The organism is Actinomadura meyerae, from assembly GCF_900188445.1.
Classification (GTDB): Bacteria; Actinomycetota; Actinomycetes; order Streptosporangiales; family Streptosporangiaceae; genus Spirillospora; species Spirillospora meyerae.
Map to the genome: position 1 here is coordinate 56,633 of NZ_FZOR01000002.1, position 56,143 is coordinate 112,775.

Below are 56,143 nucleotides of genomic sequence, written 5' to 3' on the forward strand. Positions count from 1 at the left end.
TCGCCGCGAAGTCGCTGGTCGGCGAGTCGGTGCAGAAGCCCGGCCTGTACTGGGACAAGAACCTCGGCGAGTCGCTGGCGCTGCTGGACGCGATGCGCGTCGCGGGCGTGCCCCGGATCGTGTTCTCCTCCACGGCGGCGACCTACGGGGAGCCGGAGTCGACGCCGATCCTGGAGACCGACCCGACCCGCCCGACGAACCCCTACGGCGCGTCCAAGCTGGCGATCGACACGACGCTCACCGAGTACGCGCGGCTGCACGGCATCGGCGCGGTGTCGCTGCGGTACTTCAACGTGGCGGGCGCCTACGGGCGGCACGGCGAGCGGCACACCGTCGAGACCCACCTGATCCCCAACGTGCTGAAGATCGCGCAGGGCGACGGGGACGCCGTGAAGATCTTCGGCGACGACTACCCGACGGCGGACGGCACCTGCGTCCGCGACTACATCCACGTGATCGACCTCGGCCGCGCGCACCTGCTGGCGCTGGACGCCTGCGAGCCCGGTGCCCACCAGATCTTCAACCTGGGCAGCGGCACCGGCAACTCCGTCCGGGAGGTCCTGGACGTGTGCCGGGAGGTCACCGGCCGCGAGATCCCGGCCGAGACGGCGCCGCGCCGCCCCGGCGACCCGGCGGTGCTGATCGCGTCGTCCGACAAGATCCAGGCCCAGCTCGGCTGGAAGCCCGAGCGGGACCTGCGGACGATGGTCGACGACGCGTGGACCTTCCTGCGGTCCCGATGACCGGAGGCTCGGCCGAGGCGTTCGGCGCGGAGGTCGGCGCGGAGATGGGCACGGAGATGGGCGCGGAGATCGGCGAGGCGTTCGGCGCGGCGTTCGGCCGGGCGCCGGACGGCGTGTGGCACGCCCCCGGCAGGGTCAACCTCATCGGCGAGCACACCGACTACAACGACGGCCTCGTGCTGCCGTTCGCGCTGTCGCGCGGCGTGACGGTGGCGGCGGCGCGGCGCGACGACGGCGTGATCGACGTCCGGTCGCGGCAGGCGCCCACCGCCGTGACCGCCCCCGTGGACGGCCCGCCGGTCGTCTCCGAGGGCTGGCCCGCCGACCGCGCCTGGGCCGCGTACCCGGTCGGCGTGGCGCGGGTGCTGCGCGAGCACGGGACGGGCGGCGCGTCCCTGCTGATCGACTCCGACCTCCCGCAGGGCGCCGGGCTGTCGTCGTCGGCGGCGCTGGAGTGCGCGACGGCGCTCGCGCTGTGCGACCTGCACGGCGTCGAGATCGACCGCCCCGCGCTGGCGCGGCTCGCGCAGCGCGCCGAGAACGAGCAGGCCGGCATCCCGTGCGGGCTGATGGACCAGTCGGCGTCGCTGCTCTGCACGGCCGGGCACGCGCTGATGCTCGACTGCCGCAGCGGGCTGTCGTCGCAGGTCCCATTCGACCCGGCGGCCGCCGGGCTGACGCTCCTGGTGGTCGACACGCGGGCCTCCCACGCCCTGGGCGGCGGCGAGTACGGCCGCCGCCGCGCCGAATGCGAGGAGGCCGCGTCGCTGCTCGGCGTGGACGCGCTCCGCGACGTCAAGGACCTGGCCGCCGCGCTGGGGTCGCTGAAGGACCCGGTGCTGCGGCGCCGCGTCCAGCACGTCGTCACCGAGAACCACCGCGTGGAGGCCACCGTCGGCCTGCTGCGGGCCGGGGCCCTCCCCGAGTTCGGCGCGATGCTGAACGCCTCCCACCTGTCGCTGCGCGATCAGTTCGAGGTGTCGTGGCCGGAGGCCGACGCCACCGTGGACGCCGCGCTGCGGGCGGGCGCCCGCGGCGGGCGGATGATCGGCGGCGGCTTCGGCGGCTCCGTCATCGTGCTGGCGCCCGCCGCCCGCGCGGAGCGGGTCGGCGAGGCCGTCACGGCGGCCTACGAGAAGCGCGGCTGGACGCCGCCGCGCTTCCTGGAGGCCGTTCCCTCCGACGGGGCGCGCCGGCTCGGCTGAGCCGGCCGCCGAAGGTCCGGGCCGCGCGCGTCAGCCGCGCGCGGCCTTGATGTCCTCCAGCAGGCGGACGGCGTCCCGGGCGGCGTCGTGCTGGTCGACGGCGGTGAAGCCGTCCGCGGCGGCGGACGCGTGCCCGGCCGCCTCGTCCAGGCGTCCCAGCCGGGCCAGGAGGCGGGCCTGCTCGAAGGAGGTCAGCGCGGTCTCCCAGACGCGGGCGGGCTCGTTGTCGGGCGGCAGGTCCGCCAGCGCGGCGCGGGCCGTCTCCATCGCGGTCGCCGCCTGCTCCGCCTCGCCGCTCCACAGCAGGCACATCGCGGCGCGGCGGCGGGCGCGGACCACCCCGTAGGGGTCGCCGGCCTTCTCATACGCCTCGGCGGCCTGCGCGTACCGCTCGGCTGCCTGCGCGTCGACGTCGAGGTTGGTCAGGACGTCGCCGGCCTCGTTCAGGAAGTGCGCGACGGCGTCGTGCTGCCCCTCCCGCGCGGCGTCCTCGGCGAGGCCCGCGAACAGGCCGGCGGCGTCCTCCTCGCCGAGCTGCTTCTGCGCGTGCGCGAGGATCAGCCGGCAGCGGCGCCCGTTGTCGGCGTCGAGGTTCGGCAGCGCCTCCTCGGCGGCCTCGGCGGCCTCCAGGGCGCGGTCCGTGGACAGGTAGGCGGCGGCGAGGTCGACCCGCAGGAGGACGGCCTGCGGGTCCAGCCCCTCGGCCGTCCAGCCCGCGATGGCCTCCACCAGGTCGGGGACGGCGTCGGCGGGACGGTCGGCGTTGAGGTAGGCGAGGCCGCGCTCGGTGTACGCGGCGGCGCGCATCGCCGACGGCTCGCGCAGCGTCTCGATCACCTCGTCGAGCAGGGAGAACGCCTCGCGGTCGGGGCCCTCCGCGCTCCGGGACAGGATGCGGCCGAGCAGCAGCGCGGGCGAGGCGATGTGCTCGGGGTCGCTGGACCGCCGCGCCGCCTCCAGCGAGCGGCGCAGCGCCGCCACCGCCTCCTCGCCCCGGTCGGTCATCAGCAGCCCCTGCCCGCGCAGGAACCACAGCTCGCCCTCGTGGTCGCCGTCCGGCGCGACCCGGTCGAGCGCGGCGAGGGCCTCGGCCGGACGGTCGGCGTTGATGTGCGCGGTCGCGAGGCGCAGCACGGCGGACGCGGCGTCGCCGTCCTCGCCCGGATGCGCGGTGAAGTGCTCCGCGGAGGCGGCGACCTGCTCCATCCCGCCCTCGTCGCCGAGTTCGAGGCGGACCATGCCGAGCCGGCCGAGCGTGCGGTACCGGCGGGTCTCGTCGCCCAGCTCGCCGAACCGCCGGGCCGCCTCCGCCCAGCACTCGGCCGCCCGCTCGCCCTCGCCGTCGACGGCGTGCTCGACGCCCCGCCCGTCCAGCCGGCGGGCCTCCTGCAGCGGCGTCGGCTCGGCGCCGGCGGCGACCTCGTCGAACCGCCGCCACGCCGCCCGCATCCGGGGGACGTCGCTCTTCCTGCGGTGCCGGTCGGCGATGTCGAGCAGCTCGTCGAGATCGGTCACGTCGGCAAGGTCATTGGCTTCGGCGAGGTCAGTGGCGGCGGGAGCGTCGGCCGCGGCGTCAGGCCGGGCGGGCGCCGGCGCCGGGGCGGGCCGCCGGTGGTGGGCGGCCAGCGGGACGAACTCGGCGACCGGCTCGGCGGTCAGCGTGCCGCGCACCTTGTCGCCCTGGCAGGACGTGCCGTTGCGGGCGTCGAACCGTGCCGCCAGGTCCGTCGCGCGGCCCGCCAGCTCGGCGCGCAGCTCGTCCAGCGCGACGTCGGCGGCGGGGCGCGCGTCGGCCGCGGGGCGGCGCACCGTGGCGCCGCCGTGCCCGGCGGCGGCGAGCCGGCCGAGCAGCAGGGCCGCGGCGGCGGAGAACTCCATGTCGGCGTGCGCGCTCGGCGCCCGGTCCAGCCAGCCGAGGTGCCGCTGCAGGATCTCCAGGCCGCGCGCCTCGTTGCCGGTGACCGCGCAGAACTCCAGGTGCTCGGCGATGTCGCTGAGGTCGGCGAGCCGCGCCCGGTGCACCCGGTAGGCGCGGCGGTGCGCGTCGGCGGCCTGCTCTGGGCGGCCCATCCGCAGGTGGACCGGCATCAGCGCGGTCTGGATCGACTGCGGCTGCTCGTTGCAGTTCAGCTGCGCGTTCAGCACCGGCGCGGCGACCTCGAACGCCTCCTCGTGCCGGCCCGCCTCGACCAGGTGCCGGGCCATGCCGGTGGGGTCGCAGCCCTCGCAGTCCGACAGCTCGTCGCGCTCGGCGGCGCGCCACTTCACGTACCACTCGTCGGCCGACCCGTCGCCGACGTGCCGGGCGACGACGTTGCGGTAGTGGTACACCGCCTGGAGGCTGTGCCCGCCCGCCTTGTAGCGGCGCTCCATGTCGTCCAGCACGGCGTAGGTGCGGTCCAGCGGGATCTCAGGGAAGAGGGTGAGCGAGCTGACGATGGCCTTCATCTGCCAGAGCAGCCCGTGGGTGTCGTCGAACCGGCCCGGGTCGCGGTCGTGGTCGGCCAGCGTCCGGCTGAAGGTCGCGAACGCCTTCGCGGGCTCGCCCCCGTACCGGTAGGCGTCGGTCAGCCGGACCCTCACGTGGAAGGCCAGCACGTCGTCACCGGCCGCCTCCGCGCGGCGCAGCGCGTCCTCGACGAGCACGGTGCGGGCCTCGCCGTAGGGCAGCTCCTGCGACCGCGCCATCAGCGAGTAGACGTCATCTGTCATTCGGGGGCCTCCGGGGAGTGGACGGCCCACTCCAGCAGGCCGATGAAGGAACGGTTCAGCACCGCCGTGTCGGCGGGCCGCAGCGGATGGTGGCCGAGGAGCAGAGCCTGCCCGTACAGGGCCTGGACGGCCGGTTCGACCGGCCCCCCGTCGCCCAGCGCGGTGACCCGCCGCACGAGCGGGTTGCGGTAGTTCAGCACCAGTTGCGGGCGCTCGATGCCGGCGGAGGCGTTGACGGCGCCGAGGACGTCCGCCCACAGCTCACCGGCCTCCTCCCGCGCCCGCGTCAGCTCCTCCCGGAACTGCGCGTCCCTGCTGGTCAGGTAGAGCGCGGGCAGGGACGCCGGGTCGAAGTCGCGGACCACCACCTCGCACCCGAGCCGCTCGACGGCCCGCTGCGCCGCCGCGAGGAACGGCCGCAGCGCCAGCTCGGCGCCCGGATCGAGCACGCCGAAGGTGGTCGTCAGCTCGGCCGCGTCCAGCCGGGAGAGCCGGATGTCGGGATCGAGGTCCGGGAGCCGCTCGATGATCTCCGTGTCGTGCACGTAGCCGCCGTTGACGAGCCCGACGCCCTGCGCGCCCGCGACCGCCGACAGCCGCCGGAACTCGTCCACGCTCGCGGTGAACCGGCCGTCCGGATGCCGGCGCCGGAACTCGTGCAGCGTCATCGGCCCGGCGGAGGTCTCGTAGTCCAGCCAGCGGTCGACGATCCGCAGCATGTCGTCGTCGTGCAGCGCCATCGCCTTCACGCCGAGCTGGTGCAGCCGCAGGAACGCGCGCAGCCGCGCCGGGTCGGTCTCGGACAGCTTCACCAGCCACTGGCGCAGGACGTCCCCGAGCCCGAGCCGCGTCGACTCCAGCAGCTCGTCCTCGTACAGGGCCTCGCGGCTGGCGGTGGGCCGCAGCTCCCCCGCGTCCACGACGCACCGCGCGAAGAACGCCCACTCGGGCAGCAGCCCCTCGACGTTCTCGGCGAGCAGCATGCGCTTCAGGTAGACCCTGTGCGACGCCCGCGCGGTCGGCGACACGGGCGCGGGCAGGATGAACGCGACCCCTGTCAGCCCCGCCTCGGGCACGTCGAGGTCGACGACGTCGAACGGCGTGAACCCGTACAGCTCCTCGCAGTACGCCTCCAGCGCCCGCCGCCGCCTGGAGGGGTCACGGTAGGCGGCCCCCCACGGCGGCTCCCCGGTGACCTCGACGCCGTCGACGACCAGGTCGACGGGCAGCAGCGACCCGTAGGTGCGCGCCAGCTCCGCCACGACCTCCGGGCTGAGCAGCTCCCCCGCCCCCGGCCGGGCCCGCAGGGTGACGGTCGTGCCCGGCTCGTCCCGCTTCCCGGCCTCGACCCGGTAGCTGCCCTCGGAGCGCCCCGTCCACCGGACCGCGTCCCCGCCCTTCGCGGACCGCGTCACGACCTCGATCTCGTCGGCGACGAGGAAGGCCGACAGCAGCCCGATGCCGAACTGCCCCAGGAAGTCGTGCCGCGCGAACCCGAGCTCGTCCCGCTTGGACGACCGCCCGATCGTCGCGAGCAGCGTGTGGACCTCGTCCTCGGTCAGCCCGACGCCGTCGTCACGGACCCGGAGCACCCCGCCCCCGGTCTCGATCTCGACGCGGCCGCCGCTCCCCCGCGCGGTGATCGCGTCCACCGCGTTCTGCAGCAGTTCCCGCAGGTAGACGCGCGGACTCGCGTAGAGATGGCGGCTGAGCAGATCCACCACACCACGCAGATCGACCTGAAACGCCTGCTCCGCCACCGTCCGCCTCCCCGATCACTTTCCGAGCGATCACACCCTAGCGACCGATGCCGACGTCTCCGGATGATTTCCGGTCGCTACGGTGCGAACCAGCACAACGCACCCTGGAGGACGCCTTGCCCGCCACCGTTTCCGCCCTGTGGCGCGGAGCCCGAACACTCGGCATCGCTCTCCTGTGCCTGAGCGTGACCTCGTTCGCCTACCTGCGATGGGGCGTGGCGTCCGCCGCGCTGACCGCCATCATCGGCTACCTCTGCACGGCCGTGGCCCTGGGCATCATGTACGGAACGCGGCGCCCGCTGCGCTTCAAGGCCGTGCCTCTGTCACTCGGTTACCTGGCCCTGCTGGTCCTCAACGCGGTCGGCGTCATCGCCGTCCGGGACGCCACCATGGCCGCGGTCGGCACCGATGCCGATGTGGTGGTGGCCAAGACCTGGACGACCGGCAACACCAAGGGCAAGCCGCAACACCACTGCACACTGCGCCAGAGCGACGGCACGCCGCTCCCCCGCGAACTGGCCACGAGCTGCAAAGGCCGCTCGGTCGGCGACACCATCCCGGTCGTGCTCGACCCGCAGGAACGCTTCGCCCCGATCGGAGGCCCGAAGGAGGACATGTCCACGACGGGCGAGCTCCAGATAACGGCGGCCGCCGGGCTCGTGCTCCTGATCTCGATCGCCGTCGGAAGCCCGCCGAGGCAGGCCTCCGCACAGGTCCCGCGGGTCGCCGGGAAGCGGAAGGGCGTGACCGGAACCAACTGGTAGTTGGGGTACGGCTTCCTCTCAGCCGTCCCGGCCCGGGGTAGGAGACGGGGAGTGGCGATGCCGTTCCAAGCCCAGGAGGGGTCGTGTCAACGGATACCGCGCGGCAGGAGGAGTTCACCGGGTTCGTGGTCGACGTGCTCAACAAGGGCGCGCTGGCCCTTCTCGTGAGCGTCGGCCATCAGACCGGGCTGTTCGACACCATGAGCACGCTGCCGCCGTCCACGAGCCGGGAGATCGCCGAGGCGGCGCACCTCGACGAGCGGTATGTGCGCGAATGGCTGGGCGGCATGGTCGTCGGAGGCGTCCTGGAGTACGAGCCCGGCGCGGACACCTACACGCTGCCGCCCGAGCACGCCGCCTCGCTCACCAACTCCGCCGGGGTCGACAACCTCGCCGGGATGATGCAGTACATCGCGCTGATGGGCGAGGTCGAGCAGCAGATCGTCGAATGCTTCCGCAACGGCGGTGGGGTTCCGTACTCCGCGTATCCCCGTTTCCAGGCCCTGCAGGCGGAGGAGACGGCCCGTGTCTACGACGCGGCCCTCGTCGACACGATCGTCCCGCTGGCGCCGGGCCTCACCGAGCGGCTGCGCGACGGCATCGACGTCCTGGACGTGGGGACCGGACAGGGGCACGCACCCATCGTTCTGGCCCAGGCCTTCCCGCGCAGCCGCTTCCTCGGCCTCGACCAGTCGGAGGACGGCATCGCGGCCGCCCGCGCCGAGGCCGACCGGCTCTCCCTGGACAACGTCCGCTTCACGACCGGTGACGCGTCGAAGATCGACGGGCGCTACGACCTGGTCACCGCCTTCGACGTCATCCACGACCTGGCCCGGCCGCAGGAGGTCCTGAACGCGATCGCCGCGTCCCTCCGCGACGGCGGCACGTTCCTGATGGGCGACATCGCGGCGTCCAGCAGGCTGGAGGAGAACGTCGGGCACCCCTTCGGGCCCGCGCTCTTCGGCTTCTCGGTGTTCTACTGCATGACCACCTCGCTGAGCACCGGCGGCGCCGGCCTCGGGACGGTCTGGGGCGAGCAGACCGCCCGGCGGATGCTCCAGGACGCCGGCTTCACCGACGCCCAGGTCCGGTCGGTCGAAGGCGACCCGGTGAACGCCTACTACGTGGCGACGCAGCCCTGACCATCGCACCCCGCCCAGGCCCCCGACTGAACGAGCCGACGGACGGCCCCAGCGGCTTGGAATACGCGGTAGCGCGGTGCCATCGACCCGTCCAACAACCGAGTTCACAGATCAGGTGATCAATTAATCGATCAGGTGCGTACCGTCGTGATGGCGCACCGCAGGCGGCGTTGATGGTGGTGCCATCGCATCCAGGACACGAACGGCGAACGCTTCAGTAGCCAAGGCTCTTACCTCCCCGGCTGTCATCCAGCGGAGATCTTGAGCCTCACTGGTTTCTTGAGCATTCCCACCAGCGAGCCTGCACCGAAACACCAGCGCAATGATCCCACGCTTCATATTTTTATAAATTCCCGTCAGGTCATCCACATGGACCTGAAGCCCCGTCTCTTCGAGCACTTCCCGTTTAATTCCCGTCCGGATGTCCTCGTCAAGTTCCAGGACGCCACCGGGAGCTTCCCAATGGCCATTATCGCGGCGCTGGATAAGCAGGGCGCGGCCGGCATCGTCCAAGATGACACCCGCGACGCTCACCGAGTGCCGGTTGCCCTCATCCATCGGTCTCCCATCGAGTGACTCCCTGAGCAAGGTCACTCGTCTAAATACCGACCAGCGCTGTATGAATGTGGTCATCGAGATCCGCCACAAAGGACTCTCGCCGCCACGTGCGCAACTCCAGACGCGCACGCCGCAACCGTTGAGCCGCCACTCGGCCTCGGGTTGCCGCTATGAGGTCGACGCACTCGTGCAACAGTTCGGCGGCAGACTGGGGAGCCCCTGCGCCGGACGCGCGCAGCCGCGCAAGCGCGCGGTCAGTCAGGACGATCGCACGTTGGACGCTCTCACGTGACTGCTTGAGAGCCTCGGCTGACTCGGCCAGCCGGCGTTCGGCGCCCTCCGCCTCACCCAGGAAGATCCCGCAGACGCCCTCGAAACCGCGCAGCCGTCCCTTACTGAACGAACCCGCCATGGGGTCGTCGCTCGTGTCGCCGTCAAGGTCGTGCCAGGCCAGATGCAAGGCCGCCTCCGCATCGCGCCGTCGCACAGGCTCGCCCCGCACGGCCATCTCGGCCTGTAGCGCGTGCGCCCGCGCCCGCATGAGACGGCTTTCACCGCGGCGCGCGTCCTGGACGGCGGCGTCGGCGATACGCCGCGCGCGTCCGAGATCACCGGTGGAGTAGTAGACGACCATCGTCTGGCTGGAGCGGATCAGCGCCCGCTCCGACGGATCCGCCTCGCCCGCGGCCTCAACCGCCTGGGCATACAGGTTCAGCGCGGCCACATCGTCATGCGTCTCGAACGCCAGACGAGCGGCCAATGCGAAGGAACATGCGGCGACCGACCACAGCCGGGATCTGAACTGCGCAGGATGCTCACCGACCAGCAGATGCCGACATGCCTCAACAGCGGCCGCCTGGACTAGATACAGCCGCACGAAGGGTACTGTGCCGATCCGCTGGTCAACCGACCGGCTCAACTCGGCCAGCGCGTCAAGCAAGGAGAGGCTCAGGGACTCCGGCCGGGCAAGCGCGCCGGCCAGTTCGTTACGCACCGGCGCGCCGAGAAAGGCGAGCAAGTGCGTGCCCGAGTCGGTGACGGCGGCACTGACCGTGCCCGCGATCTCGTCGAGCCGCTCGGGAAGCGCCCCCAGCAAAGCAAGCGTCTCCAGCAATTGCCGGAAGTCCGAGCCGGGTCCGAGGGCCACCGATCCGGTGGACGTACGGGCGTAGACGTACGCGAGGAGCAGTTGGTACTGCTCGTCCGGGACGCTGGCAGCCGACTCCCAGCGGCCGATGGTACGCCGGATGCTGCTCAACTGCGCGGCGCCGATGCGCTGGATATGCAGCGTCCGGGCGTGCAGACGCAATTGCGTGGCCAGTTCGGTCCAGGACCAGCCCCTCGCGGTTCGCAGCCTGCGCAGAGAACGCGCCCCGGTTTTGCGCTGCCCGTCCATTCCACCAGTACACCACGCGGACCTTACACCGGCATCACCAATCGCGGTTTGTCATAATTTGCCGCATAGTCGAGTGTGTACCAAGTACCGCTGGTATTCGTGCCTCGTCGCGGGAACCCGATGACGAAACTACTGCGGTCGACCATCCAGCGGTTGCGGGCGAAGTAGCCCGCCCTCTGGCGCGGCCCACCGAGTTCGACCAGCCCGGCAAGACGGCCCGATCGCCGGACAGCCGCGATCGCATCACGGGCGTCGGCCGGCTGATCGGCGAGCTTGGCCGGGACGGCGACTACGAGTTCCGCTTCGGTCTCATCAGCCAGCCAAAGCAGGGCAAGTGAGTCTATGCCGGACGCCCCACCAAGATGGAAGCGAACGTTGGGCAGCGCGAACGGGCCGACATATTCCTCGAACAACGTCCGATATTCGGCGACAGCGCGGTGCGCCGTCGAGCGCGTGCCGGTGATCGTCACCGCCTGCGGCATGTCCGTCCCATTGTCACCAGATGTCATCTCCCCTCGCAGTCACAAGCCCGGTTCACTCGGTCGCATGGAAGGACTCGCCAGCTTGCCATATGCGGGCCGCAGTGGGACACGGTGCAGTCCTCCGTCCCAAGAGGCAGAGGAGAGCGGCCCCGGACGGCACTGCAACGCCGCTCCCCGGGCCCTTAGCCCGACGATGGAGGTCGGACTTATGAGAGACGCTACGGGCAGGCCGCCGGAGGAGTTGGCGCGGGAACTCGCGGCGCAGGAATGCCGGACGGAGGGGTACGGGAGGACGCTCGCCGTTTCGCTGGGGACGCCCAGTGAGCAGAAGATCGCGTGCGACGGGCGGCGGTTCCGGTGGGGCGGGGAGCGTGGACACGTGCTCGGCGAGGTCGGCGCCGAGCCGGCTTTGGTGGAGCGGACGGTGCTCATGCTCGGGCAGATCGTGCGGTGGGCCTGATGGGCGGCTGCGTGGGCAGCGTGAACGCGGGGACGTTCGACGTCACCTTTCGGGCGGCGCCGTCGGTTCCGGCGCGGGTGCGCTCGCTGGTGGAGCTGCGCCTTGCGGAGGCGGGGCTGGCCGGGATCAGTGACGACTTGACGCTGATCGCCAGTGAACTCGTTGCGAACGCGGTGCAGTACGCACCGGAACCGGAGATCCGGGTGCGCCTCACCCGCGAGCCCGGCGCGGTAGTGCTGGCCGTGTGGGACTCCTCGGACACCGAGCCCACGCCCAAGCGCGCGTTGGAACCGACCGCGGAGGACGTGGCCCCCGACGCCGAGGCGCTGGATCCGGACCATGACGCCGGTACGGGTGGGCGCGGCTTGCCCATCGTCGCGGCCATGGCCGACTCCTACGGGGTCACACCGACCGAGCCGCGTGGGAAGTGGGTGTGGGCGCGGTACGCCACGGCCACGGTTCCGTCCGCGCGCGTGTCTTCACCGAGGTAGAGCCATGCTGGACGGCACGGAACTTGCACGGTGGGCCGAGGGCAACCATCCAGGCTGGGCCGTGGTGTGGGGTGCGTACAACCGGAAGTTCACCGCTTGGACGTTGTGGAGCGGCGAGTTGCTCGTGGTGGCCGCTCCGGACACCCATTCGCTGTCCATAGCCGTCCGCAATGCCGAGCAACGCGCCATTGAAACCATGCCGCGCACGTCCGTCGGCACCTGGCGAAGCGGGCCGTTTCATTGCCTGCCGTCACTTGGACCCCACGGCCCCGGGGCCTCTGGTCACGCACCTCCGAAACCCCCTGCGGAGGACGATCCCCCAGGACAGGACGTCCCGGGGCCGTGGTCTGTACCGGCCCGACTCGACCTGGTCGCGGCCGTCCGCACATAAGGCTCCAAGAGCCACCGATCGGCGGCCGAAGCGCCGCCAGGAAGGGAAGTCGATGACCGCACAGACGCTCGACCTCGTGACGCATTCGCCGGACGGTGAGTCGCGCGGGCTGGCATTCCGGGTCGGGGACATCTTCCCTATGGACCCGGGGCTGGACCAGGCGTCCCAGATCGACACCGCCGCGACCGAGGCTCGTCCGTGGGGGCTGCGGTTCCTGGTGGTGCCGCGCGCGGGCAAGCACGACAAGGGGACCTCCGAATACACCACCGGCGGTCAGGGCGACTCCCAGCATCCCGAAGACAAGGGGACGGACTGACGATGACGGTGCTGATGCTGGCGCGCGACGGCGACAAGGTGGCCGAACGGGTCGCCGGCGAACTGCGCGGACGTGGAACCAGCGCGGTGCAGGTGAACCCGTCGAGTTTCCCCGCCCGGCTGTCCATGGGCGCCCGCCTGGACGGTTCGGGCTCCTGGGCTGGACGCCTGCGTGGCCGGGACGGCCTTGACGTCGAACTCGCCGGCATCAGCGCCGTATGGCAGCGAGGAACCACTCCGTTCGTGATGGACGAACGCATGTCGTCCCCCGAGCGCGCGTTCGCCTACGGGGAGGCCAGGCGTGGGTTCGGAGGCGTACTGACCGCGCTCGGAAGCTGCCTGTGGGTCAACGACCCGGTGGCGGCGGCGCGCGCCGAGTACAAGCCGCTCCAACTCGCCGAGGCGGCGCGGGTCGGGTTGGCGGTGCCTGAGACCCTCATCACCTCAGATGCGCGGACGGCCTACGACTGGGCGCAGGAACTCGGGCGTCCGATCGTGTACAAGCCCATGGACGGGGTCGTCCATGCCGACGAGGGGCGTGTGCGCATCCTCTACACCGCCCCGGTCACCGACCCGGAGAGCCTCCTCGATCCGGCGTTCGGCCGCACTGCTCAGATGCTTCAGGAGCGCGTCCAGAAAGCATTCGAGGCGCGCGTGACCGTGGTCGGCACTGAGGTGTTCGCGGTCCGGATCGACGCCAGGAGCACTGCGGCCCAGGAGGATTGGCGGGCGGACTACGACGGCCTGGAGTACAGCATCATCCATCTGCCGTTCGAGCTTCGGGCCAAGCTGCTACGTCTGATGGCGCGGCTCGGCCTCGTCTACGGGGCGTTCGACCTGATTCATGACGTCTCAGGCCGGTGGGTGTTCCTGGAGGTGAACCAGCGCGGCGAGTTCGGATGGATCGCCGACACGACTGGTCTCGGCATCTACTCGGCCATGGCCGATCTCCTGGAGAGGGGCTCATGAATAACAACGAGGAACTGGCCGCTTCGCTCGACGTCGGAGAGAAGTGGCTGGAGGCAATGCGGGCCGTACCCCGCGAGCTCTTCGTCCCGGACGTCGGCCTGGCCTGCCCTGAAGGCGGTGCCGGCTACCCGATCGGCCGCCAGGCTCGTCCTGAAGAATGGCTGCGCGCCGTTTACTCCGACGCTGCGATCATCACCCAGCGCGAGGACGGCAAGGGCGACCCGCTGAAGGTCTCGGACGGATTGGCATCCAGCTCGATCTCTGCACCCGGCATCGCCTTTCGATGCCTGGAGCTGCTCGCTCCGCGCGACCACGACCGCGTCCTCGAAGTCGGTACGGGAACCGGATACACCGCCGCCGTCCTGTCAGCACGTGTCGGCGAGAAGAACGTCACCACCGTGGAGGTGGACGCCGGGATCGCCAGGCAGGCAGCAGCCAACCTCGCAGGAGCCGGCTTCGCACCGACTCTGATCGTGGGAGACGGCCGGGCCGGGTTCTCGGACAACGCGCCATACGACCGTGTGCACGTGACCGCAGCCGTTGCCGAGGTGCCCTTCACCTGGGTGGAGCAGACCCGCCCCGGCGGCGTCATCGTGGCACCGTGGCAGCCGCTTCGCGCGCACGGCCTGCTCACTCGGCTGACCACGACCCGCGACGGCGCGTACGGGCGGTTCCACGGGCCCGCCGGGTACATGATGTTGCGTTCTCATCGCGCCGAGCTGGTCTGGCGGTTCCGCGACGAGGACGACGCCGACGTGACGGCGACCACGCTGGATCCCCGTACCGTCTTCGCGGCCGGGCCGGGTCTCCAACTCGCCACCGTGGCTCTCTCACCGGGCCTGGCGTATTGGGAGAAGCACTTCGACGACGGGTCCTTCTCATTGCTGTTGTTCATGGTCGGCGATCCGGAAGGGCCGTGGGCCGTCTGCGACTGGGAGCCCGGACACGACCATTACGAAGTCACTCAGTACGGCGAACGACGGCTCTGGGACGAGTTGGAGGACGCCTTCGAGTGGTGGGTCCGGCACGACGGACCCGGCGTCGACCGGTTCGGGCTGACCGTCGCGCCCGAAGGCGACAGGCTGTGGTTGGACGAGCCGACCCGCTTGGTCTGAGGAGGTCAGCGGCCGGTCGAGCCGTCGATGGGCTCGCGGAGGATGTCGGTGTGGCCCGCGCGGCTGCCGGTCGTGGACGAGCCCCGGGCCTGTGCGGTCCCGGGGCTCGTTCGCGCGGAAGGTCAGATGAGGCCGAGCTTGCGGACGGCGTCGCGCTCCTCCGCCAGCTCGTTCACCGAGGCGTCGATCCGGGCGCGGGAGAAGTCGTCGATCTCCAGGCCCTGGACGATCTCCCACGTGCCGTCCTTGGTGGTGACCGGGAAGGACGAGATGAGCCCCTCGGGGACGCCGTAGGAGCCGTCCGACACGACGGCCATGGACGTCCAGTCGCCGGGGGCGGTGCCGTTCACCCAGGTGTGGACGTGGTCGATCGCGGCGGACGCGGCGGACGCCGCCGAGGACGCGCCGCGGGCCTCGATGATCGCGGCGCCGCGCTTGGCGACGGTCGGGATGAAGTCGTTCTCCAGCCACGCCTGGTCGTTGACCGTCGCGGCGGCGTTCTTGCCGGAGATCTCGGCGTGGAAGATGTCCGGGTACTGGGTGGCGGAGTGGTTGCCCCAGATCGTCATCTTGGTGATGTCGGCCACGGAGACGCCGGCCTTCTTGGCGAGCTGGGCGAGCGCGCGGTTGTGGTCGAGGCGCGTCATCGCGGTGAAGCGCTCGGCGGGGACGTCGGGGGCGTGCTGCTGCGCGATCAGGGCGTTGGTGTTGGCCGGGTTGCCCACCACCAGGACCTTCACGTCGTCGGCGGCGCCCGCGTTGATGGCCTCGCCCTGCGGCTTGAAGATGCCGCCGTTGGCCTCCAGCAGGTCGCCGCGCTCCATGCCCTTCGTGCGCGGGCGGGCGCCGACGAGCAGGGCGACGTTCGTCCCCTCGAAGGCCTTGGCCGCGTCGTCGAAGATGTCGATGCCGGACAGCAGCGGGAACGCGCAGTCGTCCAGCTCCATCGCGGTGCCCTCGGCGGCCTTCACCGCCTGCGGGATCTCCAGCAGGCGCAGGCGCACGGGGACGTCCGCGCCGAGGAGGTGCCCGGACGCGATGCGGAACAGCAGCGCATAGCCGATCTGGCCCGCGGCGCCGGTTACGGTGACGGTGACTGGGGTGCGCGTCATTGTCCTTCTTCTCCTGCAGTGACCTGACGGGGCTCAGGCGGCCATCCTTCGTACCCGACCGCCGAAGAGCCGCGCCGCCGCGGTTTCTCTCGCTGTCGAGATATTTCCGGCCTCAGGCTATCGCGCGTCCCCTACCCGTCGGCGCGCAGGTGCACCCACCGGCATGCCGCCCACGCGGAAGGCCGCCCCGGACGGGTCCGGGACGGCCTTCACGACCGCATGCGCGGGCGGCGTTCGGTCGGGCGTCAGCCGCCGATCTTCTTCTGGAGGTTGGTGTCGAGCGCCTCCAGGAAGCCCTGCGTCGTCAGCCACGGCGTCTCGCCGCCGACCAGGAGCGCCAGATCCTTGGTCATCTGGCCGGACTCGACGGTCTCGACGCAGACCGCCTCCAGCTTGCGGGCGAAGTCGATGACCTCGGGCTGGCCGTCGAGCTTGCCGCGGTGCTCGAGGCCGCGGGTCCAGGCGAAGATGGACGCGATCGGGTTGGTCGACGTCGGCTTGCCCTGCTGGTGCTGGCGGTAGTGCCGGGTCACCGTGCCGTGCGCGGCCTCGGCCTCGACGGTCTTGCCGTCGGGGGTCATGAGGACGGACGTCATGAGGCCGAGGGAGCCGAAGCCCTGGGCCAGGGTGTCGGACTGGACGTCGCCGTCGTAGTTCTTGGCGGCCCAGACGAACCCGCCCTCCCACTTGAGCGCCGCGGCGACCATGTCGTCGATGAGGCGGTGCTCGTAGGTGAGGCCCTTGGCCTCGAACTCGGCCTTGAACTCGGTCTCGTAGATCTCCTGGAAGAGGTCCTTGAACCGGCCGTCGTAGGCCTTGAGGATCGTGTTCTTCGTGGACATGTACAGCGGCATCTCGCGGCTGAGCGCGTACCGCATGCTCGTCCGGGCGAAGTCGCGGATCGAGTCGTCGTAGTTGTACATGCCCATGGCGACGCCGCCGCCGGTGAAGTCGGCGACCTCGAACTCCATCGGCTCGCCCTCGCCGGACGGGGTGTAGGTGATCGTCACCTTGCCGGGGCCGGGGACGACGAAGTCGGTGGCCTTGTACTGGTCGCCGTGCGCGTGGCGGCCGATGATGATCGGCTTGGTCCAGCCGGGCACCAGGCGCGGGATGTTGGAGACCACGATCGGCTCGCGGAAGATCACGCCGCCCAGGATGTTGCGGATCGTCCCGTTCGGGGACCGCCACATCTTCTTCAGGCCGAACTCCTCGACGCGCGCCTCGTCGGGGGTGATGGTGGCGCACTTGACGCCGACGCCGTGCTCCTTGATGGCGTTCGCGGCGTCGATGGTGACCTGGTCGTCCGTGGCGTCACGGTGCTCGATCCCCAGGTCGTAGTACTTCAGGTCCACATCGAGGTAGGGCAGGATCAGCTGGTCCTTGATGAATTTCCAGATGATCCGCGTCATTTCGTCGCCGTCGAGTTCGACGACCGGGCCCGCTACTTTGATCTTGGGCATGCTGTTGCTGTCCCTTTCCTACACCTGGCCAGCTGGCGAGGCCTTCCCATCCTCGGCGGGCATGGCGGTGTCTCGGGCCGCCGGGATCGCCGGACGAAAAGGACTCAAGTCCTTGTAAGGCTCAACTGGCTAGGCTAGCCGAGCCGGTCATGCGGTCTAGACCTGGCCTGGCCCGGAGGGCCTGGACCTGCGCGGACGCGTCAGGACGGCGGCACGTTTCCGGGCGGACCGCTTCCCGGCGCACCGGCCGCGGGCGGGCCGGATGCGGACGCGCGGCCGGAACCGGACGCACCGGCGGCTCCCGGTGCACCGGGAGCGCCGGGAGCGCCGGGGGCACCGGACGCGGCGCGGCGCCCGGCGATGAGCAGGCGCAGGCCGCGGGCCGCGGCGGTGAGCGCGATCACGATGCCGAACGCGCCCGCGAGGGACAGCCCGGTCTTGTTCATCGGCGGGACGCTCAGCGAGACGAACGCCACCATCTCCCCCATGATCACCAGCGTCCAGCAGTCGACGGAGCGGCTGCGGACGGCGAGCGGGCCGAGCTGCGACTCCGGCAGCAGCAGCCGGGCGAGGGCGCCGATGAGGAGGGCGGCGGCCATCAGGCCGGAGCCCTTTCGGAAGTAGTTGAAGGCGCACAGCGTCAGGCCGGCGCCGACCCCGCTGAGCACGAGCAGGTAGGGCAGCTGCGCCAGCCAGTGCGGCGCGGCGCCCCCGCGGCGCGGCGCGCGCCGCCTGCGCCGGTGCACCTGAGTGCTCATGGCCCTCACGGTATCGCCGATCCCGCCCCCGGACGACATCGCACGGAGAACCGCATCCCCCTCGGACGGCCCCGCGGTGGAACGGTCCGGCTTGTCGTCCGAAGCCCGGATAAGGGATGGGACGGAAGGTGCCCGGGTGATGCCCGAGTAGCCGGAATCCCTTGCGCCATCGGTGCTACTCGCCAGTAGGAGGGTGTGACGGCACGGCGCCCGGGTAACCCGGCAGACAGGGGTCGCTAACTAGCTGGGAGGACTGCCGTGGAGGGGCCGTTCATGCGGATCGAGGACAGCGGGCTGGTGATGCCGCTGCGCCCCGACGTTACGACGGTCGGGAGAGGGAGAGGAGTCGACGTACGCCTCGACGACCCGAGTGTGTCCCGTTTGCACGCAGAAATCGTCCGACGCGGTCCGTACGTCTACGTGGTGGACATGGGCCTGTCCCGCAACGGGACGCGCGTCAACGGCCGGCCGATCGCCCGCCGTGTGCTGGAGGACGGTGACGTCGTGAGCTTCGGCACGGCGCGCTGCCGGTTGGGGGGCATCCCCCGTGAGGAGGTCGACCCGGACGTCGAACTGCGGCGCGCCGTCGCGCCCGAGCTCACCCGCCGCGAGGTCGACGTGCTGACCTCGCTGTGCCGACCCGCCCTGTCCGATGAGGCGTTCGTGGCCCCCGCCACGGCGCGCGACATCGCCGGCGAGCTGGTCGTCACGGAGGCGGCCGTCAAGCAGCACCTGCTGCGCCTCTACCAGAAGTTCCGCATCCCCGAGGGTGCCAACCGGCGCACGCGGCTCGCCAACGAGGTCATCGCGATGGGCCTCGTCCGCCCGCTGCCGCCGGTGCACGTCCCGCACCAGGGGCGTCCGCCGATGGACGGCCGGGTCCCCGGCGTCCGCGCCACCGGGGAGACGCGCCGGCCGGGCGCGCCGGGGCACGGCCACGGGCCGGGCCGTCCGGCGCCCAGCACGGCGGGACGGAGGGCCAGTTGAGCTGAGCCCGCGGTCGCCCTCCCGGCAGCGCGAAACCTGAGGGCGATCGCTTGACCCCCTGCCGGGCCGCGCAGGTGACGGCGCGGCCCCGGTCAGGGAACGTGCACGGCGAACGAACGTGCGGGGCCGCCGCCTCGGTGCTGGGGCGGCGGCCCTTACGGTGCCCGGGGACACCGTGCCCGGGAGACGCCGGGCCGGAGTCCGCTAGAGGCTCTGCTCGGCGGCCTCGACGACGTTGGCGAGCAGCATGGCGCGGGTCATCGGGCCGACGCCGCCGGGGTTCGGCGCGATCCAGCCGGCGACGTCGCGGACGTCGGCGGCGACGTCCCCGGCGAGCTTGCCGTCCACCCGGGAGACGCCCACGTCGAGGACGGCCGCGCCGGGCTTGACCATGTCGGCGGTGATCAGGCCGGGCACCCCGGCGGCGGCCACGACGATGTCGGCCGCGCGGGTGTGCGCGGCGAGGTCGCGCGTCGCGGTGTGGCAGAGCGTCACGGTCGCGTTCTCGGTGCGGCGGGTCAGCAGCAGGCCGAGCGACCGCCCGACGGTGATGCCGCGCCCGACGACGGTGACCTCGGCGCCCTTGATCGGGACGTCGAAGCGGCGCAGCAGCTCGATGATGCCCTTCGGCGTGCAGGGCAGCGGGCCCGGCTGCATCAGCACGAGCCGCCCGAGGTTCGTCGGGTGCAGGCCGTCGGCGTCCTTGGCGGGGTCGATGCGCTCCAGCACGCGCTGCTCGTCCAGGCCCTTCGGCAGCGGGAGCTGGACGATGTAGCCGGTGCAGGACGGGTCGGCGTTCAGCTCGGCGACGGCGCGCTCGACGTCGTCCTGGGTGGCGGTGGCGGGCAGGTCGCGGCGGATGCTCTCGATGCCGACCTCGGCGCAGTCGCGGTGCTTCATGTTGACGTAGGAGTGGCTGCCGGGGTCGTCGCCGACCAGCACCGTGCCGAGCCCGACGGACACGCCGCGGTCGCGCAGCGCCTCCACGCGCACCTTGAGGTTCGAGCGGATCTCGGCGGCCGTGGCCTTGCCGTCCAGAATCTGTGCCGTCATGCGTTCCTCCGCGTGGATCTCGCCGTAAGGCCCGCGGGACCGGGCCCGGCTCACGGTCCCGTCCACCCAGGCGCGCGGTGTCCGGACTGTCGTTCGCTCCCCGGTGGTGATCCACCTTGACTGCGCCAGTCGCGTGAAAACCCATGGTAACCGTCGAGTGGCACCTGGAAATCGGCGCCGAGTGGCCCTGCCGGTGGCCGTTCCCCTCCTCCTACCGTCGTGCCCATGAGCGACGCATGGTTCGAACGGCCCGTCCTGACCGGGCGCCACGTGCGGCTGGAGCCGCTGTCCCCCGCGCACGCCGAGGGGCTGTTCGAGGCGTCCAAGGACCCGGACGTGTGGGCCTGGCTGTCCGAGCGGCAGCCGGCGACGGCCGGCGAGATGAGCGCGCTCGTCGACCGGGCACTGGCCGACTGCGAGCGCCGCGTGCGGCTCCCCTGGGTCCAGATCGACGCCGTGACGGGGGAGGTCGCGGGGACGACGTCGTACTACGAGGTCGCCCCGTCCCACCGGGGGCTGTGCATCGGGCACACCTGGCTCGGCGCGCGCTGGCAGCGGACGGGCCTCAACACGGAGGCGAAGCTGCTCCTGCTCGGACGGGCGTTCGAGTCCCTGGGCGCGATCAGGGTCGGCTGGCACACGCACGTCCGGAACGCGCGGTCGCGGGCGGCGATCGAGCGGCTCGGCGCGGCGTTCGAGGGCGTCCACCGCAAGCACCGCATCCGGGCGGACGGCTCGATCCGCGACACCGCCGCGTACGGGATGACGGACGACGAGTGGCCGGCCGCCGCGGCCGCGCTCAGGGCACGGCTGCGCTAGCCGTGCACGGCTGCGCAGCCGATGCGCGGACCGCCGGAGGCTAGTCCTCCGAGCGCTGGCGCCAGGCCAGGAGGCGGTCGGTGCCGTGCCAGCCCAGCTGGGCGGCCAGGAGGGCGGCCAGGAACGCGGCGACCAGCCCGATCACCTGCCGGGAGTCCATCAGCAGCGAGTCGACCAGGTAGACCGAGCGCAGCATCACGGCGAGCAGCACGTCCATCGCGCCTCCAAGACGGAACGCCCGCGCCCGGGTGGGAGGGTCGTGCGGGAAGGGCGCGGTCCCGGCCAGAGGCTACCCGCCCGAAAAAGTGAAGACGACGGCGCTAAACCCGGTGCGGCACGTGTTCCGCGCCACACCGGGCCCACCGCTCGTCAGTGGTAGAAGTGCCGGACGCCGGTGAAGTACAGGCTGATGCCGGCCTTCCGCGCCGCCTCGATGACCTTGTCGTCGTTGACGGACCCGCCCGGCTCGACGATCGCCTTCACGCCCGCCTCCGTCAGCACCTCCAGGCCGTCCGGGAACGGGAAGAAGGCGTCGGACGCGCCCACGGCGGACGCGGCGCGCTCCGCGCCCGCCCGCGCGACCGCGAGCTTGGCGGAGTCGACCCGGTTGACCTGGCCCATGCCGACGCCGACGGTCGCGCCGTCCGCGGCCAGCAGGATCGCGTTGGACTTCACCGAGCGGATCGCCCGCCACGCGAACGCCAGGTCGCGCAGCGTCGCCTCGTCCACGGCCTCGCCGGTCTTCAGCTCCCAGGCGGACGGGTCGTCGCCGGGGGCATCCACGGCGTCGACGCCCTGCACCAGGAGGCCGCCGTCGATGCGCCGGTGCTCGACCGCGCCCGCGGGGGCGTCCGGGCAGACCAGCAGCCGGACGTTCTTGAACCGGTCCTTCAGCACGGTGACGGCCTCGTCGTCGAAGGACGGGGCGATCACGACCTCGGCGAAGCTCTCGGTGACCTGCCGGGCCATGGCGGCGGTGACCGGGCGGTTCGCCGCGATCACGCCGCCGTAGGCGGACACGGGGTCGCACGCGTGCGCCTTGCGGTGCGCCTCGGCGATGTCGGCGCCGACCGCGATGCCGCACGGGTTGGCGTGCTTGATGATCGCGACGCAGGGCTCGGTGAAGTCGTAGGCGGCGCGGCGGGCGGCGTCGGTGTCCACGTAGTTGTTGTAGGACATCTCCTTGCCGTACAGCTGCTCCGCGCCCGCCAGCCCGGTCTCGCCCGGCGAGCGGTACAGGGCGGCGCGCTGGTGCGGGTTCTCGCCGTACCGGAGGGTGTTCGACCGCTCCCAGGTGGCGCCGAGGAAGTCGGGCCAGCCGGACTCGGCGGCGGCCTCGTCGGGCGCGTAGGCGCTCGCGAACCAGGACGCCACGGCAACGTCGTAGGACGCGGTGTGCGCGAAGGCCCGCGCGGCGAGGCGGCGCCGCTCCTCCAGGGTGAAGCCGCCGGCCTTCACCGCGTCCAGGACCGTGCCGTAGGCGGACGGGTCGACGACGACGGAGACGCTCGCGTGGTTCTTCGCGGCGGCGCGCACCATGGTCGGGCCGCCGATGTCGATCTGCTCGACGCACTCGTCCGGCTTGGCGCCCGAGTCGACGGTGTCGGCGAACGGGTAGAGGTTCACGACCACCAGGTCGAACGGCTCCACCGCGAGGTCGTCGAGCTGCTGGAGGTGGTCCTCCTTGCGGCGGTCCGCGAGCAGCCCGGCGTGGATCTTGGGGTGCAGGGTCTTGACCCGGCCGTCCAGGCACTCGGGGAACCCGGTGAGCTTCTCCACCTTCATCACCGGGACGCCGGCGGCGGAGATCCGGCCGGCCGTCGACCCGGTCGAGACGATCTCCACCCCCGCCTCGTGGAGGCCGCGGGCCAGCTCCTCCAGCCCGGTCTTGTCGTACACGCTGATCAGCGCGCGCTTAATCGCCACCCGACTCACCGGCCGAGCTCCCCTCATGGTCGTCGGAAGATTCACCACAGGTCCTGCACTTCATCGAGACCCGCCTGCCGCGCGTGGTCCAGCCGTCGCGGGCGAGGCGTCCGACGACGTCGACGAGGAGCCGGCGCTCCACCCGCTTGATGCGCTCGTGCAGGGAGTCTTCGTCGTCATGCCAGCCCACGGGGACGGTCTCCTGGGCGATGACGGGTCCGGTGTCCACGCCTTCGTCGACGAAGTGAACCGTACAGCCCGTGACCTTCACGCCGTAGGCCAGGGCGTCCCGTACGGCGTGCGCGCCGGGGAACGCGGGCAGCAGCGCGGGATGGGTGTTGACCGTCCGGCCGCCGAAGCGGGCGAGGAACCGGGGGCCGAGGATCTTCATGAAGCCGGCGGAGACGACGAGGTCGGGTTCGTGCTTCGCGACGGCCTCGGTGAGCGCGGCGTCCCACTCCTCGCGGGACGGGAAATCCGGAACGCAGACCGTGAAAGTGGGCAAACCCACATGCTCCGCGCGCTCGGTTCCGGCGATACCGGGGCGGTCCGCCCCCACGGCCACGACTTCGGCCCCGTAGGCTGGATCCGCGCACGCGTCGAGCAGCGCTTGTAGGTTGGTCCCCGCGCCGGAGACGAGGACGACGAGCCGGGCGGACACCATGACTCCCCGGTGGACGTTGACGGGATGTGCGGCCACCACGCAGCCTATCGGGCCGCTTCGGCGCCGCTTCACCGCAGATCCGGCCGGGTCGGCCGGCGGATCCCCCCACGGCCAGGAGGAGACGGACAGTGACCGAGCAGCAGGGCCGCGAGGCCCGTCCCGAGGACCGCCCGGACGGGCGGCCGGCGGGAGAGCCGCCCGCGGGGCCCTCGCAGGCGCGGCAGGCCGGCGTGCGGGCCCTGTGGCTCGGCGGCATCGCGCTGCTGACCGCGCTGTTCTTCTACCCGCTCGGCCTCGTGCTCGGCGTCGCGGCGATCGTCATCGGGCTCAGGGCCCGCCGGCAGGCCCGCGCGGCCCGCGAGACCGTACCGGGCGCCCTCCCCGGCATCGTGATGGGCGCCGTCGGCCTCGGCATGTCGCTGGTGATGGTCGCGATGGCGGTGTTCCTGCGGACGGAGTTCAGCGGCTACTGGGACTGCGTCAACGCCGCCAACACCCACACCGACCGGCAGGCGTGCCAGGACGAGTACTACCCGAAGATCGAGAAGAAGCTCGACCTGCCGCCCGGCTGGATGGACCAGTACGGCCACCTGCTCTGACCGCCCGTTCCCGGACCGCCCGACCCCGCGCCTGACCGGGGCGCGGCTACTCGTCCCGCTCCGGCTCCTCGCGCAGGACGTAGATCGCGCCGCCCCGGTTCTCGGTGCGGTTCGGGTCCGCGCGGGGCGGCGGGACGGGGCGGCGCGGCTCGGCCGGCTCGGGTTCGGGCTCGTCCACGAGATGGCCCTCGACGACGATCGTGCCGTCGCCCGGCGAATGCGCCAGCGGGGGCGCCGGGTCGGAGGCCGGCGCGGGCGCGGGCCGCTCCGGGGCCAGGTCGGGCAGCGGATCGGTGCCCGCTCCGGCCGCCCCGCGCCGCCGGGGCCGCCGCGGCGCGAGGACGGGCTCGGCCTCCTCGAACTCCAGCGGCCCGGGCGCGTGCGGTGCCCGCGGCGCCTCCTCCGCGGGCCGCGCGGGCAGGTCGTAGTCGCCGGGAACGGGCGCCGACAGCGGCACCGGCAGCGGCGCCGCGCCCGGCTCGGGCCGGACGGCGGGCTTCGCCGCCCGCCTCCCGGCCTTCCCCGCCTTCTTCCCGGCCTTCCCCGCCTTCTCGGCCTTCCCCGCCCTCGCGGCCTTCTTCGCGGCCTTCCGCGAGGTCTTCTCGGGGGCGCGCGCGGGACGGCGCAGCACCATCCAGTTCGCCACCCACGCGGCGATCGCGGCCGAGATGCCCACCTCCAGCGCCGCCAGCAGCCCCACCTGCCAGGCGGACGGCCCCACGGTCGCCATCCGGCCGCCGCCTAGCGGCCCGCCCGACAGCGCGCTCAGCAGCGCCGCCACGGCCCCGGTCAGCGCCCCGGACAGGAACCCCCACAGCGGCGCGCCCTCCGCGACCGGGCTCGGCATCGACCGGATCGTGAGGGTGCCGCCGACCGCGCCCGCGACGAACGGCGCGGCCAGCGCGAGCAGCGACAGGGCGGGCGCCGGGCCCGGCTGCGGCAGCGCCGCGAGCGGCGGGAAGGCGGGCACCGCGTCCAGGAAGACGCCGGTCGGGGAGACGCTCGTCCCCGCGCCGACCGAGAAGCCCGGCCCGACCGCGTACGCCATCCCCCAGATCACCGCGTTCGGCAGGAACGCCAGCTCGACCAGCAGCAGCAGGACGCCGCCGACGACTCCCGGGGCGAGCATGCCGTACAGGTCGTCGGCCGCGGCGATGTTCATGGCGAGCGCCACGGCGACGAGCACCGCGCCCGAGGCGAGCAGCACGCCGAGCGCGCCCGCGACCCCGATCACCAGCGAGCGGGGCCGCTCCGGCAGCAGCCGCAGCAGCGCGCCCAGGCCCGACCTGACCCGCCGTCCGCGCGCCTCCGCCGCGACCTGCGCGGCGACGACCGCGCGGGCGGCGCCGAGGCCGCCCGCGATGACGGCGACGAGCAGGCAGCCGGCGAGCGCCTGCCACGCCGACGAGCGCACCTCGTCCGAGGAGGCCGCGAGCGCGAGCAGGACGCCCAGCGCCGCGTAGGGCACGGCCAGCGCCGCCGCGACGTGCACGACCGCGATGCGGGGGCGGCGCCGCAGCCCGGCGACGCGGATCATCCATCCGCCGCCCCGGTACAGCAGGACGCCGGGCAGGACGAGCACGCCGAGCGGCAGCAGCCCGACCCGCCCCTGCCCGTAGGAGAAGCCCGCGTGGTGGGCGACCAGCCAGAAGTTCACGGCCGTCCGGAACACCCCGGACATCCCGTTGCCCATCGCGGTCTTCGGCGCCGCGATCCAGCCGATGAGCGTGATCGTGGTGAGCACCGCCAGGCCGATGCCGACGCACCACAGCGCCGCGACCAGTCCCGTCACGTACAGCGGGCGGGCGGCCTCGGGCGGCGCGGCGGGCGCGGCTTCGGCGCCGGCGCGGCCGGTCTCGCTCTTGGCCGGCGGGTCCGTCGCCGGCCGCCGCTGCGGGCGCCGCCCGGGGGTCTTGTCGCTCACCGCTCCATGCTGGCACCCCCGCCGGCCCGCGCCCGGTCCGCGCGCCCGGCGTGTCGCCTTTGTCATCGGGGCTCCCGTCTCCGGAGCCCGCGCGACCGGCGCCCGCGGCCGGAGGGGCGGATGCGAAAGGACGCCCGGGCCGCCGGGGCGGCTCGGGCGTCCTTTCGGTGGTCCCGCGCGGGGTCAGAGGTTCTGCATGATCTCCCGCATGAGGACGGCGGTCTCGCTCGGGGTCTTGCCGACCCGGACGCCGACCTTCTCCAGGGCCTCCTTCTTCGCCTGCGCGGTGCCGGCGGAGCCGGACACGATCGCGCCCGCGTGGCCCATGGTCTTGCCCTCCGGGGCGGTGAACCCGGCGACGTAGCCGACGACCGGCTTGGTCACGTGCTGCTCGATGTAGGCGGCGGCGCGCTCCTCGGCGTCGCCCCCGATCTCACCGATCATCACGATCGCGTCGGTGTCCGGGTCGTCCTGGAACGCCTGGAGGGCATCGATGTGGGTGGTCCCGATGACGGGGTCGCCGCCGATGCCGACGCACGTCGTGAAGCCGATGTCGCGCAGCTCGTACATCATCTGGTACGTCAGCGTCCCGGACTTGGACACGAGGCCGATGCGGCCGGGCGTGGTGATGTCGGCCGGGATGATGCCGGCGTTCGACTTGCCGGGGGACGCGATGCCGGGGCAGTTCGGCCCGATGATGCGGGTCTTGTTGCCCTTCCGCTCGGCGTACGCCCAGAAGTGCGCGGTGTCGTGCACCGGGATGCCCTCGGTGATGACGACGCACAGCGGGATCTCGGCGTCGATCGCCTCGACGACGGCGTCCTTGGTGAACTTCGGCGGGACGAACACGACCGACACGTCCGCGCCGGTCTGCTCCATGGCCTCCTTGACGGTGCCGAACACCGGGAGGGAGGTGCCGTCGAAGTCGACCGACTGGCCGGCCTTGCGGGCGTTCACGCCGCCGACGACCTGGGCGCCGGACGCGAGCATCCGGCGGCCGTGCTTGGTGCCCTCGGAGCCGGTGATGCCCTGCACGATGATCTTGCTGTTCTCGGTGAGCCAGATGGCCATGCTCATGCACCTGCCGCTGCGAGTTCGGCGGCGCGCTCGGCCGCCGCGTCCATGGTGTCGACCTGCTGGACGCCGGGCAGCGCCGCGTCGCTGAGGATCTTGCGGCCGAGCTCGGCGTTGTTGCCGTCGAGCCGGACGACGAGGGGCCGGTCCACGGCCTCGCCGCGGTCGGCCAGGAGCTGGTAGGCGGAGACGATGCCGTTGGCCACGGCGTCGCAGGCCGTGATGCCGCCGAAGACGTTCACGAAGACCGACTTCACGGCCGCGTCGGACAGGACGATCTCCAGCCCGTTCGCCATGACCTCGGCGGACGCGCCGCCGCCGATGTCGAGGAAGTTCGCCGGCTTCTGCCCGCCGAACCGCTCGCCCGCGTAGGCGACCACGTCCAGGGTGGACATGACCAGGCCCGCGCCGTTGCCGATGATGCCGACGCTGCCGTTCAGCTTGACGTAGTTGAGGTCCTTGGCCTTGGCCGCGGCCTCCAGCGGGTCGGCGGCGGCCTTGTCCTCGTACTTCTCGTGGTCCTGGCGGAACCCGGCGTTGTCGTCCAGGGTGACCTTGCCGTCGAGCGCCTTCACCTGGCCGTCGGCGGTGAGGATCATCGGGTTCACCTCGACGAGGGAGGCGTCCTCGTCGGTGAACACGGCCCACAGCCGCTCGATCAGCTCGGCGGCGCCGTCCAGGGCCTGCTCGGGCAGCCGGCCCTGCTCGGCGATGGCGCGGGCCTTGGCCCGGTCGACGCCGTCCAGCGGGGAGACCGGGACCATCGCCAGCCGGTCGTGCGGCACCTCCTCGATCTCCACGCCGCCCTCGACGGAGCAGATGGACAGGAAGGTGCGGTTGGCGCGGTCGAGCAGGAAGGAGAAGTAGTACTCCTGCGCGATCGCGCTGCCCTCCTCGACCAGGACCTTGTGGACCGTGTGGCCCTTGATGTCCATGCCGAGGATCTGGCCGGCGAGCGCCTCCGCCTCGTCGGCGTCGTCGGCCAGCTTCACACCGCCGGCCTTGCCGCGGCCGCCGGTCTTCACCTGCGCCTTGACCACGACCTTCTTGCTGCCCGCGGAGAAGAGCTCTTCCGCGATGGCGCGCGCTTCCTGGGGAGTATGGGCGACCTTGCCGGTGGGCACCGGTACCCCGTACTCGGCGAAGAGTTCCTTCGCCTGATGTTCGAACAGGTCCACGAGGGCGTCCTTAACGGATCGACAGCCAAAGACCACACGAGTCGGCGATCTACACGGGTTTCCGTGCGGCCGGCACTCTGCGGTCCGCTCCGTCGATGCAGCCTAGTCAACCCGCCCTCATGGTGAGGCCGCCGGGTCCATATGTCACCGGTAGTTCTCCCTCGCGGCAGGTGCGGGCGGACCCCAGGTGTCTCATCCTGAGGGGTGGGCACGTAGTGGCTCGTGAGGAGGATGAACCAATTGACGTAGTTTGATGTACTTATTCGCTGCGGCGGGGTGTGGCGAAGGGGGCGAACGGATGGCGATGGCGGAGGAACGGGACGCGTCCCTCACGGCCTCCGTCCGCGCTCGGCCCGACACCGGCGCGACCGCGGTGCCGCCCGCGCGGCGCGGGCCCGAAGGCCGCGGCGCCGGACCCGGAAGCCCCGGCACTCGCGGCCGAGGCCCGCGGTTCGGCTCCCGCAGGCGGTCGGGGGCCCGCAAGGTCCGCCGCGCGACCGCCCTGCTGCTCGCCGCCGCGCTCATCGCGACCGGCGGCGCCACGGCGCCCGAACCCACGGCCGGCTCCGGCTGGGCGAGTCCCGGCCTCGTCGGCGGGGGCGGCTGGCCGTTCTCCGCCGTCCCGCTCTCCCCCGACCAGGCCGAAGGGGCCGCCTACCTGGCGGACAGCTCCGTCGTGCGGCTCGCGGACGGGCGGGTCCGGCTGATCCCGTCCGGCGGCGACACGCCCATCACGGTGGACGCGTCCGATCCGCGCGTTGCCAGAGCCGTCCGGTCCGACAACGCCTGGCTCTCGCAGGGCACCATCCCCACTGGCGGGCAGGGCCAGACCTACCGCGACATGGCGGCGCGCGCGCTGCTCGATCTGCGGCTCCTGACCCGCCCGAACGGGGCGTCTCTCGCCTCCTGGTACAGCAAGTGGCGGTACTCCTGGCCGCGCGACTCGGCGTTCACCGTTGCCGCGTTCACCGTCACCGGGCATCCGTCGGAAGCCCGCCGCGTCCTGCGCTTCCTCGCGCGCGCGCAGAACGACAGCGGTATGTGGGCCGCGCGCTACCACGCCGACGGGACGGCGGTCGCCGACGGCCGCGTCCCGCAGCTCGACTCGCTCGGCTGGGTGCTGTGGGCGGCCTGGTTCTACCGGGTGCAGGCCGGCGCCTCCGACGAGCTGCCCGAGCTGTGGCCGATGGTGCGGCGCGCCGCCGACCACCTGGCCCGCTCGCTAGACGCCGAGGGCCTGCCGCCCGCCTCGTCCGACTACTGGGAGCGCGACCCGGGCCGCGAGCAGGACCCGCGCCGCCCCACGCTCGGCGTCGTCGGCCCCGTGCTGGCGGGCCTGCGGGCCGCCGCCGACCTCGCGGTGATGCGCGGCGAGACCGTCAGGGCCGGCGAGTGGCGGAGCGCGGCGCAGCGGGTCTCCGACGCCGTGGCCAGGCAGTTCGCGCCCTACGGCTACCCGCGCTCGCCCGTCCCCGGCGGCCTGATGGACACCTCGGTGACGTTCCTCGCTCCGCCGTTCGCGCCCGGCGAGCCCGGGATCACCGCCGCGATCGGCGACGCCGCCCGCAAGCAGGCGCTGCCGAACGGGGGCGTGCTGCCGGGCGAGCGCTGGTCCGGCACCCCGGACGTCGCCTGGACCCCGGAGACGGCCCTGTTCGGGCTGAACGCCGCCGCGTCCGGCCGGACGGAGGAGGCGCTGTCCCGGCTGAGCTGGCTCGCGGCGCACCGCACGTCCCTCGGCGTCCTGCCGGAGAAGGTCGGCCCGGCCGGCAGGCCCGCCGGCCCGGCGCCGCTCGGCTGGACGGCGTCGCTCGTCCTGCTCAGCCTGTCGGCACTGGAGCACCCGCTGCCCGTCCCGTAGCCGGGCCGCCGGCCCCTGGCCGAACTGCTCGCCCTAGCCGAACTGCTCGTAGGCGAGTTTCGCGACGAGCACCGCGACCACGCACAGCAGGATGACGCGGATGAACCCGGCGCCGCGCTTGATCGCCATGCGGGCGCCGAGCTGCGCGCCGGCCGCGTTGCCCGCGGCCATGCCCAGCCCGACCGCCCACAGCACGTGCCCCTGCGCCGCGAAGACGAGCAGCGCCCCCAGGTTCGTGCACGCGTTGATGATCTTGGACGTGGCGGACGCGTCGACGAAGTCCATGCCGAGCAGCGCGGTGAACGCCACGACCAGGAACGTCCCGGTGCCGGGGCCGACGAGCCCGTCGTAGAAGGCGATGGCGACGCCGGGGACGAGCACCGCGGCGGCGACCCGGCGGCGGGTCCGCAGCACCGGCCGCGGCGCCCGGCCGAGATCGGGCTTCAGCACCACGATCGCGGCCACCGACAGCAGCACGACCATGATGACCGGCTTGAGGACCTCCGAGGAGATCACCGTCGCGCACAGCGCCCCGCCCGCCGCGCAGCACACCGCGAGGACCCCCGCCGGGACGGCGACGCGGACGTCCGGCTTGGCCCTGCGCGCGTAGGCGACGGCGGCCGACGCCGTGCCCGCGATCGAGCCGAGCTTGTTGGTGGCGAGCGCCGCGGCGACCGGCTGGCCCGGGTTGGCCAGCAGCAGCGCGGGCAGCTGGATCAGCCCGCCCCCGCCCACCACCGCGTCGACCCAGCCGGCCGCGACGGCGGCGGCCAGCAGCATGAGGACCTGCTCGGCGTGCACGGGGACTCCCGGGGGTAAGGAGTGAACTTGAGATCACTCGTTACCCTAGCGGTGCGCCCGGACGCGTCACGAAGCCCGGTCACCGGAGCCGGTCACGACGCAGGCCACTCGTCGGCGAGGACGGCCCAGACCTGGACGTCCCTGCGCTCACCGCCCAGCGTGAACGCCTGGCGACGCACCCCCTCGCAGGTCATGCCGAGGCGCTCCGCGACCGCCGCGCTCGCGGTGTTGCGCGGATCGCACAGCCACTCGGCCCGGTGCAGGCCCCGCACACCGAACGCCCAGTCGATCATGTGGCGGACGGCCGTGGTGACCAGCCCCCGCCCGCGCGCCCCGGCCGCGAGCCAGACGCCCACCTCGCAGGTGCCCTGGACGGCGTCGAACGTCCGGAAGAGCGTCCCGCCCTGGAGGGCGCCGCCGACCCAGATGCCGTAGATGCGCCCTCGATCGGCGGCCTGCTTGTCCGCGTACGCCTGGAGGAAATCCCGGGCCGTCTCGTCGTCCACGACCGTCCGCGCCCACGGGATGTACTCGGCGATGTCGGCGCGGACGTCCCGCGCGTGCTCGGCGAACTCCGCCGCCTGCCACGGTTCCAGCGGGCGGAGCTCGGCGCCGTCGGCGAGCGTGAGGGCGAACATCGGGCCTCCAGGGAGTACATACCGAACGTTTGTTATGTACCCTACGGGAATGCCCGCCCGAGGTGACCACGACGCCCGCCGCCGGGACGTGTCCGAGGCCGTCTGGCGCGTCCTCGCCGAGCACGGCTTCGGCGGGCTGACCCTGCGCGCCGTCGCGGCCGAGATGGGCGCCTCCACCGGCCTGCTCACGCACTACTTCCCGAACAAGAGGGCGCTCGTCGCGCACGCGCTCGACGTGGCGGACGAGCGCACCGCGAACCGCCCCTTGCACACCGCCCGGCCGGGCCTGCCCGCCCTGCGCGCCGCCCTTCTGGACGTCCTGTGCCTCACCCCCGCCGCCACGGCCATGAACCGGGTGTGGGTCAGCTCCTGGGACGCCTCGCTCGCCGACCCCGACCTCGCGGCCCGCCAGAAGGACCGCTACGACGCCTGGCGCCGCCGCCTCCGCCCGCACGTCGCGGAGGCGATGGCGCGCGGCGAACTGCCCGCCTCCCGCGACGCGGACGAGGTCGTCGCGTCCGCCGCCGCCTTCGCGCACGGGCTCGTCGTGCACGCCCTGTTCGACCCGGCCGCCTTCCCGCCCGACCGCCAGACCGCCATGCTCGACGCCTTCCTGGCGTCCCTGGCACCGCCCTCCCCGGCGGGCTGAGGACGCGCGATGCTGGAGGCATGACGATCACCACGCGGGCCCTCGGCGCCGACTTCCCCACCCCGATCGACGACCGCTACTTCGAGGACTACAAGGAGGGCTCGGTCTACGAGTACGGCCACGTCACCCTGGACGAGGACGAGATCATCGAGTTCGCCCGCCGGTTCGACCGGCAGCCGATCCACATCGACCCGGAGTTCGCCGCGACCGGCCCGTTCGGCGGCATCATCGCCAGCGGCTGGCACACCGGCTCGATCATGATGCGGCTGTTCGCCGACCACTTCCTGTCCAGCGTCGCGAGCCTCGCCTCCCCCGGCGTGGACGAGCTGCGCTGGCCGGCGCCCGTCCGCCCCGGCGACTCCCTCCGGCTGCGCGTCGCCGTGCTGGAGGCGCGCCCGTCCCGCTCCAAGCCGGACCGCGGCATCGTCCGCACCCGCGCCGAACTGCTCAACCAGGACGACCAGGTCGTCCTGGACACCCTCCCGATGAACCTGCTGCGCCGCCGCCCCGCCTGACGCTCAGAGCTTCTCGATGGTGGCGAAGCGGAGGACGAGCGTGCGGACGCCGTACTCGCCGCCGAAGTCGATGCTGGCCTTCTCCCCGCGGTCGTAGACCGAGACGACGGTGCCGAGGCCGAACGCGTCGTGGGTGACCTTGTCGCCCGGGGAGAGGGACGGCACCGGCCGGTTCCCCGGCGAGCGGGTCCCGGGCCGCTCCGCCATGCGCGACATCGCCGGGCTGGACGCCGAGGACGACTCGCGCTCCCACTCGACGAGGCTCTTCGGGACCTCGCCGAGGAACCGGGACGGCGGGTTCACCTGCGGCGCGCCCCACGAGCTGCGCATCGCCGCGCGGGAGACGTAGAGGCGCTGCCGGGCGCGGGTGATGCCCACGTAGGCGAGGCGGCGCTCCTCTTCGAGCTCCTTGGGGTTGCTCATGGCGCGCAGGTGCGGGAAGACGCCGTCCTCCATCCCGGTGAGGAACACCACCGGGAATTCGAGGCCCTTCGCGGTGTGCAGGGTCATCAGGGTGACGACGCCGTGCTCGTTCTCCTCGGGCTGCTCGCCGGGCGGGACGGGCCCGCCCTTGGCGCCGCCGGGGATGGAGTCGGCGTCGGCGACCAGCGCGACCTGCTCCAGGAACTCGGGGAGGCGGCCCTCGGCGGACTCGCCGTCGAGGCGCTCCTCGAACTCTCGGGCGACGGCCTCCAGCTCCTGGAGGTTCTCGACGCGGGTCTCGTCCTGCGGGTCCTTGGAGTTCTGCAACTCCTCCAGGTAGCCGCTGGCCTTGAGGACCTCGGCGATCAGGTCGGCGGGGGTGAGCGACTCGGCGGCGGCGCGCAGCTCGTCCAGCAGGGTGACGAACTCGCGGACGGCGTTGATCGAGCGGGTCGCCATGCCGGGGACGTCCTCGGGCACGCGGAGCGCCTGCCAGAACGAGATGCGCTCGCGGGACGCGTACGCCTCCACGCAGGCTTCGGCGCGGTCGCCGATGCCGCGCTTCGGCACGTTCAGGATGCGGCGCAGGGAGACGGTGTCCTCGGGGTTGGCGAGGCAGCGCAGGTAGGCGAGCGCGTCGCGGATCTCCTTGCGCTCGTAGAACCGGACGCCGCCGACGACCTTGTACGGCAGCCCGACCCGGATGAACACCTCTTCGAAGACGCGGGACTGGGCGTTGGTGCGGTAGAACACGGCGACGTCGCCGGGACGGGCGTCGCCCTCGTCGGTGAGCCGGTCGACCTCGTGGGCGACGAACGCGGCCTCGTCGTGCTCGTTGTCGGCCACATAGCCGGTGATCTTGTGGCCCTCGCCCTGGTCGGACCACAGCTTCTTGGGCTTGCGGTCGGCGTTGCGCTCGATCACCGCGTTGGCCGCGGACAGGATCGTCTGCGTGGAGCGGTAGTTCTGCTCCAGCAGGATCGTGGTGGCGTCCGGGTAGTCGCGCTCGAACTCCAGGATGTTGCGGATCGTCGCGCCGCGGAACGCGTAGATCGACTGGTCGGCGTCGCCGACGACGCACAGCTCCGCCGCGCCGAGCCCCTCGCCGTCGCCGTACCCATCGCCGCCGCCGTCGGCCGGGCCGCCGGAGATGGGCGCGGTCAGCTCGCGGACCAGCTCGTACTGCGCGTGGTTGGTGTCCTGGTACTCGTCGACGAGGACGTGCCGGAACCGGCGCCGGTAGTGCTCGGCGGCCTCCGGGAACACCTGGAGCAGGTTGACCGTCATCATGATCAGGTCGTCGAAGTCCATGGCGCCGGCCTGCTGGAGCCGCGCCTGGTACATCTCGTACGCCTCGGCGAGCGTCTGCTCCATGTGCGTGGAGGCGCGGTCCTTGAACGTCTCGTAGTCGATCAGCTCGTTCTTCAGGTTGGAGACCTGGGCGCTGAACGACTTCGGCGGGTACCGCTTCGGGTCGAGGTCGAGCTCGCGGCAGACCAGCGCCATCAGCCGGTTCGCGTCGGCCTGGTCGTAGATCGAGAAGCTCGTGGGGAAGCCGAGGCGCTTGGCCTCGCGGCGCAGGATCCGCACGCACGCGGAGTGGAACGTCATCACCCACATGGCGCGCGAGCGCGGCCCGACGAGGGCGTCGACGCGCTCCTTCATCTCGGCGGCGGCCTTGTTGGTGAAGGTGATCGCGAGGATCTGGCCGGGGTGCACGTCCCGCTCGGCGAGCAGGTGCGCGATGCGGTGGGTGAGCACCCGGGTCTTGCCCGAGCCGGCGCCCGCGACGATCAGCAGGGGGCCGCCGGAGTGCACGACGGCGGCGCGCTGCTGCGGGTTGAGGCCATCGAGCAAGGGGTGAGCTTCGGTCTTCGACATCACGTGCGAGTCTACGGCGCGGCGCCGACGGTTTCGGCGCGTCCGCGACACCGGCCGCGGCGGGCCGCAGGCCGCGCCGCGTCCCGCCACGGCCCGGGTCGGGACGTTCCGCGGGTCAGGACGTCTTGCGGTGGTCGCGGGCGGACTCGGCGGCGGCGTGGACGGCGGCGAGGTCCGCGCCCGTCGCGGCCATGGACGCGGCGGCGACCGCGCCCTCGACCAGGGGCGCGTCGGCGAGCAGGACGTCGTCGCCGCCGGCGTCCTCGATGAGCATCTTGGCGGTGAGGACGGAGCTGCCGAGGTCGGCGAGCAGCACCACGCCGTCGCCGTCGTTCGCGGTGGCGACGGCCTGCTCGACCAGGTCGATGCTGGTCCCGAGGCGGCCCTCGGCGTCGCCGCCGGCGGGTTCGACGACGGCCTTCCCGACGCCCATCGCGCGGGCGACCTCGGCGGCGCCCTCGGCGAGCGTCGCGCTGTGCGAGATGAGCACGATGCCGACCATTCAGCCCTCCCCCGTCACATCGGCGAGCGCCCCGAGCAGGAGCGCGGTGGACGCGGCGCCCGGGTCCATGTGCCCGACGCTGCGCTCGCCCAGGTAGCTCGCGCGGCCCTTGCGGGCCCGCATCGGGACGGTGTCCTCCGCGCCCGTGACGGCCGCATCGGCGGCGGCGCGCACGCACCCGGCGAGATCGGCCCCGTCCGCGAGCGCCGCCTCGTAGGCCGCGACCGCCGGGGCGAGCGCGTCGACCATGGTCTTGTCGCCGTCGGCGGCCTTGCCGAGGTCGCGGACGCCGTCCAGCGCGGCCCGCAGCGCCCCGCCGAGCGCGGCGGCGTCCACGTCGGCGGCGTCGCCGAGGGACTTGCCCGCGCGGCGCAGCGCCGTCCCGTAGAGGGGACCGGACGCCCCGCCGGTCTTGGACACGATGGCCCGCCCGGCGGCGATCAGCACCTTGCCGGGCGGCGCGCCGTCCGGGAGGGCCTCGACGGCCGCACGGAAGCCGCGGTCGAGGTTGTGGCCGTGGTCGCCGTCGCCGATGGCGGCGTCCAGCCGGGTGAGCCGCTCGGCGTCGGCGGCGACCCGTTCGGCGGCGTGCCGGATCCAGGAGGCGAGGCCGTCCGCGTCCAGCGAGACCCCGTCCGCCGGGCCGGAGTCCGTCGAGCCCGCGTTCACCGGCCCCACCGGAGCCCGGGGGTCTCGACGGGCGCGTCCCAGAGGCGGGTCAGCTCGGGCGTCATCCGGCAGACGCTGATCATGCAGCCGGCCATCTCCAGGCTCGTGACGTACGGGCCGACCAGGCGCCGAACGACGGTCGCGCCGTGCCCCTCCAGCCACTCGGCCGCCGCCGCGTAGGCGATGTACTGCTCGATCAGCGGGGTGCCGCCCATCCCGTTCACCAGCACCAGGACCTCGGACCCCGACAGCGGCATGTCCGCGTCGATCGCGGTGAGCGAGGCGGCCGTGATCTCCGCGGCCGTGCCGATCTCGGCGCGCTCCCGGCCGGGCTCGCCGTGGATGCCGATGCCGAGCTCCATCTCGTCCTCGCCGAGCTCGAACGTGGGCGTCCCGGCGGCGGGCACCGTGCAGGGCGAGATCGCGACGCCGAACGACCGGCTGCGCTCGTTCACCTCCCGCGCGACCCCCGCGACCGCGTCCAGCGCCGCGCCCTCCTCGGCGAGCGCGCCGGCGATCTTCTCCACGAACAGGGTCGCGCCGGTGCCGCGCCGCCCGGCGGTGAACGTGCTGTCCTCGACGGCGACGTCGTCGTTGATGATGACCGAATCGACCTCGATGTCCTCGTCCTCGGCGAGTTCGGCCGCGAGCTGGAAGTTCATGACGTCGCCGGTGTAGTTCTTCACCAGGTGCACCACCCCGGCGCCGCCGTCCACGGCCATCGTCGCCGCGATGATCTGGTCGGGGACGGGTGAGGTGAACACCTCGCCGCAGCAGGCCGCGTCCAGCATGCCGTGGCCGACGAAACCGGCGTGCAGCGGCTCGTGGCCGGACCCCCCGCCCGACACCAGGGCGACCTTTCCGGACCGGGGCGCGTCCGCCCGCACGACCGTGCCGTTCTCCGGATCGACGTTCAGCGAAGGATGCGCGGCGGCGAGGCCGCGCAGCGCGTCGGAGACCACGTCCGCCGGGGCGTTGATGAGTTTGCGCATGTCTCTTGCTCTACCCCGGTGCGGCGCCGCGTCCCAGGCCCAATCGCCGGACGGTCCGCGATCTTCGGCGTCCGGCCGCGCCTGGAGGGCGTACGGGTTCGCGTATAGGTTTCGGTCGTGACCAAGAGACCCGCGATCCTCTACGACTGCGACACCGGCATCGACGACGCGATGACGCTGCTCTACCTGGCCTCGCTGGTCCGGGCAGGCGAGGCGGAGCTGGCGGCGGTCGGCACGGTGCACGGCAACATCGACCCGCTGACCGGGGCGCTGAACACGCTGCGCGTGCTGGAGGCGGCCGGGATCACCGAGGGCGTCCCGGTCGCGGTGGGCGCGGACCGGCCGATGGCGCAGGACGTCCACTACGCGCTGGACTGGCACGGGACGGACGGTCTCGGCGACACCCACCTGCCCGAGCCTGCCGGGCGGCCGGTCGCCGAGCCCGCCCCGGCGCAGATCGTCCGGCTGGCGCGCGAGCGGCCCGGCGAGCTGACGCTGCTGGCGACCGGCCCGCTGACGAACCTCGGCGCCGCCCTGCTGCTGGACCGCGAGCTGCCCTCGCTCGTCCGCGAGGTCGTCGTCATGGGCGGCGCGTTCGACCACCCGGGCAACATCACCACGCACGCCGAGGCGAACATCTGGCACGACCCGGAGGCCGCCGACCTGGTGTTCGCGGCGGACTGGCCGGTCGTGCTGGTGCCGCTGGACGCCACGCACCCGACCGCCGTCCACGACGACTGGCTCGACCGGCTCGCCGCGCACGACGGCGAGGTCGCCGCCTTCGCCGCGCGCATCCTGAAGTTCTACGAGGTCGCCTACACGCCGACGCTGAAGCGCCGGGGCGCGGTCATCCACGACGCCCTCGCCGCGATGCTGGCCGTGGACCCGGACCTCGGCGAGTACGCGCACCGGCCCGTCCGCGTGGAGCTGCGGGGCGAGCTGACGCGCGGCACGACCGTGTGGGACGCGCGGTCGCTGCCCGCCGAGGACACCCGCCGGCCGGTGAAGGTCGCCGTCGGCAGCGACGTGGCGGCGTTCCAGGAACGCCTTCTCGCGGCGCTGACCTCGTTCTGAACCCCCGAGCGCGCGGAAGTCCGATCTCCGGGCGTGCCCGGACGGTTCGCGGACCTTATTGTTGAATCCGTGACCAACGTTCTGGACGACAATGAGCCGAGCGGAGCTCGTCCGTTGAATGGCGGCGGGCGGGGGCTGGAGGACGGGCTGCAGCGAGTCCTCGCCGTGATGGCGCACCCCGACGACGTCGACTTCGGCGCGGCCGGGACCGTGGCGGGCTGGACGGACCGGGGCATCGAGGTCGTCTACCTCATGGTGACCGACGGCGACGCGGGCGGCTTCGACGACGCGGTCTCCCGGGCGGACATGGCGGCGCTGCGCCGGGAGGAGCAGCGCGCGGCGGCCAAGTGCGTCGGGGTGACCGACGTCCGGTTCCTCGGCTACCCGGACGGGCGGGTCGAGGCCACCCTGGACCTGCGCCGCGACATCGCCCGGGTGATCCGGCAGGTGCGGCCGGACCGGGTGCTGATGCCGAGCCCGGAGCGCAACTACGAGCGGATCTACCCGAGCCACCCCGACCACCGGGCGGTCGGCTCGGCCGCGCTCGACGCCGTCTACCCCGATGCCCGCAACCCGTACGCGTTCCCGGAGCTGCTCGCCGAGGAGGGCCTGGAGGCGTGGACGGCGCGGGAGGTGTGGATCACCGGCGGCCCCGTCGTGAACCACTACGTCGACATCACCGACCGCTTCGAGCGCAAGGTGAACGCGCTGCGGGCGCACGCGAGCCAGACCGCGCACATGGGCGACGGGCTGCCGGAGATGCTGCGCGGCTGGCTGGGAGCCAACGCCGCGGCGGCGGGCCTGCCGGAGGGCCGGCTGGCCGAGTCCTTCCAGGTCGTCGACACCGCCTGAACGCACCCCCAAATTTTGGTCACGCTATAAATCCGGCTCATCACAAGCCGTAATTAGCCGCAGATCGGGCATGTACCCCACGTGACGGAACACGGGGGGTTGTCATGCCGCATGAGATCGAGGCCACCGCCAGGTCCACCGCCGAACCGGAAGTGATCTTCAAGCACCTGTGCCTCGCCGAGGCGTGGGGCGAGTGGGGCGGCTTCTGGCTCCGCGCGCGGCGCGAGGCCGACGGGACCGAGCACCCGAACGGGATCGGGGCCGTCCGGTCCGTCCCGCCCTGGCGCGAGGAGGTCGTGGCCTGGGACCCGCCGCGGCACTACGGCTACGTCGCCCGCACCGGCCCGCCGCGCCGCCGCGCGCTCGTCGACGTGACCCTGGAGCCGCAGCACGGCGGAACGCTGATCCGCTGGCGCGGCGAGGTCGAGGGCTTCCCGGGGACCGGCCCGTTCACGCGGGCGGCCCTGCGCCGCCGGTTCGGGACGTACGCGCGCCGCGTCGCCCGGCACGCCGAGCGCTGCGAACCCGGCTGCCCTGCCCGGCTGCCCGGCGTGCTCTAGGCACTCCGCACCATCACCCGGCGCACTCCGCGCCGCCCGGCGCACCGCGCGCCGTCCAGCGCACTGCGCACACCATCCGCGCACTGCGCACCATCACCGGTCGCACGAATTCGGGGGGATCGATGCGACGCCACATCATCGTGCTCGCCCTGGCCGCGGGCGCCACCGGGGCGGGGCTCACCGCCCACTGGCTCGTCGCGGACGCACCGCAGCGCAAGAGCGGCGCGACCGTCGGCGCCAAGGAAGCGGTCGAGCCCGGACGGGAGGCCGCCGTGGCGAACGAGCGGCGGACCCGCCCGTTCGACCGGACGGCGCTGACCTTCGCCGTCCGCGACTACCTCGGCACCCGTCCGGGCAGGGCGGGGATCATGGCCACCGACCTGCGCACCGGGCTGTCGTTCGGGCAGAACGAGAACGGCCGGTTCGTCAGCGCCAGCGTCATGAAGGTCGACATCCTGTCCAGCCTCGTCCTGCGGCACCAGCGCGGGCGCGACGCGCTGACGCGGGGGCAGCGGGACCTCGCCGGGCAGATGATCCGGGAGAGCGACAACTCGGCGGCGGACGCGCTGTACTCCGCGGCCGGCGGCAGCGGCGGCGTCAGGAAGGCCAACCGGAGCCTCGGCCTGAAGAACACGACGCCGTTCGCCGGGTCATGGGGATCGTCGCTGACGACACCGGCCGACCAGGTGCGCCTGCTGCGGACCCTCGTGTCGGACAGCAGCCCCATCAAGCCGGCGAACCGCCGGTACATCCTGGGGCTGATGGGCTCGGTGGTGAAGGAGCAGGCGTGGGGCGTCAGCGCGGCGGCCCGTCCGGGCGAGAAGGTGGCGCTGAAGAACGGATGGACGCCGGTCCGCCGTCAGGGGCACGGCTGGACGGTGAACAGCGTCGGCCGCATCACCGGACGCGACCACGACTTCCTGGTCGCGGTGTGCAGCGGGGAGAGCCCGACGATGGAGAAGGGCGTGGCCACGGTCGAGCAGGTGGCCGAGATGGTCGTGAGCACGATGCGGGACTCGCATCCGTGAGCCGGCGGGGTTCGCGCGGGGCCTCCGGAGCGGTCACGGGGGTCCCGCGGGCCCGGGCGGCGGGCCGGCCGCCCGGCGGACGCCGGGTACGTCAGGGCCGTACCGGCCGGGTGAGCTTCACGCCCTCGCTCGCCGCGACGATCACGCAGGTGACGGTGCGGTCGCCCTGCCGCCACGACTCGTCCGTGGGGTAGTAGTAGGAGTTCCCGAGGCGGCTCCCCGCGGGGTCGCGGTCGATGCGCGCCCGGGTGCGGATCTTGCAGCCGTCCGACGCCCGGCGCTGCAGCTCCGACTCCGGCGGCATGATCGAGCCGGTCAGCCGGAAGACGGCCGCCACCTCGCCGTCGTGCGGCCCGGTGCACGGCACGATCTTCACGCTCTCGACCTCGACCGGCTCGGCGCCGGCCGGGTTGGACGCGGTCGCGGCGTCGTTGATGCAGTCGCCGACCTTCATCTTCTGCGCGTCCACCGTCTGCGTCCTGCTCTGCGTCGGCCGCGGCAGGGCGCCGCCGTCGGACGATGAGTCGCTGGCGGCGGCCGCGATGCCGATGACGACGGCGCTGACGAGCCAGAGCGAGGACAGGACGATGCCGCCGATCGCGAGCCCGCGGCCGCGGCCGCCGTTGCGGCCGATCTGGCTCAGCGCGATCGCCCCGAGGATGATCCCGAGGACGCCGAGGCAGCCGAGCAGGCCGGTGATGAAGGCCGCGACCGCGAGCCCGTTGGTGGACTCGTTGCGGTACGGGGAGCCGCCGTACCCGGGCGGCCCGGGAGGCGCCGGAGGAGGCTGGAAAGGGGGTTGGGGACCCGGGTACCCGGACCCGGGGGGAGGATATGTCATGACCAGCGACTGTATCGGGCACCAAGACACGTTTGCGGCGAAATGATCACCGCGCGGACGGCGGCCCCCGGTGGTCAGACGAGGCGGTGGTCAGACGAGGCGGCGATCAGACGAGGCGGCGGGCGGCGGCCCAGCGCGACAGCTCGTGCCGGTTCGACAGCTGGAGCTTGCGCAGCACGCTGCTCACGTGCGTCTCGACCGTCTTCACCGAGATGAACAGCTCCTTGGCGATCTCCTTGTAGGCGTAGCCGCGCGCGATCAGCCGCAGCACGTCCCGCTCCCGCTGGGTGATCTGGTCGAGCTCGGGGTCCACCGCCGGGACGTCGGACGCGGCGAACGCGTCCAGCACGAACCCGGCCAGCCGCGGCGAGAACACGGCGTCGCCCTCGGCGACCCGGCCGATCGCGTCCGTCAGCTCCGGGCCCGAGATCGTCTTGGTGACGTAGCCGCGCGCCCCGCCGCGCACGACCCCGATCACGTCCTCCGCCGCGTCCGACACCGACAGCGCGAGGAACTTGGACGGGACGGCGCCGTGCAGCCGGCGCAGCACCTCGATCCCGCCGCCGCCCGGCAGGTGGACGTCCAGCAGGACCACGTCCGGCCGCGCCTCGCGGATCACCGCCACCGCCTCGTCGACGTCGCCCGCCTCCCCGACGATCTCGACGCCCCCGCCCAGCTCGGCCTTCACGCCGGTCCGGAACATCTGGTGGTCGTCCACGAGGACGACCCGCTTCAGAGCCTCAGTCATGGTTTCTTGATCTCCAGCCGAACCTCGGTGCCCTCACCGGGAGCGGTGCGGACGGTCGCCTTGCCGCCGTTGCGCTCCATACGTCCGATGATGGACCCTCGGACGCCCATCCGGTCCGCCGGGACCGCGTCGAGGTCGAAACCCTTGCCCCGGTCGCGGACGAAGATGGCGATCTCGTCCCCCGCCACCTCCGCGTACACCGACACCGACGGCGCCTCCGCGTACTTCGCGGCGTTCACCATCGCCTCCCGCGCGGCCTGCAGCGCCGCGCCGAGCCGCTCGTCCAGCGAGGCGTCGCCCACGCAGACGACCTCGATGGGCACGCCGTGGTCGTCCTCGACCTCGCCGGCGGCCTCCCTGATCGCCGCGGCGAACGTCAGGTCGGGGTCGGCGCGCGGCTCGTAGAGCCAGGTCCGCAGCGTCCGCTCCTGGGACCGGGCGAGCCGCTGCACCTCGCGCGTGTCGTGCGCGTTCCGCTGGATCAGCGTCAGCGTGTGCAGCACCGAGTCGTGGATGTGCGCGGCCAGCTCGGCGCGCTCCTGGGAGCGGATGCGCTCGTGCCGCTCGGAGTCCAGGTCCTGCCAGAGCCGCACCACCCACGGGGTCACGATCACCGCGACCCCGGTCAGGATGATCAGCATGGCGACGATCACGGACCGCGCCTGCGCGGCGTCCACGTTCTGCACGACGACGCCGCCGATGCCGCCGACGACCAGCAGCAGCCCGAGCAGGCTGCGCAGCCACCGCTGGCGCAGCGGCAGCGTCCACCGCTGCCGCTGGTCGCGGTCGGCCTGCTGCCACAGGATCGCGGCGCCGATCCCGCCGACGGCGAACGGCCACAGCGCCCACTGGACGACCCCGGCCGCGCTCCACGGCAGCAGCGACAGCCCCAGCGTGACGGCCGTGTAGGCGAGCAGCTGGCCCCAGTCGCGGCCGCGCCGCCCCCCGGCGGGCACGGCCGCCGTGGCGCCGTCCGCCGGCGGCTTCTCGGCCACCGGCACCAGGATCCAGAACGCGGCGTACGCGGCGACTCCGAGGCCGCTCGCCACCGTCAGCAGCACGAACGCGCCCCGGACGAGCACCACGTCGAGGCCGAGGTGCGAGGCCAGCCCCCGGCACACCCCGGCCAGCAGCCTGCCCTCGGCCGCGCGCTCCAGGCGCGGGACCGGCACCGGCGCGGGGTCCGGGCGCCCGGCCGCCTCCGCGTCCACCGCTTCCCGGCTCACCGCCGCCCTTCCCTCGGAACTCCCACGTCACCGATCGTCACACGCCGCGGGCCGGAGCGCATCAGGGACGTACCCCGGTCCCGGGTCAGGGTCGGATCAGGGACGTCCCCGATACCCCGCGCGGCGGGCGGAGGGCCACCATATGGGCATGGGCATGGCAGGCATGGACAGTGACCGGGCGACGCGGGAGCGGACGGAACCGGGCTATCCGCGGCTGGCGCGGGTCGCCGACCGGCGGCTCCTCGCCGGTGTGTGCACCGGCCTCGGCCGCCACACCGGCATCGACCCGGTCGTCTTCCGGGTGGGCTTCGCGATCCTCGTGCTGGCGCACGGGCAGGGGGTCCTCCTCTACATCGTGGCGGCGCTGCTGATGCCCGCGAGCCCCGGCGAGTCGTCGCTGGCGGAGCAGCTGTTCCGGCGGTGGTTCGACGCGCAGGCCGTCCTGGCGGTCCTCGGCGCGCTGCTGTGCGTCGGCGTCGCGTTCAGCCTGTTCGGCGGGGCCTACACCGACACGATCGCCGTCCTGGTGGTGTTCGGGCTGGTGCTGCTGGTGGCGCACTCGCGGGGCACGGACCTGGTCGCCGTCGCGCGGTCGGTCCCCGAGCGGCTCGCCGGGCACCCGCCGGAGCCGTCCGCGGCGTGGGAGCGGCCGGGGCCGGGCGGCGTACCGCCGGGCACGGGCGTGTCGCTCGACAAGGACGCCTCCGGGGAGCGGTGGACGGGCGGCGGGCTGCCCGCGGGCATGATCGACCTGGCCGAGTACTCCGCCGCCCACGCCGACGCGGCCGCCGGGGACGTGCCCGCGGCGGAGGCCGGGCGGGAGGCGTCCCGGAAGCAGGGATGCGGCCGGTCGCCCGCGGCGACGATCACGCTGCTGGCCGCGATGGCGGCGGGCGCGGCGCTGATCCCCGTCGCCGGCGGGTATCCGGCGCCCGACTCGTGGCTGATCGTCATGGCGCCCGCGCTCGCGGCCATCGGGCTCGGCCTGGTCGCCGGCGGCTGGTTCCGCACGCGCGGCCTCGCCACGGCGGGCACCCTGCTGACCTTGAGCATGCTGACCACGACCGTGGCGGGGGACATGCCGCGAAACGCCGAGTACGGGAGCGTGGGCTGGCGCCCCACCGACGTGTCGCAGACGGACCACACCTACAAGATCGGCCTCGGCCAGGGCGACCTGGACCTCACCGCGCTGCCGATCGCGCCCGGCCAGCGCGTCACCATCGACGCGCAGGTGCTCGTCGGCGCGCTGGCGGTCACCCTGCCGCCCTCGGCCCGGATCGACCTGGACGCGCGGATCGCGCTCGGCGACCTGCGCGTGCAGAACCGGACGACGAGCGGGCCCAACGCCAAGCTCACCGAGGTGCTCGAACCGGAGACGAAGGGCGGGAACCCGCCGGTGATCGAACTGCGGATACGCGGGAAGGTCGGAGACGTGGACGTGCACCGTGGCTGAGCGGCGGGAAGCCGGACAGGGGAAGGGCGACGTGCGGCGGTACCGGTTCGATCCGGCGGGCCCGGTGACGGGGGTGTTCTTCCTCGCCCTCGCGGGGCTGTTCCTCGCCGAGGGGCTCTCGGACGAGCGGATCCTGCCCGGGACCGTGCTGGCACCGGTGATCCTCATCGGCCTCGGCCTCGTCGGGACCGTCCGGGTCCTGACCCGCGGGCGCCGCCGGCACCTGCGCTGATCCGCCGCCGAGGATCGCGAAGTAGGGTGATCCCCAAGGCAGGCGAGCGAGCGGATCTGCGGGGAGCGGGTTTCGATGACGGGGCAGACCGGGGCGCCCGACGCGGGCTGCGCGGACGTGCTGCCCGGGTCGCGGTCCGCGCTCGACCCCGACCGCGCCATCAAGCCCGGACGGCACGGCCTCTCCCCCGAGACCGTCGCCGGGATCCAGCGGGGACGGCTGATCGACGCGTTCGTCCAGGTCGTCTCCGAGCGCGGGTTCGCGCACACCACGATCAGCCGGGTCACCGAGGCCGCCGGCGTCACGAAGAAGACGTTCTACGCGCACTTCACCGACCTGGACGAGTGCTTCCTCGCCGCCTACCGGCGCGGCATGGACATCCTGCTCGGCCGCATGACGCAGGCGTACGAGGCGGCGCCGAGCCGGCCGGACGGCATCCACGCTGCGCTGCGCACCCTGCTCACCGCGCTGGCCCGCGAGCCCCGGTTCGCGCGGGCGTCGCTGGTGGAGGCGAACGCGGCGGGCCCGCAGGTCCGGCAGGCGCGGCTGGAGGACCTCGCCCGGTTCCGCGCGTTCTTCACCGGCCCGTCGCTGCCGCCCGTCCCGGTCGCGGTGGTCGACGCGATCGTCGGCGGCGTCTACAGCGCGATCCACGTCCAGATGGAGACGGGCGACCCGGCGGAGCTGCCGTCGCTGCTGCCGTCGCTGACCTACTTCGCGCTGCTGCCGCTCATCGGCCGGGAGGCGGCGTCCCGCTACCTCACCGACCGGCCGCGCTGAGGCGGGGCGTCCGGCCCGGCGGTCTCAGGGGATCTCGGGAGCCTCCGCGGCGGCGTGCAGGCTGACGGCGAAGGCCGGGCCGGGGTTCGTCAGCGCCTGCGGCCCGCCGTGCACCCGCACCCGGTTGGCGCGCAGCGGCCGCTCGGTGACGCCGCGCTCGGTCATCGTGACGGCGGCCAGCTCGCCCGCGACGAGGGTGCTGACGCCGCCGCGGACGGTACCGCCGTGGCCGGGCGGCCAGGTCGTCAGCCAGACGCCGCCGCCCAGCGGGACGTCCCGCGGGCGGCCCGCGTCGAACCGGGCGAGCCCCCACCACTCGTCGGGGCGTCCCGCCAGGTCCCGGACGCGGGCGGCGAGCTGCCCGGCGGTCGGCGGGCGGACGGCGACGGTACGGCCGTGCGGGTCGTCCTGGCCTCGCATGGTGATGTCGGGAACCACGGAGAGGTCCATGGGAAGAAGGGTCCTTCGTGTATGTGCGCGTGACTGCGCGCGTGTGCGGATGCCGGGCCGGTGCGAACGGTTCAGCGACAACAACACGAAGGACACGGCGCACAGGCCGCGCGGCGCGGGGCCGCGGGGCTGCTGGTCGACACCTGGGTCGACGGGCGCTCGGTCACGAGCACAAGGAGACACTCGGTCACCGGCCGTTGTCAAACCGATCACCGCGTGTCCGCACACTTCCCGCGGGTCGGCGGCCGATGAGCGGCCGGCGGCGGCTGATGAGCGCTCGGCGGCCGATGAGCCCTCAGCGGCTGATGAGCACGTAGACGATCCCGCTGAGCACCAGCGTCACGGCCAGCGAACCGAGGCAGCCAAGGCGAGACGAGGAGAAGAGGAACATAACGGCCCCTTACCCCGAAGGTTCCGTTTCGCGTGCGATAACGACCATCGTTGCATCAGACGTCGGTAAATAAGCGATGCCGGGGTCTAGTACGGAATTCAACCGCGGCATAGGTTCGGAGCGTCGCCTTCCACGGAGGTGGCCCCGATGACGTGGCCCGACCAGCGCGCCCCGCCCTGGGGATCGTTCTCCATGTCCACCCCGAGACGTCCCTGGGAGAGAAACGCATGCCACGTATCCGTGTCGAGGTCGACGGGACGACGTACGAGGACGACGTCGAACCGCGCCTCCTTCTGGTCCACTATCTGCGCGAACGGCTGGGAAAGGTCGGGACCCCGATCGGGTGCGACACCAGCAACTGCGGAGCCTGCACCGTCCTGATGGACGGACTGAGCGTCAAGAGCTGCTCCGTGCTGGCCGTCCAGGCGGACGGCCGCGACGTCACGACCGTCGAGGGCCTCGGCCTGGACGGTGAGACGCACCCGATGCAGCGGGCCTTCCACGAGGAGCACGCGCTCCAGTGCGGCTACTGCACGCCGGGCATGATCATGGCGTCGCTCGATCTGCTGCGGGAGAACCCCGACCCGTCCGAGGAGGAGGTCCGGGAGGGGCTCGAGGGCAACCTGTGCCGGTGCACGGGGTACCAGAACATCGTCAAGGCGGTGCGGCGGGCGGCGAGCGAGATGCGCGAGCCCGCCGGACGGGAGGTGACGCCGTGACCGTGCAGGAGGTCGGCAGCCCGCGCAAGCGGTCGGAGGACGCCCGGCTCATCACGGGGCGCACCCGGTGGACCGACAACATGACCCCCGCGGGCACGCTGCACGTGGCGTTCCTGCGCAGCCCGATCGCGCACGCGCGGATCTCGGCCGTCGACACGTCCCAGGCGAGGAAGAGCCCCGGCGTGGTCGCCGTGTTCAGCGGGCGCGACCTCGCCGAGGAGCAGGGGTCGCTGCCGTGCGCGTGGGTCGTCACCGAGGACATGAAGCACCCGGACCATCCGCCCATGGCGGTGAGCGAGGTGCGCTACGTCGGTGAGCCCGTGGCGTGCGTCGTCGCCCGCGACAAGGCCGCCGCCGTGGACGCCCTGGAAGAGATCGACGTCGACTACGAGCCGCTGCCCCCGGTGGTGGACATGGAGGCCGCACTGGCCGACGGCGCCGACCTCGTCCACGACGACCTCGGGACGAACAAGTCCTACACGTGGGTGTTCGAGAACGGGGACCTCGACGCCGCGATGAGGGACGCCCCGGTCGTCATCGAGCGCCGCTACGTCCAGCAGAGGCTCATCCCCACGGCGATGGAGCCGCGGTCGGTGCTGTGCGTCCCGGAGGGTGACGAGTTCACGCTGTACTCGGCGACGCAGATCCCGCACATCCTGCGGCTGATGCTGGCCACGGTCACCGGCATCCCCGAGCACCGGATCCGGGTCGTCGCGCCGGACGTCGGCGGCGGCTTCGGCTCCAAGCTCCAGGTGTACGGGGAGGAGGTCCTCGCGCTGCTGCTGGCCCGCAGGCTCGGCCGGCCCGTCAAGTGGACGGAGACGCGCAGCGAGGGCAACATGACCGTCCACCACGGGCGCGACCAGATCCAGCGGCTCACGCTCGCGGCCGACCGGGACGGCCGCATCCGCGGCCTGAAGGTGGACCTGCTGGCCGACATGGGCGCGTACCTGATGCTGGTCACGCCGGGCATCCCGCTGCTGGGCGCGTTCATGTTCAACGGCATCTACAAGATGGACGCGCTGTCGTTCACCTGCACGGGCGTCTTCACGACGAAGATGCCCACGGACGCGTACCGGGGGGCTGGCCGTCCCGAGGCCACGTACGCGATCGAGCGGCTGATGGACGAGCTGGCCAACGAACTGGGCATGGACCCCATCGAGGTGCGGCGCCGCAACTGGATCAAGCACGAGGAGTTCCCGTACGAGACGATCGCGGGCCTCACCTACGACTCGGGCAACTACGAGGCGGCGACGGACAAGGCGCTGGAGCTGTTCGAGTACGACAAGCTGCGCGCCGAGCAGGCCGACCGGCGGGACCGGCAGGACCCCGTCCAGCTCGGCATCGGGGTGTCGACGTTCACCGAGATGTGCGGGCTCGCGCCCTCGCGCGTGCTGGGGTCCCTCTCCTACGGTGCGGGCGGCTGGGAGCACGCGGCGGTGCGCGTTCTGCCGTCCGGCAAGGTCGAGGTGGTCACGGGTTCGTCCGCGCATGGGCAGGGCCATGAGACGGCCTGGGCGCAGATCACCGCGGACAGGCTCGGCGTCCCGTTCGAGGACGTGAAGGTCCTGCACGGCGACACGGCGATCTCGCACAAGGGCATGGACACCTACGGGTCCCGTTCGCTGGCCGTGGGCGGGGTCGCGCTGTTCTCCGCCTGCGAGAAGGTCGTCGACAAGGCCCGCAAGGTCGCCGCGCACCTGCTGGAGGCGTCCGAGCAGGACCTGGAGTTCAGCGGCGGACGCTTCAGCGTGCGCGGCGTCCAGCAGGAGGGCAAGACGCTGCAGGAGGTCGCGCTGGCCGCGTTCGCCGCGCACGACCTGCCGGACGGCATCGAACCCTCCCTCGACTCCGACGCCACGTTCGACCCGGACAACTTCTCCTTCCCGCACGGCACGCACCTGTGCGCGGCGGAGGTCGACACCGAGACCGGCATGGTGAAGATCCGCAAGTACGTGGCCGTCGACGACGTCGGCAAGGTCGTCAACCCGCTCATCGTGGAGGGCCAGGTCCACGGAGGGCTCGCGCAGGGCATCGCGCAGGCGCTCTACGAGGAGGCCGTGTACGACGACGAGGGCAACCTGACGACGACCACCATGGCCGACTACCTCATCCCGTCGGCGATGGACCTGCCGACGTTCACGACCGACCGCACGGAGACGGCGGCCACGTCCAACCCGATGGGCGTGAAGGGCGTCGGGGAGGCGGGCACGATCGCCTCCACCCCGGCCGTCGTCAACGCGATCGTGGACGCGCTGCGCCCGCACGGCGTCCACGACGTGCCGATGCCGTGCACACCCGAACGCGTCTGGCGCGCGCTGCGCGCCGAAGCCACGCCCGCGGCCGCCGAACCGGGCCCCGGCGGCGGCCTCGGCTCGGCCGGAGGTGACCTGTGATCCCCGCGACGTTCGACTACGCGCGGCCCGCCACGGTCGACGACGCCGTCAGGGCGCTGTCGGACGCGGGCGAGGACGCGAAGGTGCTGGCCGGCGGGCAGAGCCTGATGCCGCTGCTGCGGATGCGGCTCGCCATCCCGGACGCGCTGGTCGACCTGGACCGGCTCGACGGGCTGCGCGAGATCCGCGACGCCGGCGACGCGATCGTCATCGGCGCGATGGCGACGCACCACCAGGTGATGCGCGACCCGCTGGTCCGCGAGCACGCCCCGCTGATCGCCGTGACGACGGAGACGGTCGCCGACCCGGCGGTGCGGCACCGCGGCACGTTCGGCGGGTCGCTCGCCCACGCCGACTCGGCGGCCGACCTGCCCGCGGTCGCGCTGGCGCTGGACGCGGTGCTGCTCGTCCGGTCCGTGCGCGGCGAGCGGGAGATCCCCGCCGCCGAGTTCTTCGTCGACTGGATGACGACGGCGATGGAGCCGGACGAGCTGCTCGTCGGCGTGCGCGTGCCGAAGCTCGGCGCGGGCTGGGGCGTGCACTACGAGAAGTTCCACCGGACGGCGCAGGCGTGGGCGATCGTCGGCGTCGCGTGCGCCGTCCACCGCGACGGCGGCGGCATCGCGGACGCGCGGGTCGCGCTGAGCAGCATGGGTCCGGTGCCCGTGCGGGCGAGCGCGGTCGAGACCGCCGTCCGGGGCGGGCCCGCGTCCGAGGACGCGTACCGCACCGCCGCCGCGCAGGCCGCGGCCGGCACCGAGCCGCCCACCGACCTGCACGGGTCGTCGGAGTACCGGGCGCATCTGGCGACCGTGCTCACCGCGCGGGCGCTGGCGGCCGCCGCCGGCTGACCGGCGCCGGCCGCCCGGAGCCGCGAGCATGCGGCCGGGTCCCGTCGCCCCGGGACCCGGCCGCATGATCGCCCCCGCACCGGGTACCGGCGCCGCATGGCGGACCGCCCGCCGGCCGGCCCCACTGGCGACGCGGCGGATCGCCGCCGTAGGGTCGCGGACAAGTTCTCCGGACGATAAGGACTTTGCTCATGGAGCTCGACCACGAATTCACCGTCCCCGTACCGGTGGATCAGGCCTGGTCGGTGCTGCTCGACGTGGAGCGGGTCGCGGCCTGCATGCCCGGCGCGACGCTCGACTCGGTCGACGGCGAGGAGTACTCGGGCCGGATGAAGGTGAAGGTCGGCGCGATGACCATCACCTACCGCGGGACCGCGCGGATCGTCTCGGCGGACGAGTCCGGCCGCGTCGTGACGCTGGAGGCCGCCGCGAAGGAGGCGCGCGGCTCCGGCACGGCGTCGGCGACCGTCCAGGCGCGGCTGCACGCCGAGGACGGCACCACGCGGGTGACCGTGCACACCAAGCTGAACGTGACCGGGCGGCCCGCGCAGTTCGGCCGCAACATCCTGTCCGAGGTCGGCTCGAAGATCATCTCCCGGTTCGCCAAGGCGCTGGCGGCCGAGCTGGAGTCGTCCGGCGAGGCGGGCGGGGCCCCCGCCGCCGAGGCCCCCGCCCCCGGAGCCCCCGCCGCCGAGGCTCCGGCCGCCGAGGCCCCGGCCGCGGCGGCGATCGGTGAGGCGCCCGCCAAGCCCGTCGCGGTGCCGGAGCCGGAGTCCGAACCCGAGGCGCCCGCGGAGCCGGCCGACAAGCCCGGCCCGGTGAAGGCCACGGAAGAGGCCGTCGCAAGGGCCGAGGAGGCCGTCCCCGCCGCCGCGCCGGAGCGTCCCCAGCGCCGCCCGCTGCACGTGGCGGACGAGAACGACGCGATCGACCTGCTAGAGGTCGCGGGGCCCTCGGTCGCCAAGCGGGCCGTCCCGGCGGTCGGCGGGCTCGTCGCGCTGCTGCTCGCGATCCGGTTCCTGGTGCGGCGGCGCCGCAAGCGCTGACCCCTCGGGCGCGGGGCCGAGCGCAGGGGCGGGGTCAAGCGCGGGTCAACGATCCGCCCGCGTACGGCGACGACGGTGGAACGGGCCGCCGCCGATGCCGTCGGCTTGTCCCGTGGACACGATCGAGCTCCGGCGGGTCGCGCGGATCGAGAACGACAACTGGTGGTACCGCGAGCGGCGGGACGTGCTGACCGCGGAGCTGCTGCGGTTCAGCATGCCGGGGACGGCCGTCGACATCGGCTGCGCGTCCGGCGCGGCCTGCCGGGTCCTCGCCGAGCACGGCTGGCGGGCGACCGGCATCGACCTGAGCCCGGACGCGGTGTCGCTGGCGCGCGCGCACGGCGCCGAGGCGTACGAGGGCGACGCGCGCTACCTGCCGCTGCCGCCGTCCGAGTACGACCTGGCGCTGGCGCTGGACGTCCTGGAGCACGTCGAGGACGACGCGCGCGCGGCGGCGGAGATCGCCCGGGTGCTGCGGCCCGGCGGCGTCGCGCTGGTGTCCGCGCCGTGCGACATGGCGCTGTGGTCGGCGCATGACGTGGCGGCCGGCCGCGTCCGCCGCTACAGCCGCCAGGCGCTCGCCGAGCTGATCGAGGGCGCCGGGCTGGTGCTGGAGGGGCTGTGGAGCCGGGGCGTGCTGCTCCGGCCGCTGCTGCGCCGGCTCAGGCACCGGACGGCCCGCCGCGAGGACCTCGCCCCGCTGCATCCGCTCGCGAACGAGGCGCTGCGGCTGTCCGCCGCGGTGGAGCGGCGGCTGCCGCTGGGCGGCTGCCCCGGGACGTGGCTGTTCGCGCGGGCCCGGCGGCCGGGCTGACGCACCGGCCGCCCGTTACGCGTCGCCTTCGCCGAAGAGGCGGTCGACGACCCTGGCCGCCGCCTTCCCGTCGTCGTGCGGGCAGTACTTCACGAAGAAGCGGTCGTAGGCGTCGGCGTACCGGTCCTCGCCGCCGGGCGCGGCCTTGACCGCCTCGGCGACCTCGGCCGGCGTCCTCACGAGCGGCCCCGGCGCCTCCGCCTCCAGGTCGATGTAGAGGCCGCGCAGCTGGTCGCGGTACCACTCCAGGTCGTAGGTGTAGAAGACGATGGGGCGGCCCAGGACGGCGTAGTCGACCATGGCGGACGAGTAGTCCGTGACGAGCACGTCGGCCGCCATGTAGAGCTCGGCCACGTCGGGGTAGCGGGTGACGTCGATGGCGAAGTCGTCCGTCCCGGGGACGGCCTTGTCGGTGACGGAGTGGTGGGCCCGCACGAGGAGGACGTAGTCGTCGCCCAGGGTGCCGCGCAGGGTCTCCAGGTCGAGTTCGAGGGAGAAGCCCTGCTTGCCGGGGGCGTGGCGCCGGTCGTCCCGCCAGGTCGGCGCGTACAGGACGACCTTCTTCCCGTCGGGTATCTCCAGGCGCTTGCGTATGCCCGTCCCGACGCTCTCCCACTCGGGGGTGCTGAGGATGTCGTTGCGCGGGGAGCCCGACTCCGTGACCTCGCCGTCGTACTTGAACGCCCGCCGCATGACCTCGGTGGCGTACGGGCTCGGGGACAGCAGCAGGTCCCAGCGCGGCACCTCCCAGTTCAGCCAGGTCCGGCGCTCGGTGCGCTGGTAGGGGACGTCCTGGAGGTCATGGCCGATCCGCTTCAGCGGGGTCCCGTGCCAGGTCTGGACGTAGGTCTGGCCCTCGCGCTTGACGTACCAGGCCGGGAGCCGGTGGTTGGTGATGATGTGCCGTGCGCGCGCGAGCACGCGGTAGTGCTCGCGGGTTCCCGCCAGCACCGTCCTGGTGTTGGCGTCCTCCGGGGCGTCGACGGAGAACTGGCCGTCCCGGGTGACCCACACGCACTCCACGTCGGTGTTGCGGCGTGCGAGCTCCTCGTAGATGGCCCTGGGGTTGCAGCTGTACTGAGCCCCGTCGTAGCTGGAGAAGACGGCGATGTCCGCCAGGGGGCTGCGCAGGTAGACGGGGTAGTCGCGCTGCCAGAGCTGTGCTTGTGCGTGGCCGCCCTGCTCGTCCTCGCCGAGGGCGGGGCGGCTGTGCAGCACCAGCGCATCGGTCTGGTGGACGCCGACCTCAAACTCGTGCGTGCCCGCGCGGCGCCAGGCGGGCAGGGCCGGAATCGCCTCGCGCTCGACGACGACCGCCACCTCCCCGTCGATGGAGTGCGTCCCGTCGGTGGAGTGCGCGCGCGCCAGCACGTCCCACGTTCCGCTGCTCAACGGCAGATCCGTCCCGAAGACGGCCAGGGCGGCAGGCGTGAAGGCCACTGTGAAGCGGTCGTCGTCCCAGGTGACCGGGACGCGGTGCTCATCGCCCGACCTGCGCCGCCGGAGCACGAAGTGGCCGGGGCGGCCTTCGGGGTCGGCGGAGTCGCCGCACAGCGTGAGCTGCCCGTCGTCGTCCCATTCGGCCGTCCGGACGACCGGGCGGGCGCTGCGCTCGACGCCGCGCAGGTTGCCGAACGCCGTCCGCGTGAGCGCGAACTCCCTGCGCGGCCCGGCGGCGCCCTCGGGCTGTTCAGGCGCGGGCTGGTCGGGCGCGGGCAGTTCGGGCGCGGGCAGTTCGGGCACGGGCAGGAGGCACCGCATGGGCTTGACGTTGCTCGCGACCGTGAGGCGCAGCGGGCCGCCCTCGCCGGTCAGCCGGATGTCCCAGTCGATGGCGTCCCGCAGGTGCGCCTGGCAGGGCGCGGGGCCGTTCCGGTACGAGGTCAGGAACTCCAGCGGGAGCCGCGCGGTGAAGTCGAAGCCGGTGCCCTCCGCCATCCGCAGGACCGACGACTGGCGCAGCGTCACCTCCCCGCGGACCTCCTCTCCCCCGTGCCGGCGGGCCGCGACCATGGCGGCGCCGGCGCCGAGGGCGCGCCGCGTCCAGCCGGACAGTTCGAGCACGTCCCCGTCGACGCGGATGCGGGTGAGGACGGCCTTGGCCCGCTTGACGTGGACGACGAACACGTCGTCGTCACCGGCGGCGGGCTGGACGGCCACGTGCTCGTCCACCTGCCGCGCCGCCGTCCAGCGCACCGCCGGGGCGGTCGCGGTGAGCCGCTGCACCGCCCTGCGGCCCGCCATGGAGACCTCGGCGAACAGCTCGTAGGTGGCCGTCCGCCACTCGTCGCCGTCCAGCAGGTACTCGGGCTCCACCCGCGCGGTGAAGCCCGACCAGTCGTAGGACACCGCGGCCTGGCCGGACTTCGCGGTGACGTCCGGGCGCCGGACCCGCTCCACCGGCAGCCGGATCTCCCGGCCCGTCTTGGCGTCCCGCATCCACAGCCGGATGCGGGAGTCCGCGGCGGACGACACGTCGAACCGGTCGAAGTGGGCGTGGCCTTCGACGATGAGGGTGTCGACGTCCCATTCGACGCGGTCGACGTCCGCCCACAGGCCGATCTCGTCCGTGACGTCGTACACGGCCTCGGGGACGCGGCGCTCCTCGTCCCCGAAGAACGGGTAGCGGGCGTACCAGCGCGGGCGCAGGCGCCCCTTGAGCACGACCGGCGCGTCCTGGAGGCCGCCCTCCTCGAAGCGGAGCACGTCGAGCAGCTCGGGCAGCATGCGCTCGCCGAGCAGGTGCAGTTCCAGGCGCCGGATCGCCTCCAGCCCGGCGGCGGCCGAGCGGTCGGCGTCGGCGACGACCTCGGCGCCGAGCTTCACCAGGCTCTCGCGCTCCTCGCCGGTGGCGCCGGGCAGGGCGAGCATCAGCTCGCGCACGTCGAGGTCCAGCGCGTACATGTCGTGGACGGCGAGGAGCTCGGGTGCGTGGTCGTGGACGTAGTTCCGGACGGCCGTGAGGGTCGCCATCCGGTGGGTGATGTGGGCCGAGTCGGGGCGCACCCGCGTGGCCGTTCCCGGGCGGTCGCGCCAGTAGTAGACGGTGGTGTCGAGCACGTCCACGAGGGACGCCAGGAGCTGGGTCTGGACGGCGACCAGGGCGTCCTGGTCCGTGCCCAGTTCGAGGTTGTGGGTGTCCCAGAACGAGCGGCGGTAGACCTTGTTCCAGAGGGTGCGGTCCTGGAGGAGGGCGGGGTGCCGCGTCACGTGCGTCGACAGCATCGTCTTCGCGTAGGGCTCGGCGTGCAGCGGGGACTGCCAGACGTGTTCCTCGTCCAGGCACATGACGTTGCCGCCCGCGATGTCCGATCCGGTGGAGTCGAGGGTGCCGACGAGCAGTTCGTACGCGTAGGGCGGCAGCGCGTCCTCGCCGTCCGCGAACGCCAGGTACCTGCCCTCGGCCCGCTCGACGCCGGCGTCGCCGGCGGCGGTGGCGGGGTCCGGCCGGAGCAGCGTGAAGCGGTCGTCGCGCCCGGCGAACTCCTCGGCGACGGCGGCCTCGCCGGCGGCGGCCGCGTCGTCCACCATGACCACCTCGATGTCGCGCAGCGTCTGCGCGGCGAGCGACTCCAGGCACTCGGCGAGGCGGCCGCCGGTGCTGCGGAACGGGACGACGATGCTGACTTGCGGGGACACGAGCGGCTCCGAGATGGGGTGGGCGGGGTGGTGTGGTCCGGGTGGTGGGCGG

General features: G+C 73.0%; 53 protein-coding genes and 1 riboswitch (1 of these 54 only partly in view). Of the genes, 27 read left to right on the forward strand and 26 right to left on the reverse strand.

The window, feature by feature from the left end:
• Positions 1-743 carry the 3' portion of a UDP-glucose 4-epimerase GalE gene (gene galE / locus CHF16_RS03015; protein WP_089324348.1) on the forward strand. The gene continues 211 nt to the left of window position 1, outside the view, so 743 of the gene's 954 nt are visible here — the last part of the coding sequence; the start codon falls outside the window, past its left edge; it ends in the stop codon at positions 741-743.
• Between the two features lie 56 nt (positions 744-799).
• Entirely contained in the window at positions 800-1,948 is a 1,149-nt protein-coding gene (galK, locus tag CHF16_RS03020; RefSeq protein WP_089324608.1) for a galactokinase, read from the forward strand.
• Positions 1,949-1,978: 30 nt separating this feature from the next.
• On the opposite strand, the gene CHF16_RS41175 is transcribed toward galK, so the two are convergent.
• Both CHF16_RS41175 and CHF16_RS03030 read right to left on the reverse strand, forming a co-directional pair.
• Positions 1,979-4,660, reverse strand: coding sequence for a hypothetical protein (locus CHF16_RS41175; RefSeq protein WP_245868184.1), 2,682 nt, complete (start codon positions 4,658-4,660; stop codon positions 1,979-1,981).
• Entirely contained in the window at positions 4,657-6,420 is a 1,764-nt protein-coding gene (locus CHF16_RS03030; RefSeq protein ID WP_089324349.1) for an HSP90 family protein, read from the reverse strand. Before CHF16_RS03030 ends, CHF16_RS41175 begins: the two co-directional genes overlap by 4 nt.
• Positions 6,421-6,536: 116 nt before the next feature.
• On the opposite strand from CHF16_RS03030, the gene CHF16_RS03035 reads away from it, so the two are divergent.
• Both CHF16_RS03035 and CHF16_RS03040 read left to right on the forward strand, forming a co-directional pair.
• On the forward strand, positions 6,537-7,184 hold the full coding sequence (locus tag CHF16_RS03035; protein ID WP_143227855.1) for a hypothetical protein: 648 nt from the start codon (positions 6,537-6,539) through the stop codon (positions 7,182-7,184).
• A gap of 83 nt (positions 7,185-7,267) precedes the next feature.
• Positions 7,268-8,326 carry a class I SAM-dependent methyltransferase gene (locus CHF16_RS03040; protein ID WP_089324351.1) on the forward strand — a complete coding sequence of 353 codons (1,059 nt, stop codon included), beginning with the start codon at positions 7,268-7,270 and terminating at the stop codon, positions 8,324-8,326.
• 123 nt (positions 8,327-8,449) lie between these two features.
• Here CHF16_RS03040 and CHF16_RS03045 read toward each other — a convergent pair whose 3' ends face one another.
• From CHF16_RS03045 to CHF16_RS03055, 3 genes are read right to left on the reverse strand one after another with little or no spacing between them, the layout of a single operon-like run.
• A complete protein-coding gene (locus CHF16_RS03045) occupies positions 8,450-8,884 on the reverse strand; it encodes an NUDIX hydrolase (protein WP_089324352.1) in 435 nt (144 codons plus the stop codon).
• Between the two features lie 40 nt (positions 8,885-8,924).
• Positions 8,925-10,280: an NsdA family TPR-like regulatory protein gene (locus tag CHF16_RS03050; protein ID WP_218826510.1), complete on the reverse strand. Its 1,356-nt coding sequence runs from the start codon at positions 10,278-10,280 to the stop codon at positions 8,925-8,927.
• A gap of 23 nt (positions 10,281-10,303) precedes the next feature.
• A complete protein-coding gene (locus CHF16_RS03055) occupies positions 10,304-10,762 on the reverse strand; it encodes a hypothetical protein (RefSeq protein WP_089324353.1) in 459 nt (152 codons plus the stop codon).
• Positions 10,763-10,970: 208 nt separating this feature from the next.
• On the opposite strand from CHF16_RS03055, the gene CHF16_RS03060 reads away from it, so the two are divergent.
• From CHF16_RS03060 to CHF16_RS03080, 5 genes are all read left to right on the forward strand, one after another.
• Positions 10,971-11,222, forward strand: coding sequence for a hypothetical protein (locus CHF16_RS03060; protein WP_089324354.1), 252 nt, complete (start codon positions 10,971-10,973; stop codon positions 11,220-11,222).
• Entirely contained in the window at positions 11,222-11,713 is a 492-nt protein-coding gene (locus CHF16_RS03065) for an ATP-binding protein (protein ID WP_143227856.1), read from the forward strand. Before CHF16_RS03060 ends, CHF16_RS03065 begins: the two co-directional genes overlap by 1 nt.
• Positions 11,714-12,156: 443 nt before the next feature.
• Complete coding sequence (locus CHF16_RS03070) at positions 12,157-12,420, forward strand: hypothetical protein (protein WP_089324356.1); 264 nt, start codon at positions 12,157-12,159, stop codon at positions 12,418-12,420.
• Positions 12,421-12,422: 2 nt separating this feature from the next.
• A complete protein-coding gene (locus CHF16_RS03075; protein ID WP_089324357.1) occupies positions 12,423-13,388 on the forward strand; it encodes an MvdC/MvdD family ATP grasp protein in 966 nt (321 codons plus the stop codon).
• Positions 13,385-14,503 (forward strand): methyltransferase domain-containing protein, encoded by a 1,119-nt coding sequence (locus CHF16_RS03080; RefSeq protein ID WP_179271362.1) that lies wholly within the window; start codon positions 13,385-13,387, stop codon positions 14,501-14,503. The genes CHF16_RS03075 and CHF16_RS03080 overlap by 4 nt, the downstream gene beginning before the upstream one ends.
• A gap of 122 nt (positions 14,504-14,625) precedes the next feature.
• Here the strand turns inward: CHF16_RS03080 and CHF16_RS03085 are convergent, their stop codons facing one another.
• The 3 genes from CHF16_RS03085 to CHF16_RS40060 form a co-directional block, all read right to left on the reverse strand.
• Positions 14,626-15,615, reverse strand: coding sequence for a malate dehydrogenase (locus CHF16_RS03085; protein WP_089324359.1), 990 nt, complete (start codon positions 15,613-15,615; stop codon positions 14,626-14,628).
• A gap of 245 nt (positions 15,616-15,860) precedes the next feature.
• Positions 15,861-17,078, reverse strand: coding sequence for an NADP-dependent isocitrate dehydrogenase (locus tag CHF16_RS03090; protein WP_089324360.1), 1,218 nt, complete (start codon positions 17,076-17,078; stop codon positions 15,861-15,863).
• A gap of 200 nt (positions 17,079-17,278) precedes the next feature.
• The gene (locus CHF16_RS40060; RefSeq protein ID WP_179271363.1) at positions 17,279-17,836 is read right to left on the reverse strand and encodes a DUF3017 domain-containing protein; all 558 of its coding nucleotides are present in this window, start codon (positions 17,834-17,836) and stop codon (positions 17,279-17,281) included.
• A 258-nt stretch (positions 17,837-18,094) separates the two neighbouring features.
• Between CHF16_RS40060 and CHF16_RS03105 the strand changes: the two genes are divergently transcribed.
• The gene (locus CHF16_RS03105) at positions 18,095-18,823 is read left to right on the forward strand and encodes an FHA domain-containing protein (protein WP_089324361.1); all 729 of its coding nucleotides are present in this window, start codon (positions 18,095-18,097) and stop codon (positions 18,821-18,823) included.
• Between the two features lie 204 nt (positions 18,824-19,027).
• Here CHF16_RS03105 and CHF16_RS03110 read toward each other — a convergent pair whose 3' ends face one another.
• Positions 19,028-19,876 carry a bifunctional methylenetetrahydrofolate dehydrogenase/methenyltetrahydrofolate cyclohydrolase gene (locus CHF16_RS03110; protein WP_089324610.1) on the reverse strand — a complete coding sequence of 283 codons (849 nt, stop codon included), beginning with the start codon at positions 19,874-19,876 and terminating at the stop codon, positions 19,028-19,030.
• Between the two features lie 57 nt (positions 19,877-19,933).
• Positions 19,934-20,019: riboswitch (ZMP/ZTP riboswitch) on the reverse strand.
• Positions 20,020-20,101: 82 nt separating this feature from the next.
• Between CHF16_RS03110 and CHF16_RS03115 the strand changes: the two genes are divergently transcribed.
• Positions 20,102-20,695: a GNAT family N-acetyltransferase gene (locus tag CHF16_RS03115; RefSeq protein WP_089324362.1), complete on the forward strand. Its 594-nt coding sequence runs from the start codon at positions 20,102-20,104 to the stop codon at positions 20,693-20,695.
• Between the two features lie 40 nt (positions 20,696-20,735).
• On the opposite strand, the gene CHF16_RS40065 is transcribed toward CHF16_RS03115, so the two are convergent.
• The 3 genes from CHF16_RS40065 to purN all read right to left on the reverse strand — a co-directional run bounded on the left by CHF16_RS40065 (position 20,736) and on the right by purN (position 23,285).
• Positions 20,736-20,912, reverse strand: coding sequence for a hypothetical protein (locus tag CHF16_RS40065; RefSeq protein WP_179271364.1), 177 nt, complete (start codon positions 20,910-20,912; stop codon positions 20,736-20,738).
• Positions 20,913-21,064: 152 nt separating this feature from the next.
• Positions 21,065-22,630, reverse strand: a complete 1,566-nt coding sequence (purH, locus tag CHF16_RS03120; RefSeq protein WP_089324363.1) for a bifunctional phosphoribosylaminoimidazolecarboxamide formyltransferase/IMP cyclohydrolase — start codon at positions 22,628-22,630, stop codon at positions 21,065-21,067.
• A complete protein-coding gene (gene purN, locus CHF16_RS03125; RefSeq protein ID WP_089324611.1) occupies positions 22,611-23,285 on the reverse strand; it encodes a phosphoribosylglycinamide formyltransferase in 675 nt (224 codons plus the stop codon). Before purN ends, purH begins: the two co-directional genes overlap by 20 nt.
• A 128-nt stretch (positions 23,286-23,413) precedes the next feature.
• Between purN and CHF16_RS03130 the strand changes: the two genes are divergently transcribed.
• Positions 23,414-23,884: a hypothetical protein gene (locus CHF16_RS03130; RefSeq protein ID WP_089324364.1), complete on the forward strand. Its 471-nt coding sequence runs from the start codon at positions 23,414-23,416 to the stop codon at positions 23,882-23,884.
• Between the two features lie 46 nt (positions 23,885-23,930).
• Here CHF16_RS03130 and CHF16_RS03135 read toward each other — a convergent pair whose 3' ends face one another.
• The 3 genes from CHF16_RS03135 to sucC all read right to left on the reverse strand — a co-directional run bounded on the left by CHF16_RS03135 (position 23,931) and on the right by sucC (position 28,060).
• Positions 23,931-25,808 carry a cell division protein PerM gene (locus CHF16_RS03135; protein ID WP_143227857.1) on the reverse strand — a complete coding sequence of 626 codons (1,878 nt, stop codon included), beginning with the start codon at positions 25,806-25,808 and terminating at the stop codon, positions 23,931-23,933.
• A 183-nt stretch (positions 25,809-25,991) separates the two neighbouring features.
• Positions 25,992-26,879, reverse strand: coding sequence for a succinate--CoA ligase subunit alpha (gene sucD, locus CHF16_RS03140; RefSeq protein ID WP_089324365.1), 888 nt, complete (start codon positions 26,877-26,879; stop codon positions 25,992-25,994).
• A 2-nt stretch (positions 26,880-26,881) separates the two neighbouring features.
• Positions 26,882-28,060, reverse strand: coding sequence for an ADP-forming succinate--CoA ligase subunit beta (gene sucC / locus CHF16_RS03145; RefSeq protein ID WP_089324366.1), 1,179 nt, complete (start codon positions 28,058-28,060; stop codon positions 26,882-26,884).
• A 298-nt stretch (positions 28,061-28,358) separates the two neighbouring features.
• Here sucC and CHF16_RS03150 point away from each other — a divergent pair, with 298 nt between their 5' ends.
• On the forward strand, positions 28,359-29,921 hold the full coding sequence (locus tag CHF16_RS03150; protein ID WP_245868186.1) for a glycoside hydrolase family 15 protein: 1,563 nt from the start codon (positions 28,359-28,361) through the stop codon (positions 29,919-29,921).
• Positions 29,922-29,954: 33 nt separating this feature from the next.
• On the opposite strand, the gene CHF16_RS03155 is transcribed toward CHF16_RS03150, so the two are convergent.
• Both CHF16_RS03155 and CHF16_RS03160 read right to left on the reverse strand, forming a co-directional pair.
• Positions 29,955-30,701, reverse strand: a complete 747-nt coding sequence (locus CHF16_RS03155; RefSeq protein ID WP_425427468.1) for a TSUP family transporter — start codon at positions 30,699-30,701, stop codon at positions 29,955-29,957.
• Between the two features lie 113 nt (positions 30,702-30,814).
• Entirely contained in the window at positions 30,815-31,360 is a 546-nt protein-coding gene (locus tag CHF16_RS03160) for a GNAT family N-acetyltransferase (RefSeq protein ID WP_089324368.1), read from the reverse strand.
• Positions 31,361-31,409: 49 nt separating this feature from the next.
• Between CHF16_RS03160 and CHF16_RS03165 the strand changes: the two genes are divergently transcribed.
• The gene (locus tag CHF16_RS03165) at positions 31,410-32,009 is read left to right on the forward strand and encodes a TetR/AcrR family transcriptional regulator (RefSeq protein WP_089324369.1); all 600 of its coding nucleotides are present in this window, start codon (positions 31,410-31,412) and stop codon (positions 32,007-32,009) included.
• Positions 32,010-32,029: 20 nt separating this feature from the next.
• Positions 32,030-32,524: a MaoC family dehydratase gene (locus CHF16_RS03170; protein WP_089324370.1), complete on the forward strand. Its 495-nt coding sequence runs from the start codon at positions 32,030-32,032 to the stop codon at positions 32,522-32,524.
• 3 nt (positions 32,525-32,527) lie between these two features.
• Here CHF16_RS03170 and pcrA read toward each other — a convergent pair whose 3' ends face one another.
• The 4 genes from pcrA to dhaK all read right to left on the reverse strand — a co-directional run bounded on the left by pcrA (position 32,528) and on the right by dhaK (position 36,991).
• Positions 32,528-34,828 carry a DNA helicase PcrA gene (gene pcrA, locus CHF16_RS03175; protein WP_218826511.1) on the reverse strand — a complete coding sequence of 767 codons (2,301 nt, stop codon included), beginning with the start codon at positions 34,826-34,828 and terminating at the stop codon, positions 32,528-32,530.
• Between the two features lie 115 nt (positions 34,829-34,943).
• Positions 34,944-35,330, reverse strand: coding sequence for a dihydroxyacetone kinase phosphoryl donor subunit DhaM (gene dhaM, locus CHF16_RS03180; RefSeq protein ID WP_089324372.1), 387 nt, complete (start codon positions 35,328-35,330; stop codon positions 34,944-34,946).
• Positions 35,331-35,999, reverse strand: a complete 669-nt coding sequence (gene dhaL / locus CHF16_RS03185; RefSeq protein WP_245868187.1) for a dihydroxyacetone kinase subunit DhaL — start codon at positions 35,997-35,999, stop codon at positions 35,331-35,333.
• Complete coding sequence (gene dhaK / locus CHF16_RS03190) at positions 35,996-36,991, reverse strand: dihydroxyacetone kinase subunit DhaK (protein WP_089324373.1); 996 nt, start codon at positions 36,989-36,991, stop codon at positions 35,996-35,998. Before dhaK ends, dhaL begins: the two co-directional genes overlap by 4 nt.
• Before the next feature lie 117 nt (positions 36,992-37,108).
• On the opposite strand from dhaK, the gene CHF16_RS03195 reads away from it, so the two are divergent.
• The 4 genes from CHF16_RS03195 to CHF16_RS03210 all read left to right on the forward strand — a co-directional run bounded on the left by CHF16_RS03195 (position 37,109) and on the right by CHF16_RS03210 (position 40,505).
• On the forward strand, positions 37,109-38,065 hold the full coding sequence (locus CHF16_RS03195; RefSeq protein ID WP_281259316.1) for a nucleoside hydrolase: 957 nt from the start codon (positions 37,109-37,111) through the stop codon (positions 38,063-38,065).
• A 135-nt stretch (positions 38,066-38,200) separates the two neighbouring features.
• Positions 38,201-38,917 carry a PIG-L deacetylase family protein gene (locus CHF16_RS03200; RefSeq protein WP_089324616.1) on the forward strand — a complete coding sequence of 239 codons (717 nt, stop codon included), beginning with the start codon at positions 38,201-38,203 and terminating at the stop codon, positions 38,915-38,917.
• Between the two features lie 104 nt (positions 38,918-39,021).
• Positions 39,022-39,477, forward strand: a complete 456-nt coding sequence (locus CHF16_RS03205; RefSeq protein ID WP_089324374.1) for an SRPBCC family protein — start codon at positions 39,022-39,024, stop codon at positions 39,475-39,477.
• Positions 39,478-39,599: 122 nt separating this feature from the next.
• A complete protein-coding gene (locus tag CHF16_RS03210; RefSeq protein WP_089324375.1) occupies positions 39,600-40,505 on the forward strand; it encodes a serine hydrolase in 906 nt (301 codons plus the stop codon).
• Positions 40,506-40,596: 91 nt separating this feature from the next.
• Here CHF16_RS03210 and CHF16_RS03215 read toward each other — a convergent pair whose 3' ends face one another.
• From CHF16_RS03215 to CHF16_RS03225, 3 genes are all read right to left on the reverse strand, one after another.
• Positions 40,597-41,346: a DUF4190 domain-containing protein gene (locus tag CHF16_RS03215; protein WP_089324376.1), complete on the reverse strand. Its 750-nt coding sequence runs from the start codon at positions 41,344-41,346 to the stop codon at positions 40,597-40,599.
• Positions 41,347-41,452: 106 nt separating this feature from the next.
• Positions 41,453-42,094 (reverse strand): LuxR C-terminal-related transcriptional regulator, encoded by a 642-nt coding sequence (locus CHF16_RS03220; protein ID WP_089324377.1) that lies wholly within the window; start codon positions 42,092-42,094, stop codon positions 41,453-41,455.
• Positions 42,091-43,251: an ATP-binding protein gene (locus CHF16_RS03225; RefSeq protein WP_089324617.1), complete on the reverse strand. Its 1,161-nt coding sequence runs from the start codon at positions 43,249-43,251 to the stop codon at positions 42,091-42,093. Before CHF16_RS03225 ends, CHF16_RS03220 begins: the two co-directional genes overlap by 4 nt.
• A 217-nt stretch (positions 43,252-43,468) precedes the next feature.
• Between CHF16_RS03225 and CHF16_RS03230 the strand changes: the two genes are divergently transcribed.
• The 3 genes from CHF16_RS03230 to CHF16_RS03240 all read left to right on the forward strand — a co-directional run bounded on the left by CHF16_RS03230 (position 43,469) and on the right by CHF16_RS03240 (position 45,785).
• Complete coding sequence (locus CHF16_RS03230) at positions 43,469-44,773, forward strand: PspC domain-containing protein (RefSeq protein ID WP_179271366.1); 1,305 nt, start codon at positions 43,469-43,471, stop codon at positions 44,771-44,773.
• Positions 44,766-45,005 (forward strand): hypothetical protein, encoded by a 240-nt coding sequence (locus CHF16_RS03235; RefSeq protein WP_143227858.1) that lies wholly within the window; start codon positions 44,766-44,768, stop codon positions 45,003-45,005. Before CHF16_RS03230 ends, CHF16_RS03235 begins: the two co-directional genes overlap by 8 nt.
• A 75-nt stretch (positions 45,006-45,080) precedes the next feature.
• Entirely contained in the window at positions 45,081-45,785 is a 705-nt protein-coding gene (locus CHF16_RS03240) for a TetR/AcrR family transcriptional regulator (RefSeq protein ID WP_089324380.1), read from the forward strand.
• 24 nt (positions 45,786-45,809) lie between these two features.
• Here the strand turns inward: CHF16_RS03240 and CHF16_RS03245 are convergent, their stop codons facing one another.
• A complete protein-coding gene (locus CHF16_RS03245) occupies positions 45,810-46,235 on the reverse strand; it encodes a cupin domain-containing protein (protein ID WP_089324381.1) in 426 nt (141 codons plus the stop codon).
• Positions 46,236-46,853: 618 nt separating this feature from the next.
• On the opposite strand from CHF16_RS03245, the gene CHF16_RS03250 reads away from it, so the two are divergent.
• From CHF16_RS03250 to CHF16_RS03270, 5 genes are all read left to right on the forward strand, one after another.
• Complete coding sequence (locus tag CHF16_RS03250; RefSeq protein WP_089324382.1) at positions 46,854-47,345, forward strand: (2Fe-2S)-binding protein; 492 nt, start codon at positions 46,854-46,856, stop codon at positions 47,343-47,345.
• Positions 47,342-49,741 (forward strand): xanthine dehydrogenase family protein molybdopterin-binding subunit, encoded by a 2,400-nt coding sequence (locus CHF16_RS03255; protein ID WP_089324383.1) that lies wholly within the window; start codon positions 47,342-47,344, stop codon positions 49,739-49,741. The genes CHF16_RS03250 and CHF16_RS03255 overlap by 4 nt, the downstream gene beginning before the upstream one ends.
• Positions 49,738-50,592 (forward strand): FAD binding domain-containing protein, encoded by an 855-nt coding sequence (locus CHF16_RS03260; protein ID WP_089324384.1) that lies wholly within the window; start codon positions 49,738-49,740, stop codon positions 50,590-50,592. The genes CHF16_RS03255 and CHF16_RS03260 overlap by 4 nt, the downstream gene beginning before the upstream one ends.
• A gap of 191 nt (positions 50,593-50,783) precedes the next feature.
• Positions 50,784-51,638, forward strand: coding sequence for an SRPBCC family protein (locus CHF16_RS03265; protein ID WP_143227859.1), 855 nt, complete (start codon positions 50,784-50,786; stop codon positions 51,636-51,638).
• A gap of 112 nt (positions 51,639-51,750) precedes the next feature.
• Positions 51,751-52,452: a class I SAM-dependent methyltransferase gene (locus CHF16_RS03270; protein WP_089324386.1), complete on the forward strand. Its 702-nt coding sequence runs from the start codon at positions 51,751-51,753 to the stop codon at positions 52,450-52,452.
• Positions 52,453-52,467: 15 nt separating this feature from the next.
• On the opposite strand, the gene CHF16_RS03275 is transcribed toward CHF16_RS03270, so the two are convergent.
• Entirely contained in the window at positions 52,468-56,091 is a 3,624-nt protein-coding gene (locus CHF16_RS03275) for a bifunctional glycosyltransferase/CDP-glycerol:glycerophosphate glycerophosphotransferase (protein WP_179271367.1), read from the reverse strand.
• Between the last annotated feature and the right edge of the window lie 52 nt (positions 56,092-56,143).

Bases quoted from the DNA above. Each gene is read 5' to 3' on its own strand.
- CHF16_RS03245 (WP_089324381.1), bottom strand. From the start codon at position 46,235: ATGGACCTCTCCGTGGTTCCCGACATCACCATGCGAGGCCAGGACGAC.
- CHF16_RS03155 (WP_425427468.1), bottom strand. From the start codon at position 30,701: ATGCTGCTGGCCGCCGCCGTCGCGGCCGGCTGGGTCGACGCGGTGGTG.
- CHF16_RS03045 (WP_089324352.1), bottom strand. From the start codon at position 8,884: ATGGATGAGGGCAACCGGCACTCGGTGAGCGTCGCGGGTGTCATCTTG.
- CHF16_RS03080 (WP_179271362.1), top strand. From the start codon at position 13,385: ATGAATAACAACGAGGAACTGGCCGCTTCGCTCGACGTCGGAGAGAAG.
- CHF16_RS41175 (WP_245868184.1), bottom strand. From the start codon at position 4,660: ATGACAGATGACGTCTACTCGCTGATGGCGCGGTCGCAGGAGCTGCCC.
- galK (WP_089324608.1), top strand. From the start codon at position 800: ATGGGCGCGGAGATCGGCGAGGCGTTCGGCGCGGCGTTCGGCCGGGCG.
- purN (WP_089324611.1), bottom strand. From the start codon at position 23,285: ATGGTGTCCGCCCGGCTCGTCGTCCTCGTCTCCGGCGCGGGGACCAAC.
- CHF16_RS03115 (WP_089324362.1), top strand. From the start codon at position 20,102: ATGAGCGACGCATGGTTCGAACGGCCCGTCCTGACCGGGCGCCACGTG.
- pcrA (WP_218826511.1), bottom strand. From the start codon at position 34,828: ATGTCGAAGACCGAAGCTCACCCCTTGCTCGATGGCCTCAACCCGCAG.
- CHF16_RS03090 (WP_089324360.1), bottom strand. From the start codon at position 17,078: ATGCCCAAGATCAAAGTAGCGGGCCCGGTCGTCGAACTCGACGGCGAC.
- CHF16_RS03150 (WP_245868186.1), top strand. From the start codon at position 28,359: ATGGCGATGGCGGAGGAACGGGACGCGTCCCTCACGGCCTCCGTCCGC.
- CHF16_RS03265 (WP_143227859.1), top strand. From the start codon at position 50,784: ATGGAGCTCGACCACGAATTCACCGTCCCCGTACCGGTGGATCAGGCC.
- CHF16_RS03070 (WP_089324356.1), top strand. From the start codon at position 12,157: ATGACCGCACAGACGCTCGACCTCGTGACGCATTCGCCGGACGGTGAG.
- sucD (WP_089324365.1), bottom strand. From the start codon at position 26,879: ATGGCCATCTGGCTCACCGAGAACAGCAAGATCATCGTGCAGGGCATC.
- CHF16_RS03210 (WP_089324375.1), top strand. From the start codon at position 39,600: ATGCGACGCCACATCATCGTGCTCGCCCTGGCCGCGGGCGCCACCGGG.
- CHF16_RS03110 (WP_089324610.1), bottom strand. From the start codon at position 19,876: ATGACGGCACAGATTCTGGACGGCAAGGCCACGGCCGCCGAGATCCGC.
- CHF16_RS03170 (WP_089324370.1), top strand. From the start codon at position 32,030: ATGACGATCACCACGCGGGCCCTCGGCGCCGACTTCCCCACCCCGATC.
- dhaK (WP_089324373.1), bottom strand. From the start codon at position 36,991: ATGCGCAAACTCATCAACGCCCCGGCGGACGTGGTCTCCGACGCGCTG.
- CHF16_RS03220 (WP_089324377.1), bottom strand. From the start codon at position 42,094: ATGACTGAGGCTCTGAAGCGGGTCGTCCTCGTGGACGACCACCAGATG.
- CHF16_RS03160 (WP_089324368.1), bottom strand. From the start codon at position 31,360: ATGTTCGCCCTCACGCTCGCCGACGGCGCCGAGCTCCGCCCGCTGGAA.
- CHF16_RS03205 (WP_089324374.1), top strand. From the start codon at position 39,022: ATGCCGCATGAGATCGAGGCCACCGCCAGGTCCACCGCCGAACCGGAA.
- CHF16_RS03055 (WP_089324353.1), bottom strand. From the start codon at position 10,762: ATGCCGCAGGCGGTGACGATCACCGGCACGCGCTCGACGGCGCACCGC.
- CHF16_RS03085 (WP_089324359.1), bottom strand. From the start codon at position 15,615: ATGACGCGCACCCCAGTCACCGTCACCGTAACCGGCGCCGCGGGCCAG.
- CHF16_RS03050 (WP_218826510.1), bottom strand. From the start codon at position 10,280: ATGGACGGGCAGCGCAAAACCGGGGCGCGTTCTCTGCGCAGGCTGCGA.
- CHF16_RS03250 (WP_089324382.1), top strand. From the start codon at position 46,854: ATGCCACGTATCCGTGTCGAGGTCGACGGGACGACGTACGAGGACGAC.
- CHF16_RS03065 (WP_143227856.1), top strand. From the start codon at position 11,222: ATGGGCGGCTGCGTGGGCAGCGTGAACGCGGGGACGTTCGACGTCACC.
- CHF16_RS03075 (WP_089324357.1), top strand. From the start codon at position 12,423: ATGACGGTGCTGATGCTGGCGCGCGACGGCGACAAGGTGGCCGAACGG.
- CHF16_RS03165 (WP_089324369.1), top strand. From the start codon at position 31,410: ATGCCCGCCCGAGGTGACCACGACGCCCGCCGCCGGGACGTGTCCGAG.
- CHF16_RS03060 (WP_089324354.1), top strand. From the start codon at position 10,971: ATGAGAGACGCTACGGGCAGGCCGCCGGAGGAGTTGGCGCGGGAACTC.
- CHF16_RS03240 (WP_089324380.1), top strand. From the start codon at position 45,081: ATGACGGGGCAGACCGGGGCGCCCGACGCGGGCTGCGCGGACGTGCTG.
- CHF16_RS40060 (WP_179271363.1), bottom strand. From the start codon at position 17,836: ATGAGCACTCAGGTGCACCGGCGCAGGCGGCGCGCGCCGCGCCGCGGG.
- CHF16_RS40065 (WP_179271364.1), bottom strand. From the start codon at position 20,912: ATGGACGTGCTGCTCGCCGTGATGCTGCGCTCGGTCTACCTGGTCGAC.
- dhaM (WP_089324372.1), bottom strand. From the start codon at position 35,330: ATGGTCGGCATCGTGCTCATCTCGCACAGCGCGACGCTCGCCGAGGGC.
- CHF16_RS03230 (WP_179271366.1), top strand. From the start codon at position 43,469: ATGGGCATGGCAGGCATGGACAGTGACCGGGCGACGCGGGAGCGGACG.
- CHF16_RS03215 (WP_089324376.1), bottom strand. From the start codon at position 41,346: ATGACATATCCTCCCCCCGGGTCCGGGTACCCGGGTCCCCAACCCCCT.